Consider the following 50,355-nt stretch of genomic DNA (forward strand, 5'->3'; position numbering starts at 1 on the left):
GCGATGTTGCCGGGCATAGTCCGCGTTCCGCGCGGCCTCGGCAACATTCTTGCCGTCGGCGTCGCGCATCGAGGCGTAGGCGATGTGTCCGGCTCCGGCGAGGTCCCGGGCGATCATCCGCCCGAACCCGCTCGATGCACCGGTGACGAGGGCGACGAGCGCCATGATCCGCCTCCTCAGACAGCGCCGCCGTTGGCGCGGAGCACCTGCCCGTTCACCCAGCCGCCGTCGGGCCCGACCAGGAACGCGATCGCGGCGGCGATGTCGGCGGGCTCGCCCAGGCGGCCGAGCGGGATCATCGTCGTGACCGCGGCCACCTGCTCCGCGGTCTTGCCGTCGAGGAACAGGCGCGTCGCCACCGGTCCGGGCGCCACGGCGTTGACCGTGATCCGCTTCGGGCCGAGCTCCTTGGCGAGGATATGCGTCATCGCCTCGACCCCGGCCTTGGTGGCGGCGTAGACGCCGTAGGTCGGTTGGTAGAGGCCGACGACACTCGACGAGAAGTTGACGATCCGGCCGCCCTCGCGGATCCGCCGCGCGCCCTCACGCAGCCCGTTGAAGACGCCCTTCAGGTTCACCGCGATGTGCCGGTCGAACACGGCGTCATCCGTCTGGGCGATGGGCGACAGCGTCATGATGCCGGCATTGTTGACGAGCGCGTCGACCCCGCCGAACGCCTGCTCGGTCTCGTCGAAGAGCCTAGCTATCGCGGCGGGGTCGCCGACATCCGCCCGGATCGCGATGGCCCGGCCGCCCGCCGCGGTGATCCTCTCTGCGAGCGCCCGCGCGGGGGCCTCGTCTCCGGCGTAGTTGACCGTGACCGCGAAGCCGTCCCGTGCCAGCCGTTCGACGACGGCCGCGCCGATGCCTTGCGACGACCCCGTAACGATCGCGACCCTCTCCGCCGGCATGTCCGTTCTCCCCCCGAGGCCACCGACGACCGAGGCCTTCACGCTCGGACATGATCGGTTGAGGGCTTTGGGCCAGGGCCGGGCGAGCGGTTTCGCGCGTCCACGATACTCAATCGCGCGCGCGCGATGATGGCGTGGTGCGATACGCGCGGGGCGTCATACCTGCGTGCCGCAGGAAGGCGGCGGCGAAGGCGGCAGGGCGGGTGTAGCCGCAGGCCCGGGCGACCTCGGCCACCGGGAGGTCGGTCGTGCGCAGGAGGCGGCGCCCGGTGTCCATCCGCATCGCCGTCAGGCGGGCGCAGGGCGTCTGCCCCGTCCGCTCGCGGAAGCGCCGGCCGAAATGATGCACGCTGATGCCCGCCTCGCGGGCGAGCTGGCCCAGGGTCAGGGATCGTTCGAGGTTGGCGCTCATGTACTCCAGGACGCGCGCCAGCCGCCTGTCCCCGATGAGTTCCGGCTCGCGGGCCTCGTCGGCGTCGCACCACCCGGCGTGGTGGGACAGCAGATGGGTGGCCAGCCACCGGCCGGTCTGTTCGGCGTAGAGGTCCGGTGCTCCGGCCCCGAGCGCATGCAGGAGAGCCACGGCGCAGGCCGCGATGGCCGGATCGCGAAACACGAGCGACGAAAGGGGTCGCTCCGCGGTGGTTACCCCCGCGCGGCGGTACTCCTCCGCGACGTCGGCGATCAGATCGTGGGGGAGGTAGAGGTGGACCGAGCGGAACGGATGGTCCGCGCCGGCGGTACTCCAGCGCATACGGGTCGTCTCGCCGGGTGGGGTGAGACCCATCGCGCCCGCTTGGTAGACGGCCGTCCGCCACAGGCCACGCCCGGCCACCGCGATACGGTGTACGCCGGAGGTGGCGACCACGAGGGTGAGGTCGGGGGTGCGATGCGTCTCGAAGACGTCGCTGTGACCGCGCCCTTCATGGTGATCGAGCAGCAACGCCGTCCATCCGGCATCCGCGCTCGACCGCAGAAGGTCATTGGGTTTCGCTCCGGCACAACGGGCGCTGGCCGGCGCAAAACGAGGGGGCGTCATCCCGCGAACCGTCGGCGCATCGGGCGTCCTCGGCAAGGTCGATCGTGATGCCACGCAGCCCGTAACCCGGGACGGTGCCCTGACCGGCCAGTTTCATGCTGCCCGGCGCCTGGAGGACCTGAAATCCCCTCGGCCTTCGGGAACACGGCGGACGGGCTGCGGACGTCGTCGATGGTGCCGAGGGTGATGCCGTCGATCATGTCCCAAGGATACGTCGCCGAACCGCTCCGGCAACGCGAAAACGGAAGCTGCAATACAACGTTACATACCTCCGGTGGGGCTACAAGATGATACGTCCCGGCCGCCCTCTGTCATCAGGCGGAAGCCACCGGGCTCGAACGTGAAAGCCTTGCACCGGCAGAGTGAGCGAGGTGGCCGCATGACGACCGGGATCTGCCCGCAAGGCCATTTGGTCACCCGTCGAAGCCCGCTGGTCGGCGCGATGATGGGCCCGGCCTTCGCGTCCGGCTGCAAGCGGACGGCCTCCGTGGACGATCCTGCGATGGCGGGACCGCTGGGCGAGATCTGGATCGCCGCGCCCGAGGCCAAGGTGACGTTCATCGAGTATGCCGCCGTGACCTGCACCCACTGCGCGGCCGTCCACAGCGAGGTCTGGCCGGGCATCAAGGCACGCTGGATCGACACCGGGCGGACGCGCTTCGCCCTGCGCGGATACCCGCTGACCCCACTCGGCACCGCTGCCTTCATGCTGGCCCGCGCCGATGGGGGCAGGAACGACTACCCGATCACGGACCTGCTCTTCGAGAGGCAGAGGTTCTGGGCTTTCGTCGACAAGCCGCTCGACGCGATGCGCGATCTCCTCCGGCAGGCTGGATTCCACAGGGCCAGGTTCGATGCCGTGCTGGCCGACCAAGCCCTGTACGAGCAGGTGAACCGCGTGCAGGCCGGGGCGATGAAGGTCCTGAACGTCCACACGACGCCGATCCTGTACCTCAATGGCGACCGACACGAGGGCGCGTTGCCCGCCGACGCGTTCGACGCGATCGCCCGAAAGCGATCGGGCTAGGGTCGGGAACGCGCGATCCGGCGCCCCAGCAACAGTCTTCGAGTGAATGACGTGGCGCCGCCGAAGTGTCCGACCAGCGCCGCGACCTAAGGAAATCGAGATGACGAAGTGGGAAAAGCTGCGTTCGGCTTCTGCGGCGATGCTTGTCGGCATGGCGGCCGGGATGCATCCAGCGATAGCTGGCGAGCCGCAATCTTCCTTCACCGGCCATTGGCGCGTCGCGAGGGTCGCGGTCTCCGACCTCGGCGTCCAGGCACTCGTGGACGACGATCCGAGCCTGATGGGCAAGCGCCTGACCTTTACGTCGGCCCGGCTGGCGTGGGACCAGACACCATCGACCGGCGACGTGCGCGCGGGCCCCGATTTCCAGCCGCTCGAACGGTTGCCGTCGGACGCGCAACCCGAGCTCCGCAAGCTCGGCATGCACCGGCCAGTCGCCTACGTGGTCCATTGCCAGACCGGCACATGGGGGCCCGGCCGTGATCCGGTCATCTACCGGGGTGCGGCAGGGGCTCTCGCCCTGCCTTGGTATGACGGTGCGGTGATGATGCTCGTACGCGAGCCCGGCTAGCAACCGCCCGCCGACGGGCGGATGCCGTGAACCGAGTCGCGCGCGTCCGCTCGCCCGGTCTCCACCCAGTCCTGTTCACGCCCCTCGGAGCCCGCTTTGCCAGCGGTCAACTGGTCACGCGTTCACGGCCTGATTGCCGGGGCGGATCGGGGCTGCGCCAGGCCTGAGAGATACGCGCTCAGCATGTCGGCCATCCCATCCGCGTAAGCGGCGATCTGGTCGTCGCGCAGCGCCCTTTCCGAGATCGCTTCACCCACGGCACTCAGCGTCATGGCGATGAGGTCGCCCGCGATCCGGCATGCGGGTTCCGTCAGGTCAGGGACGGCCTCCCGCAGGAAGGCCTGGATGGCACGGGTCCCTGCCGCGCGCGGCTCCTCGGCCTCCGGGGCGTCTCGATAGAGCGGGGCCGCGTCGCCGAGTGCCACGCGCATGGCGGCCTCCTCGCACTCCGAGCGGACGAAGGCATGGACCGTCGCGCGGAGGCGCTCCTGTGGTGCGCGGGTCCGATCCTCCAGCAGCCTGCGCAGCAAGGCGGTCGTGTCCCGCCACTCGTCGGTCTGGAGCTGGAACAGGATCGCCGCCTTGTTGGGAAAGTATTGGTACAGCGAACCGACGCTGACCCCCGCCCGCTCCGCGACCCGCGCCGTGGTGAAGCGCCGGGCGCCGACCTCCGCCAAAACCTGAATCGCCGCCTCCAGGATGGCCGTCACGACGCTCGCCGAGCGGGCTTGCTGCGGCTGTTTTCGCCTGGAAATCCGGGGGCTTGCGGGAGCGGTCATCGACGGCACCGGGAATGCGAATAGCGAACGCGAACCATTCGTCATATTTTGCCGGTGTTCAAGTCGAACGGGAATGACTGCGGGTTCAAAACAATGTCATCTTCTATTTCCTCCATCATCGCGTCGCCTTTGGCGCCGTTGATCAGCCGTCTGTTCGTCGATGCGGACGCATCGTCGCCGCTCGATGCTGTGTCCGACCTCTCGGTCACGGAGCGTGACCGCCTGATGCAGAGCAAGACCGAGTATCGTGACTTCTACGGCCGCCTGAAGGACATGCCGCTCGCCGTCTCGCGCGAGACCGGCCGCCTGCTCTACATGCTCGCCCGGGGGGGCCGCGCGCGCACCGTCGTGGAGTTCGGCACCTCGTTCGGCCTCTCGACCCTACACCTCGCCGCGGCTTTGCGCGACAACGGCGGCGGGCGGCTCATCACCAGCGAGTTCGAGCCCTCGAAAGTGGCGCGCGCCATGGCCAACCTCACGGCCGGCGGCCTCATCGACCTCGTGGAGTTCCGCGAGGGCGACGCCCTCAAGACCCTGGCCTTCGATCTGCCCGAGAGCGTCGACCTGCTGCTCCTCGACGGCGCCAAGGCGCTCTATCCGGAGATCCTGGACCTGGTCGAGGGCCGGCTGCGCCCGGGTGCCTTCGTGGTCGCCGACAACGCCGACCACAGCCCCGACTACCTCGCCCGCGTCCGCGACCCGGCCCGGGGCTACCTGTCCCTGCCGTTCGGCGAGGACGTCGAACTCTCGGTCCGCCTCGCCTGAGCGGCCCATCCGACATCGGGAGATGGACTCATGCACGTCTTCGTCACCGGGGCGACCGGATGGGTCGGCTCGGCCGTCGTGGCCGACCTGCTCGCGGCCGGCCATCGGGTCACGGGCCTCGCCCGATCCGAGCAGAAAGCCGCCGCCCTGGCGGCCTCGGGTGCGCAGGTCGTCCGCGCGAGCCTCGACGACCATCCTGCTCTGCACGAGGCAGCCGGGGCGGCCGATGCCGTGATCCACACGGCCTTCGACCACGACTTCTCGCGCTTCGCGGACAACGCGGCGCAGGACCAGCGGGTGATCGAGGTTTTGGGGTCTGCCCTCATGGGCTCAAACCGGCTGCTCCTCGTCACCTCGGGCCTGTCCGGGCTGCCCCGCGGCGGCACGGAAACCGATGGACCAGCACCCGTCTCCCCGCGTCGGTCGGAGGCGGCGGCGATCTCGCTGGCCGAGCGTGGTCTGCGCGCCGCGACGGTGCGGTTGGCCCCGTCCGTCCACGGGATCGGCGAGACACACGGCTTCGTCCCGATGCTGATCCGCAAGGCACGGGAGACCGGCGTGTCGGCCTATCTCGCCGATGGGCGGAACCGCTGGTCCGGCGTGCATCGCCTCGACGCGGCCCGCCTGTTCCGGCTGGCGCTGGAGCACGGCGTGACGGCCTCGGTCTATCACGCGGTGGCCGAGGAAGCCCTGCCGTTCCTGGACATCGCCACGGCCATCGGCCAGCGTCTCGGCCTGCCCGTCGAACCGCGGGAGCGCGAACATTTCGGCTGGTTCGCCGCCATGGCCGGCGCCGAGATGAGCGCCTCCAGCGCCCGGACGCGGGCATTGCTCGGCTGGCACCCGACCGGCCCCGGTCTCCTCGCCGATCTCGAACATCCGGGTTACGGCGCCGGGTAATCCTGTCCGCTGGGACCGCCGTAAGCGTTCACGCCAGTCGATGGGCCCTTCCCAACGAGCGAAATTTGACAAAATCTTGTCATATTGACGAATGGCTACAAATGCCTATCCTCGGTTCATGGCAAAGGGACCGCCCGCCGAACCGAAGTCTCGCCTGCGCCGGGCCTATGTCGGCCTCGTGATCGAGGTGTTTCGCCTCAACGGCGACCAGCTCGCCGTCGGGAATGCGCTCGGCGCCGACCTTGGACTGACCAGCGCGCGGTGGCAGGTCTTGGGCGCCATCTCCCTCTCCCCCGTGCCGCTGCCGGTGGCCCACATCGCGCGCAACATGGGCTTGGCCCGTCAGGCCGTGCAGTATTCCGTCGACGAGATGCGGGCGGACGGCCTCGTCCGCCTGGAACCCAATCCGCACCACAAGCGCGCCATGCTCGTGGCGATGACCGAGAAGGGTGAAGCGGCCTATCGCGAGGCGAGCGAGCGCCACGGACGCTGGGCCGAGACCTTGATGGCCGATCTGCCGCCGGAGCGGATCGAGGCCGCAAGCGAGCTGCTGCGCGAGGTCCAGCGCCGCATCGCGCGTTCCACCGCCACTCCGGCCACCACCGGGATCAAGGAGACCTGAGATGCCGAAGTTCGTCGAGATGGGCCGAGCCGTGACGCTGGGCGATCAACTGAAGTCCGAGGAAGGACCGGTGGTCCTCATCAACACATTCGTCGTGTCCCCGGAGGATGCCGACAGGTTGCTCGAAGTCTGGACGGGTGACGCCGGCCTCATGAAGGCGCAGCCGGGCTTCATCTCGACGCAGCTGCATCGCGGCATCGCGGGGAGCGGTGTCTTCCTGAACTACGCCGTCTGGCAGTCGGTGGCTCACTTCCGGTCCGCGTTCTCGAACCCCGAGTTCCAGGCCAAGCTCGCCGACTACCCCGAGGGCGTGACGATCAGCCCGCACCTGTTCACGAAGGTCGAGATCCCCGGCATCTGCACCGCCTGACCGGGAGCGACGACAGCAACGGCGCCATGTTCGACGGCGCTGGGCGGACGACCTTGTGCCGCTTCCGGGATACCTCGGTGGCGGCAAAGCGCTCGGGATCGAGGGAGTGAACCGATGGATCAATCCGCCCTGCAGAGATTCGTCGACGAGGCGATGATCCGCAACGTGATCGCCCGCTACGCCGACATCGCCACCCGGGCCGATTACGAGAGCTTTCATAGCCCCTGGACAGACGACGGCGAGTTCGTCATCGGCGAGGCGCCGAAGGGGCACCATGCGACCGGACCGGCGGACACCGTCGCCCTGTTCCGCGAGCTGCGCGCCGGCTAGACGTTCTTCGTGCAGTTCGCGCTGCCGGGCGTGATCGACCTCGACGGCGATGAGGCGACCACCCGCACGTTCATCCATGAGAGCGCGCAAGGGCCTGACGAGACCTGCTACCGCTGCCATTGCATCGCGTTCGACCGGTTGCGGCGGTCGGGTGAGAACTGGCTCTTCAGGAAACGGTCCTTCCAATACCTGTGGCTCGACACCGGGCCCTTCTCCGGCAACGGATTTCCGCTCTTCCCGACTCGATCCGACGACTGACCTCCTGCGGCGGGCGAGGCATCGGGACCGTCGTGAAGTAGGGCTGCCGGTTGCAGGCGTCCCGCGAGCGTTGGGTCCTGCAGCGGAGGGGCGGCCTCACCGGTCATGGGGACCGTGCGAGGTCGCCGGGCTCGCGTCCTCCTGCCTGAGCTGTTCGAGATAGGCCCGTAGAAGGGAAGCCCGCCGCGGGCGGAAGCTGCCGGCGCCGGTGCGGGCGTCGCGGATGCGGTCCAGCCGGAACATGCGGAACGCCGCGCGCAGTTGGCACCACGCCAGGACGACCGAACGCCGCTCGGTGTACACGATGGCGAGCGGCAGGATCGTGCGCTCCGTGTCGGCCCCGTGCTCGTCCGTGTAGTGGAGAGTGAGCCTCTCCTCCCGCCAGCAGGCATCGCGGATCAAGGCCGTGTCCGGGGTCGCGGCATGCCGGGCCTCGGGCCGGTAGACCTTGGACACGGCATGCAGCAGGTGCCGCTCGCGCTCGTCGGTGAGCGTGGCGGCAACCTTGGCCAGCACCGAGGCCGAGGCCCGCGCGAGGTCCGGATCGCCCATGGCGCCGACGGCGGCCATGCCGATCGCCAACGCCTCGATCTCCAGGCGGTCGAAGGTCTGGGGCGGCAGCGCGACGTCCTCGGTCAGCCGATAGCCGTAGCCCCGCTCCCCCTCGATCCGCGCCCCGGCCGCGCGCAGGCTGTCGATGTCCCGGTACAAGGAACGCACCGACATGCCCGTCTCCTCGGCGAGGCGCCGGGCGGTGAGCGGGGGCGGCATCACGCGCATGGCGTGCAGCAGGCGAAAGAGACGGTCGCTCCGCGCCATCGCGCAACTGCCGGGTTCTGTCAGTTGGGTGTTGGTACAGTCCGGTCGTGGGGCTGGCAACGCCCCGACCGGAAGCGGAGGCGACCATGACCGTACAGGTGACGACGCACCTCAACTTCGACGGCCAGGCACGGGAGGCGCTCGCCTTCTACGCCACCGTCTTCGGGGGCGAGCCCACCCTCGTCACCTACGGCGAGCTGGCCGGCATGACGGACCCCAAGCAGGCGCAAAAGGTCATCTGGGGGCTGGTCGCCTCCGAGGCCGGCTTTCGCATCATGGCCTACGACGTTCAGCCCGAGCGCCCGTGGCATCCCGGCGAAAATCCATTCTACGTCTCCCTGCGCGGCTCATCCCAGGACGAGATCACGGCGTACTGGGACGGCCTCAACGCGGGCGCGACCGTGCTCCAGCCCCTCGGACCCTCGGCGTGGTCGCCCCTCTACGGCATGCTGAAGGACCGTTTCGGGGTCACCTGGGTCGTCGACATCGCCCCGGTCTGAGGCGGATCGGCATTTCGTCACGCAGTCGACCAGCCTACATGGGAGATCGCGACGGTGATGACGTCAGGCCTTATGTCCGCTTCCCGAAGGTTTGGACGATCTCGCGAATGCCTCAAGAGGGTCGCCATCGGAAGGACCGCTCGGGGTCGTTTCCTGCTGGCCTGCCCTCAGGCACTAAATCCGAGACGCGGACGCGTGTGAGGCTGCATCTCGATCCCCGCTCAGGTCATCCTGATGCCTGTTCTCCCAAACTGGCGACATGCTCGTCTGCCGCGAGTTGCGATACCTTCGCATCGACGTCGGCGAGGGTCGTCAGGTTTTGAAAGTCGACGACTGAAGGTCTCTGTCGGACCGGAACGCCAAGCTTGAGAGCATCGGTACCGGGGTCGCGGAACCGGATGCAGCCATGTCGGCGGACTTGGTCGAGCCGACGGCAGGCCGATACGTTCGGCGACATGCCGAACGTATCCCTCGTCGGCCCGTTCACCCGTTCAGCATGCGACCGCCGTCGACCACGATTTCGGCCCCCAAGGTCCAACGGGCCTCGTCGGACGCGAGATAGACGACCGCATCGGCTACCTCCTCCGCGGTTCCGAACCGGCCGGCGGGAATGCTCGAACGGATGTCCTTATCCACCTGCGCACGGTAGGCGTCCGGGATGCCGAGCTTGTCGTAGAGCGGCGTCCGCACGGGGCCGGGGCTGACCGCGTTGAAGCGGACAGCCCGACCGAGCAGTTCCGTCGAAAGCGTCTTGCCCATGGTGAGGAACGCCGCCTTGGTCGCGGCGTAGACCGAGGAGCGCGCCGCGCCGACATGGGCGTTGATGGACGTGTTGAGCACCACGGACGCCGGATCGGCGAAGACCGGCAGCAGGGCCTGCACGAGGAAGAACGGACCCTTGACGTTGACGGAAAACGACCGGTCGAACGCGTCCTCGGTCCAGTCCTCGACCGGCTGCCAGACGGCGATGCCGGCGTTGAGGAAGGCCACGTCGAGGCGACCGTACTCGGCTGCGACCCTGGCGGCCAGCTCCCGCTGGGCGTCGACGCTCCCGGCGTCGGCGGCCAGCACGGTGACGTCGCGGCCAAGCTCGTCCTGCGCCCTGGCCAAGCTGTCCGGGGCGATACCCGTCACGATGACCCGGGCACCCTCCTCAAGGAAGCGCTTGGCCGTCGCCAAGCCGATGCCGCTCGTGCCGCCGGTGATAAGCGTGCGTTTGCCTGTAAGCCGGGCCATGCCGGTGCTCCATCCGTAAGGGAGGTCCACGTCGGCACCTCCTGCATGGCCGGTATCGACCTATGCCGGGATCGCGATAACCGCGAGCTTTGGCATAACATTCATACAGGAGACGTATGAGTGTTGGAATGATCGACCGCTTCCTCCTGATGCAATGCTTCGTCCGCACCGCCGAGACGGGAAGCTTCTCCGCGGCGGCCAGGGACCTGGGGCTGAGCCAACCCAACGTCAGCCGCTACGTGGCCGCCCTGGAGAGCCGCCTCGGATGCCGCCTCCTCCAGCGCTCGACCCGTAGCCTGCACCTGACGCCGGAAGGAGAGCGGTATCACGCCGAGGCGCGTCGCATCCTCGACGCACTGGCCGAGGCGGAGTCCGGGCTCAGAAGCGAGGTTGCACCATCCGGCCTTCTGCGGGTCGCCTGTCCCACGGCCCTCGCGCATGAGTTCGTGATGCCGCTGGTCCCCGCCTTCCTGAGGAGATACCCGGACCTGAGACTGGATCTGCAGATCGCCGACAGGTTCGTGAACCTGGTGGACGAGCGGGCCGAACTCGCATTGCGGGTCGGTCACCTGAGCGACAGCGCCCTGCGCGCACGCCGCATCGGCTCGTTCGAGCGGGTCTGCGTGGCGGAGGTGGGCTACCTCGAAAGCCGCGGCCTTCCCGAGACACCACAGGATCTCGGGACCCACGACTGCATCGTCTACTCGCTGCTCTCGACCGGCGACACATGGCGGTTCGCCGAGACCGAGGTCGCCGTCGCGGGTCGCATCCGGGTGAACTCCCCCCAGGCCGTCCGCGAGGCGGCGCTCGCAGGCCTCGGGGTCGCCCTCGGGCCCGCGTGGCTGTTCGACGACGGGCTCCGGGCCGGGCGCCTCACCCGCCTGCTCACGGGTTACGAGGCGCCGCCCGTACCGATCCACATGCTCCATGTCGCCAACCGCCTCCTCCCCCGGCGGGCGGTGGCATTCTCGGACTTCGTCGCGAACGCCTTCTCCGGGATCGAGATCCTGAACGTCCGGACCTCGGTCGGCCGCAAGGGGCGACGGTGATGGCGAGGGCCGGCGGTCTCGACGCCGGCCGCCTCCGGCCGCGGGTCACTCGGCCGGCTGGGTGGCTCCCGCCTCGATGTGCCGCTCGCCGGGGAAGATGAGCGCCCCGACAAGGACCAGCGCGCACAGGACACCCAAGGCCTGCAGCGTCAGGGCGAAGCCGCCCCGATCGTGCAGCCAGGCCACGAGGCCGACCGACACGCCCGCCGCCGTGAAACCGAGGAAGTAGCGCGCCGCGAAAGCCCGGGCGCGCCATTCGTCGCTCGTGTATTTCCCGACCATGGCGTCGTTGATGGTCACCTGGCCGAAGATGCCGATGATGATGCCGATGGACACCACGATCAGCGGCAGGCTGCCGAGCCGGGCGGCGACGAAGAGCAAAGGTGCCAGCAGCAACGACAGGGGCAGGAAAACCGTCTTGAGGGAATAGCGGTCGAGCAGGCGACCGATCACGTATTGCGCCAACGCCCCGAAGACGTAGGTGCCGGCCGCCAGAAGGCCGATCATCGCCGGGCTGGTCGTCAGGTCCGAGAGGCGTTCGGCGAACAGCTTCGGCAGGGCCACGGTGATCGCGTTGAAGGTCGTCGAGGACGCGATGATGGTCACCACGAGCGACACCACCACCCGACGCATCGCGGACTTGTGCACCCGCGCGTTGCCCGCGCCCTTGCCGGCGACGCGGACCTCGTGCCGGACACGGGCCATGAACGGGAAGCCGAGCGCGACCGTCGCCAGCCCCGGCAGGATGAAGGCCCAACGCCACCCGAGATACTGGCAGGCGAGGCCGGTCACGAGAGCCGAGGACGCGACGCCCAGGTTGCCCCAGACGCCGTTGATGCCGATTTCCCGGCCGAGCCGGCTCGCGTACGAGACCAGCATGGCGGTGCCGACCGGGTGATAGATCGCGGCGAACAGGCCGACCGCGAACAGGGCGAGAGCCAGTTGCAGGGGCGTTTGCGTCAGGCCGACCGCGACGAGCGAGACGCCGATGCCGAAGAAGAAGATCGCCATCATGTGGCGGCGGCTCCAGCGGTCGCCGAGCCAGCCGGTGGCGAGCGAGCCGGCGCCGAAGGCCACGAAGCCCGGTGTCGCGTAGGGTAGCAACTCCGAGTAGGTCATCCCGTAGACCGGGGCCAGGACGATCACCGCCGCCGCGAAGATCAGCATGGCGTAGTGGTCGATGAAGTGGGCGATGTTGACGTAGGCGATCACGGTGCGCGGTGAGTTCATCGGTCCTCTCTCCTCAATCGCAGTCGATGCATGTCGCGGCGACGGCAGGCTCGGCCTGCCGATGGACCAGGGCGTCCACCATCGTCACGCCCCGTAGGTCGGCGACCATGAGCGACCTCCTCGTCATGACGGTCTCCCCCGACCCCGGTCCCATGACTGCGCGGCCCCCAGGCGTGCCGGGCAACCTGATGAGGCGTGTCCGCGGCAAGGGGCCAACGAACATCGCCGAGACGCCAATCGACGGCGCCCGTCCGCCCGCTCCGAGCGGTTCCGCAGCCGGTCAAACCGACCGTGCCAGCTCGTTCGCGGCGGTCTCGTAGCTTTCGTATGTTTCGAGGGCCGGCTCGTCGGCGAAGGGCAGGAGCTGCATCAGGATGACCCCGGTGACCTTTCGTACGGGGTCGATCCAGACGTACGTGTTCGCCAGGCCGGCCCAGGACAGGCCCCCGGCGCTCCGACCGGTCGGCGTGGGGTACCCGTTCGTCATGAAACCGTAGCTCCAACCCTTCGGGATGCCAGGAAAGAACTCGGCGTCGTTCGAAAGGGCGGCGTCGGCCGTCCTCAGCCGCTCGACCGAGATCGGGGCGATCTGGTCGCGGCACATGGATGCCACGGATGCCGGGCTCAGGATCGCGGAGCCGTCGAACAGGCCGCCGTGCATGATCGCCCTGCAGAACCGAAGGTAGTCCGGAGCCGTGGCGTACAGGCCGCCGCCGCCCATGAAGACCTCGGGCTCGGCCGGCATTCGGAAGTCGATGGCCTTCAGCGACCCGTCCGGCTGCCGCGCATGCATCCCGGCCAGGCGTCCGTTCCAATCGTCACGGGCGACGAAGCCCGTGTCAGCCATGCCGAGCGGCGTCAGAACATGGTGGCGCAGGTAGGAGTCCAGGCGCTGCCCCGAGGCGCGCTCGACCATCAGTCCGGCCCAGTCGAGGCCGATGCCGTACGCCCACCGCGTCCCGGGATCGAAGGCCAGGGGCGCGAGCAGGGCGGCCTTCCGACAGGAGCCAAGGTCCGGCAGTCCGGCAACGGCCGCATACCGGGCGTGGTCCGCGTTCCACATCGGGTACGTGAAGCCAGAGGTGTGCGTGAGCAGGTGGTGCAGCGTGACCGGTCCGCGGGCCGGGCGAAGCCGCGGGGCTCCCCCTGCATCGAAGCCTTCGAGGACCTCAGGCGCGCGCAGCTCGGGAAGGAGGTCGCCGGCCGGTGCGTGCAGGGAGAGCTTGCCCCGTTCGACGAGTTGGAGCGCCGCCGCGGTCGTCAACGCCTTCGTCATGGAGGCGATCCAGAACACGGTATCGAGCGTCATGGCGTCGTCCGAGGTCACGCTTCGCCGCCCGAACGCGCCCTCGTAAAGGACGCCGCGCTCGGTGGCGGCGACCGCGACGACCCCAGCGAGCCGGCCCGTCTCGATGCCCCTCCTCAGCACCGCGTCGATCCGTTCCCTGCCCATGGTGCTTGCTTTCGCGTCGCCCACCACCGCCGCTGCCGCCGCGCCGACGATGGCGGTGACCGCCTCACGTCTCATAAGCATGTCCGATCAATCTCCCCGCCTTCCGCTCGGCGCCCGTGACCGGCTCGGCGGTGTCGCCACCTGGTTCGGTCGCCCGCTTGCCCGGTGACCGAACGCAGGCTACCGCTGGCCTCACAGCGAAGGGTGGCCAATGGACATCGCCAAGACGCCAAAAGCGGCCGCTCGCACCCTGCCTTGGCCTGGATGCGACGCGTCCGGCGTGTTGTCGCGCTCCTACCCGCGCGGCAAGAAGATCGGCCAGCACGTGCACCGCGAAGCCCAGTTGCTGTTCTCGGCGCAAGGGGTGATGCAGGTCACGACGCCCAAGGGCCGTTGGCTCGTGCCGCCGCAGCGAGCGGTCTGGCTTCCGCCGCGTGTCGAGCACGCCGTCGATGCCTTGGCCGACATCGAGATGCGCACGTTGCTCGTCGACCCTCGGCGACTGGCCATGCATCCCGAGGCTCCGCGCCTGGACCGCGAGTTCGTCGTGACGGTGGGGCCGCTGCTGCGGGAAACGGTCCTCGCCGCGTTCTCAAAAGCGCCCTCCCGTCGCCCGCTCGGCCTGTTGCTGGACTTGGCGCTGTTCGAGTTGGCCGAGGCGGAGGACCCGACCACATTCATGCCCATGCCGGTGGACGCGCGCGCCCGGCGCGTCGCCGAGCTGGTGCTCGCCGACCCGGCGCTGCAACGCCCTCTGGAGGACCTCGCGCGCGAGGCGGGCGCATCGCTGCGCACGGTCACACGGCTGTTCCCGGCCGAGACCGATCTGACCTTCAAGGAGTGGCGGCAGCGCGCCCGCATACTCGCCGGGCTACAGGCGCTGAGCGGGGGCCGGACGACGGTCAAGCAGGTGACCGCCCTCCTCGGTTACTCAAGCGTCGCCGCGTTCGGGCACGCCTTCCGGCAGATCATGGGTACGGCGCCGAGCTCCGTCATACCGCGATCTGGTTCGGCACCGACGGGCCATCAGAAGGCCCGAGTCGGATTGAGGTCGGCTGCCACGACGAACGACGGCTGACGGGGCGACGAGGCGGCCGGCTGGACCCGCCCTGCCACGGATGGCTTGCCCCCGGAAGGCCGGGGCGACGGGAGAGGCGCTCCAGTGCCCGCACGGTGGTCGGCCGGGACCTCAGGCATGAGCGTGCCGCCGGCGGTATTCGGCCGGCGTCGTGCCGACCCGACGCACGAACGCGCGCCGGAGCGTATCGGCGTCGCGGAAGCCGCAGGCACCGGCCACTTGCTTGAGGGCGGCGTGCGCCTCCGCTTCGAGGAGCCGGCGAACGGCCTCGATCCGCACGTTCTCGACATAGGCGGCGGGTGTCAGGCCCGTCTCGGCCCGGAACAGGCGCGCGAAGTGGCGCGGGCTCATCCCCGCCCGCCCGGCGAGATGCGCGACGTCGTGATCAGCCTCCGGGTGCGCGGCGACCCAGCGTTGGACTTCCTGGAGGGCGGAGCGGCCGGACGGGGCGCTGACCCCGCGACGGCTGAACTGCATCTGGCCACCGCCCCGCTTGAAGAACATGACGAGGTGGGCCGCGACCCGGCGCGCGATCTCCGCGCCCAAGTCCTCCTCCACGAGCGCCAGGGCGAGGTCGAGCCCGGCCGTCACCCCGGCCGCGGTTCGCAACGGACCGTCGAACAGGCAGATCGCATCGGGCTCGACGATGGCTTGGGGAAACTGTTCCGCCAGCGCCTCCGCCACGGCCCAGTGCGTCGTGACCCGGCGTCCGTTCAACAGGCCTGCCTGCCCCAGGAGGAATGCCCCGCTGCAGACCGAGCCGTAGCGCCGGCAGCCCGCCGCCGTCCGCCCGAGCCAGTCCAGGAGACCGGCCCGGACCCGCAAGTCTTGCATCCGGGGTGCGCCCGCGACCAGGAGCGTGTCGAGGGGCGTCGGCTCGGCTTCGTGCGCGACCAGGTCCGCGACGAGGCGGCGCCCGGAGGACGTGATGACGTGGCCCGGCTCCGTCCCGACGATGGCCAGTTCGTAGAAATCCCGGTCGCTCTGGGCGTTCGCCTCGGCGAAGACATCGAGCGGTCCCGCCACGTCGAGGAGTTGGACACCGGAGAGCGCCAGGACGGCGACTGATCGGGGGGGCATGCTGGCTCCGTGGCTGGGGATGCACGCAAGCTGGCCGGAATCGTCGTGAAAAGACGATTGATGCCACGCGTATCGCTCCGTACCTCCTCGCGAAGCCCGACGCAAAGGAGATCCACCGTGAGCATCCATCCCGAGGCCGCCATACCCGACAGCACGCTCGCACGGGCGATCACCGAGTTCGTCCGAGATACTGAGACCGCGCTGCTCTTCAACCATTCGAGCCGTGTCTATCAGTTCGGCGCGCTCGCCGGCGTCCATCGCGGCCTGACGTTCGACCGTGAACTGCTCTACGCAGGTGCCATGTTCCACGACCTCGGCCTGATGCCGGACCACAGCAGCGCGGCGGAGCGCTTCGAGGTCGACGGCGCCAACGCCGCCCGGGACTTCCTCAAGGCACACGGCGTCCCCGAGGCGGACGCCTACACCGTCTGGACCGCCATCGCGCTGCACACGACGCCCGGCATCCCGGTCCACATGCATCCGGTGGTCGCGCTGGTCACGGCCGGCGTCGAGATGGACGTGCTTGGGCTGACCTACGACCAGTATTCGGATGCCGAGAGAGAGGCGGTGGTCTCGGCTCATCCCCGCACGCCGGACTTCAAGGAAGACATCATCCAGGCCTTCTACGACGGCATCCGGCACAAGCCGGACACCACCTTCGGCAACGTCAAGGCCGACGTGATCGCCGACAAGGAGCCGGGCTTCGTGAAGGGGAACTTTTGCAGCGTGATCCGAGCCTCCCGCTGGCCCGGCGGCGCGCACGTCGCGGGGTGTGGGTGCGGGCACCACGACTGAGCCCTCTTCCCGATCGCCGGACGCCTTACGATCTGGAAGCGCACAATTGCGTCAACTACCGGCTGATCGGCGGGGGCGGCCTGCTGCCTTGGGAGTTCCTGAACGCCGGGCGCGAGGTGCGCGTGCGCCCTCGCGGTCAGCTCGTCGTGAACGAGGGTGACCTTGCGGGTGCGGCGGTGCGGGCGGGAGCGGGATTGGGTTCCATGCTGGCCGACGAGGGCGCGGACGACCTGGCGAACGGGCGGCTGGTGTCTGTGCTGGACGCTTGGTGCCCACCCTTTCCCGGGTGTCACCTCTACTATCCCAGCCGCCAGGCTACACCCGCGCTGCGCGCCCTCGTCGATGCGCTGCGTTCGCCGGGGAAGGCCGGTGCCGAATAGGGAACGGTGCCGGATCGTGTTTTCACTCTGCCCAGTTACTCATCTGCAAGCAACCGGACAGCTTCTGACCAGTCCGCGCAAGTCCATCCTTCGACAGCTGTGCACTGCCGTCCGCGCGCGTCAGAGGGCAATCCGGATCATCAGGTCGGCAGGTCGGGGAAGAGCGTCGGCATCCGTTCAATGGCGAAGTCCTTGAACAGGCGCACGGGTCGTGACAGCTGGCGGTGACCGAGATGTACCAGCGACAGGTCGAAGGTCCGGAACCGCCACTCCGGCATCACCTCGACCAACCTGCCGTCCCGCAGCAGCTCCGGTTGGACCACCGGCGGCAAGTCTCCGATGCCGGACCCTGCCAGCAGCGCGGTCGCGAGCCCGATATAATCGTTCATCGTGAAGTGCGGCTGGAAGGTGATGGTCTCCCGGTCCGCATGTCCGGCGCGGATGAACGTCCAGCGATGGTCCGGCTTGCCCAGCGAGAACGCCAGGAGCCGGTGATCATACAGGTCTCGCGGTGCGTCCGGCGCTGGGAGCGCCCCCAGGTAAGTCGGGCTCGCCACGAGACGGTGGCGATAGGTGAGAACGCGACGCGCGACCAAACCCGAGTCGCGAAGGGGGCCGAACCGGAAGGCGATGTCGATGCCTTCCGAGACCTGGTCCACGTGCCGCTCCGTGACCAGCACCTGGACGCGCACGTTCGGGTGGGCGGCCTGGAACGCGCCCACGAGTGGTGCGACGAGCGTATCGGAGATGCTCGGGAGCGCCGCCACACGAAGCAGGCCCGAGACGGACGTCATTCGGTTCGAGACGATGCCGGCGACCGCGTCGCTGATCTCGACGCTGCGCCGGGCGTGCTCCAGCACCTCCGAACCGAGGTCGGTCAAGCGCAGGCTTCGCGTCGAGCGTTCCAGCAGACGAACGCCGAGTTGTCCTTCCAGCTCCGCGACACGCCGGCTCACGGTCGAGACCGGCACCCGCAGCTGCCGAGCGGCCGCTGAGAAGCTGTTGGCCTCCACGACCTTGGCGAAGATCAGAAGCGCGTTCAGATCGAGCATCATTATCCCAGATCTGGGAAGGTATTTCCCACAATTACAGTCTTATGGGCAGATCATCGGTCGCATATCCCTGCCGCACCGTAAACCGGTGGCTGGAGCACCCAGGATGAGAGTTCGGTTGGTCACGATGTTGGCGCTGGGCCTGCTCGGGGGCCTCATGGGCGGTCCAGTCCTGGCTCAGTCGACCGGTGGAGCCGCCCCCACACGGCACGCGGCGGCCGACGAGGAGGCTCTTCGCGCCGTGCTGGCCTCGTACAACGCCGCGCTCAACGGCGGTCAGACCGCCGCGGTGCTGCCGCTCTACACGCCGGACGGCATCTTCATGGCTCCCTACAGCCCGTCGTTCATCGGCCAGACGGCGATCCGCAAGGCGTACGACGCCGTCTTCGCCGAACTGAAGTTCGACGTGAGGTTCGACATCGCCGAGGTGGTGCAGATCGCGCCGGCCTGGGCGTTCGTGCGCACCAACTCGGCCGGGACGACACTGCATCACTCGACCGGCAAGACCACCGCGGAAGCCAATCAGGAACTCTTCATCTTCCGGAAGGGTGACGACGGGTCCTGGCGGATCGCACGCTACAGCTTCTCGCCCACGAACCCGCCCGGACTGTAGCTCGGGCGCTCGCGCCGAATCCGGTTCCCACACAGGCACGCGAAGATCGTGGCCGCGACCTGGCGGGCCTCTCGGGCTGGCTCCCGCCACCGGAGGCGACATTCCCGATCTGCACTGTGATGCCGCTCATGCGGGCGACGGCCAACTCATGAGACGCCCACGATCAGAGGAAGACACCATGGATGCCGACGAACAGGCCATCGCGGCCGTGCTGGCGCGGTACGCCGAGGCCGCCAACAACGCGGATGCCACGGCCGTGGCGGAGCTCTACGCCGACGACGCCGTGCTCATGGCTCAGTACAGCCCGCCCGCGGTCGGCAAGGCCGCCGTGCACGCCGCCTATGCCGGGATGGCCGGGGCGATCAAGCTCGACATCGTCTTCGAGATCGCCGAGATCCGCCTGGTCGCCCCGGATTGGGCGTTCCTGCGCTCGACCTCGACGGGCACGATCCGCCTCCTGCAGCCCGGCATCGACATCCCGGAGGCCAATCAGGAGCTGTTCCTCTTCCGGAAGGTCGATAGCACCTGGAAGATCGCCCGCTACAGCTTCTCCACCGTCCTGCCGGCGCAAGCGTGAGGTGCTCGCGATGAGCCTCACCCTACCGAGATGGGTCGATGCCCCCGCCCGCGTGCTGATGTCGGCCCTGTTCCTGCTCTCAGGCATCGGCAAGCTCACCGCCGTGTCGGCCACACAGGGCTACATGGCAGCCTACGGCGTTCCGGCCGTGCTGCTCTGGCCGGCGGCCGCGTTCGAGATCGGCTCCGGCGCGCTGCTGGGGCTCGGCCTCTGGACGCGTCCGCTCGGCGTGCTGCTGGCCGGCTGGTGCCTGCTGACGGCGGCCATCTTCCACACGGCGTTCGCCGACCAGAACCAGCTGATCAACTTCCTGAAGAACCTCACGATGGCCGGCGGCTTCCTGCTGCTCGCCCGCGCCGGCGCCACCGGCCTCAGTCTCGATGGCCGCCGGGTCGGCAGCAGCATGCCCGGCGCGGAATGTCCGTTTGACCGCGAGGAGAACGTGATGAACGCCCTGACGCCGACCGAGACCGTCCTCGCCGTCCTGAACAATGCGACCGACCCGGCCACCATCGCCGCGCTGGTCGAGCCGGACGCCACCTACGTCTCGCTGAACTACGACAATCCAGAGCTGAGGAGGATCATGCCCTGGTGCGGCACGCATGCGGGCTCGCAATCCATCCTGGCCACGTTCGTGGACGTGAATCGGCACTGGGAGATCCCGGCCTTCGACGTTCTGGAGGCGTTCGGCAGCGACGAGCGGGTCGCCGTGTTCGCGCGCTGCACCTTTCGCTCACGTGTCATGGAGAAGCGGATCACGTCACCGGTCGCCGTCCTCGCCAGGGTGAGGGATGGCAAAGTCACACACATGCAGTTCATGGAGGACACGTTCGGTACGGCCTCGACGTTCAGAAGCGGGGGCTCCTGGACCTTCCGGGCCGAACCAGAAGGAACGGAGGTGACGATCTAAACCGAGGCGGTGCCGCGACGCATGAGGTGGTGTAGGAGGGCATGACGACCCCGGCGGCAACGGTGTCGCATCCTCTCGTGTGTGGGTCGCGATTCATGCGCGCAAGCCGGTCGTGATAAGATCCCGCCGCGTCTGGTGCCTGGCGGCCCTCGCTGTCCTGTGCGCGTTCCCGACCGCACCACGTGCGCAGACGCTCCAGCTCGGCTTCGGCGGCCTCGCCCTCGGCCGCGACCTGGACGAGCACCTCCGCGCGATCCGCGATAGAACAGGCGATCTGGTCGCGGCTGCTGCCGGGGTCCCCGCAGCGACCAGCCAGGCCGCCTCGACGCTCGTTGCAGGCGAGCGGACGAGCCCGATTGGCTTGGCTGCGCGCCTCCTCATGCTATGGTTCGGAGGGTGGCTCGCTGAGCGCCTGTTCTTCCGCTGGTCCGCGACGTGGATGCGCCGGATCGCCGACAGCCCGCTGGCCACCGTGCGACAGCGGGCCGTCGCCCAGGCCCAGCGCCTGCTGTTCGCCCAATGCTTGGTCCTGAGCTTCGCGGCGGGTGCCTGCCTCGCCTACCTCGCTGCGGCACCCCCGGCCGCCGCCGGCGTCATGGCGCTGGACGTGCTGCTCGCCATCGTCGCCGTGCGCACCGCGCGCGTGCTCGGCCGCTTCCTGCTCGCCCCCGGCGGCCCGCGGCTGCGTCTCGTCGCCCTGCCGACGGACGCGGCCTGGCGCGCGCAGCACGGGGTCACGGTCGTGGCTCTCACCCTGGCGGCGGGGCTCTTGTGGTCGGCGCTGCTGCGGCTGGCTGGCGCCGGAGCGGCCGTCGCCGACGCGGCCACGAGCCTGGGTCTGCTGCTCGCTGCCATCCTGATACCGGCGGTCGTCTGCGCAATCGTCCTGGTGCGGCGCGGAGCGGACAGACATCCGCCGCGCCCGGCGATCGTGGCGCTGGCCCTCGTCCCCATCACCGCGTGGCTGCTGGCCCAGGCCGGCCTCTCCGCCGTGGCGTGGGCTGCGCTGGTGCTGGGCCTCGCGCCGGCGCTGGCGTTGGCGCTGGGCGACGCGGCGCGCACGATCGCGTTCGGTCCGAACCGCTTGGGAGCGCTGACACGCGAGGAACGCATCGTCGCCCACGCCGCCCGCAACGTCGCGTTGATCGCGGGACTGCTGCTGGTGGTCCGGGGCGCGCCTGGGTCCGAGGAAGGCTTAGGCGCAGCCGCTACGACCCAGATCGTGTTCGCCCTGCTGATCCTACTGGGCGCCGACCTTGCCTGGCAGATCGTCCGCAGCTTGATCGACCGTGGTCTCGCCCGGGCGGACGGCGACTCGCGCACGGATCGCCTCGCCACGGTCCTGCCCGCCCTGCGCACGGTGGTGCTCGTCGCACTCGCGGTCACGGCGACCCTGAGCATCGCCTCGACCTTCGGCCTGCAGATCGGCCCGCTGCTCGCCGGGGCTGGCGTGGTCGGCCTGACGATCGGCTTCGGGGCGCAGGCGCTGGTGCGCGACGTGATCGCGGGCTTCTTCCTGCTGCTCGACGACGCGTTCCGAGTCGGCGAGACGATCGAGAGCGGCGGCCTGCAGGGTCGAGTCGAGGCGTTCTCGCTGCGCTCGGTCCGGCTGCGCGACGACAGCGGGCACATGCACACGGTGGCCTTCGGCGAGCTGAAGGCGGTGACGAACTTCTCGCGCGACTGGGCGGGGCTGGAGGTGCCGATCTATGTGCCGCACGGCGTGCCGTACGAAGCCGCAGCTGGCGTGATCACGGCGGCCATCGCGGCGGTGGAAGCCGACGAGGCGCTCGCTACCCTGCTCACCGCGCCGCCCGCGTTTCTGGGTGCGACGGCCCTGTCCGAGGCATCCGTGAGGATGGCCGTGCTGGTCCGGACGGTGCCCGGCAGCCAGGGGCGGGTGCGATCGGACCTGCTGCGCCATGTCCTGTCCGGCATGGCCGGAGCAGGCATCCAGCTGAGTAGCTGACCGGTCGAACACCGCGAATGGCGCGCACGATAACGGACGGGTGCCTCAAACCGATGGCTTGGGCGACCGTATCCGCCTCAGCGCGGGATCAATCAGAAGCAGTCATTCGGCTTTCGGCCAGACTACGCCGAGCCGGATTGCGAATGCGTGCAAAACCGGTCGTTCAGCTGTGCGCCCATTTCAGTCATCGAAGCTGAATGATCTCGTTCCTCTGAGCGGACATTCATCCATCATCCAAGCCGGCGGGTCGTCTCGGCGGATTGTCAGCCGAAGTTCTTTGGGGCAGCGCAATCCGCTGACGTGAAGGCGGCGTGCCGGCCGCCTTCGCACAGGTGCTGGGTTGCGCCATCGGAATGGGGGCGCCCGGCGGAACCGCGGATGCAGACGTTGCATCCGGGCGCAAGAAGCATCACACACGCGACAGATCCTCGGACCGTTCGGTGCGCCGCCCTTGCGGGACATGCGCCGAAGAGTCGGCAGTTCGGCGCCGTCCGTGATCATCCAGACAATAGGAATCCGTGATGAAGACGCGCGCCGCGGTCGCGTGGGAGGCGAAGAAGCCCCTCACGATCGAGACTATCGACATCGAGGGACCCAAGGCTGGCGAGGTTCTCGTCGAGTTGATGGCCACCGGGATCTGCCACACCGACGCCTACACCCTCTCGGGCCTCGATTCCGAGGGCAAGTTCCCGGCAATCCTCGGCCACGAGGGCGCAGGCATCGTCCGCGAGGTCGGCGCCGGCGTCACCACGCTGAAGCCGGGCGACCACGTCATCCCGCTCTACACACCGGAATGCCGCAACTGTAAGTCCTGCCTGTCCCAGCGCACGAACCTGTGCACCGCGATCCGGGCGACCCAGGGCCAGGGCGTGATGCCGGACGGCACGAGCCGGTTCTCCTGCGTCTCCACCGGCGGCAGCCCCGCCGGATCGAGCACCGTGTTCCACTACATGGGCTGCTCGACCTTCTCGAACTTCACGGTGCTGCCCGCCATCGCGCTGGCCAAAATCCGCGAGGACGCCCCGTTCGATAAGATCTGCTACATCGGCTGCGGCGTGACCACGGGCATCGGCGCGGTGATCTACACCGCCAAGGTCTGGCCGGGCGCCAACGTGGTCGTCTTCGGCCTCGGCGGCATCGGCCTCAACGTTCTTCAGGCTGCCCGCATGGTCGGGGCTGACAAAATCATCGGCGTCGACATCAACCCGGAGAAGCAGGCCATGGCCCGCAAATTCGGTATGACCGATTTCATCAATCCGACCGAGGTTGGAACCGACAAGGTGGTTCAGGCCATCGTCGATCTCACCGGCGGGGGCGCCGACTTCTCCTTCGATTGTACCGGCAACGTCCATGTGATGCGCCAAGCCCTCGAGTGCTGCCATCGCGGCTGGGGCGAGTCGATCGTCATCGGCGTGGCCGAGGCCGGCCGCGAGATCTCGACCCGTCCGTTCCAGCTCGTCACCGGTCGCGTCTGGAAGGGCTCGGCCTTCGGCGGCGCGCGCGGTCGCACGGACGTGCCGAAGATCGTGGACTGGTACATGGAGGGTAAGATCAACATCGATGATCTGATCACCCACACCATGCCGCTCGACGAGATCAATCACGGCTTCGACCTGATGCACGAGGGCAAGTCGATCCGCTCCGTCGTCGTCTACTGAGAAGGATGGGCGCGGATCTTTTCCTCTGGGTCTGAGGATCCGTATCCCATCCGGCTGTTCCCCGCGCGAGGGACGCCCGCATCCTGCCCCGAGCCCATGCGGGAGACTGGCGCGCGGCGCGCGATCCAAACGTCGCTGGGCCCAGTCAAAATCCGTCACCCACCATCCAGCCCCGCGCGGGGCTTTCGCCTCCCGAGTAGGAGAACAAAGCTGATGGAAACCATCTCGAAGGCCCGCGCCCATGGCGGCACGCAGGGTGTCTACAAGCACGATGCGCAGACCACGGGATGCGCGATGACGTTCGCGGTGTTCGTACCGCCCCAAGCCGAGAACGGCCCGGTCCCGGTGCTGTGGTACCTGTCGGGCCTCACCTGCACGCACGCCAACGTCATGGACAAGGGCGAGTACCGGGCCGCAGCCGCCGAGCAGGGCGTGATGATCGTGGCCCCCGATACCAGCCCGCGCGGCTCCGGCATCCCCGACGAGGACGGCAATTGGCAGTTCGGCTCCGGTGCCGGCTTCTACCTGGACGCCACGCAGGCGCCCTATGACACGAATTACCGGATGTGGAGCTACGTCACGGAAGAGCTGCCTGCGCTCATCGCGAAGGAATTCCCCGCCGATATGACCCGTCAGGGCATCTTTGGGCATTCCATGGGCGGACACGGGGCGCTCACCATCGCGCTGACCTACCCGGAGCGCTTCAAGTCCTGCTCCGCATTCGCGCCGATCGCCCAGCCCTCCACGGCCGGCTGGTCGAAGCCGGCCTTCGAAAAGTATCTCGGTTCCGACCCGGTCGCCTGGCGCGCCCACGACGCCACCGCGCTGATCGAGGACGGCAAGCGCTTCCCCGAGTTCCTGGTGGATCAGGGCACCGCCGACAGCTTCCTTCAGGACGGCCTGCGCCCCTGGCTGCTGGAAGATGCCTGCGAGAAGGCCGGTATCGCCCTGACGCTCAATATGCGCGAGGGTTACGATCATTCCTACTTCTTCATCTCGACCTTCATGGCCAACCATATCGCCTGGGCTGCCGCGCGCCTCAAGTGATGTGACCGGCCCCTCAAAGCAGTCGGGACGCGATGCTTCCCGACATCGAGAGCGATACGCCGTCCAAGTCGCTTGCGGATGGGGGCGAACCAGTCATCCTCCGCTCGTGAAGGCCGTCAATCTGTCTCAGGCGTGCTGACGGCGGACAAGCATGGGCGCCGTCGCCTCCCTGACCCAGGCCGGCGTTGGCGTCAGCCTCCTTCCCGTCCAAGGCTACCGGTCGAAGATCACGTCGGGCGCCCTCCGGGTTCTGGAGACCTGTCCGGAGGGCCCGCTGGTGGAGGTCTACGCGGCGGACGCCGCGACATCGATCCCGAGCCTGCTCACGGAACTCGCCGCGGCGTCCAGTACCTTCGCGGACCCGCCCGGGTAGAACCGATCGGAACGGGGTGGATCGGCACCGTCTCCGTCACCGCGTCTCAGGAGGCCGCCGGCACATCCCGTAGGCCGAGCGACGCCGTCTCCGCGCGGACCAGCGTGAGCGTGCTGACCATCGCCCGGCTCGCCTTGCCGGTCGCACCCGCCGGCAGGGTGTCGCTGAAGACGATCACGTCCGGCACCTTGTAGCGCTCGAGATGGGCCGACGCCCAGCGCCGGAGCTCGTCCGCCGAGAGCGCGAGGCCGGGCCTCAGCACGACGACCGCGTGGATCGCCTCGCCGAGGCGCGCGTCCGGCACGCCGGCGCACAGCGCCGCCGCGATGTCCGGGTGCGTGCACAGGGCATTCTCGATCTCCAGCGGCGCGATCTTGTTGCCGCCGCGGGCGATGATCTCCTTCGAGCGACCGACGAGCTCGACCTGTCCGTCCGGGCGCAGGCGCGCGAGATCCCCCGTCCGGAAATGGTCCGCCTCCAGGGCGAGGCGGGTCAGCTCGGCGCCGTCGAGGTAGCCCAGCATGCCGCAGGGGGTGCGGATCCGCAGCTCGCCGGTCTCACCCGGAGGGGCGGGCGCGCCGTCGTCCCGGACGATGAGGAAGGAGACGCCCTCGGTCGGCACGCCGATCGACCCGGCCTCCGCGGCATCCCGCGGCCGGTGGCAGAAATCGCAGGATCCGGTTTCGGTCGAGCCGTAGAGGTCGACGAGTTCGGCCGCGGGCCATCCGCCGCAGACCGTCCGGGCCAGGGGAGGGGTGAGCGCCTCGCCGCCGGTCAGCACCGCCCGCAGACGGGGGGCCGACGGGGCGCCGTCGGCCAGCAGGGCCCGCAGCATGGTGGGGACCGCGGCCAGCACCGTCGCCTCCGCGTCGAGCAGGCCGGCGAGCGCCGCCGGAGTGAATTTCTGCACGAGGACGAGGGTTGCCCCGGCGCGGATCGCCAGCAGGCTCGCCCAGATCCCGAAGATGAAGGTCAGCTGGAGCGGGACCACGACGACGTCGTCGGGGCAGAAGCCGAGCAGCCGGTCGAGGATCGCGAGTTTGCGCGCCAGGGCGTCGTGCCCGAGCACCACGCCCTTGGGCGCGCCGGTACTGCCCGAGGTGAAGACCACGAGGGCCGCCCCCTCAAGGAGGGGCCGCTCCGGCGGCGGCGCCTCCGCGATCCCGTCGAGGGCGAGCCCGTCGATCCGGAAGCGGGCGCGCGTCGCCTGCTCGATCGCCCCGCGGGTGAGCGGTGCGGCGGCCCGATGCACGGGCACCGCGACGGCGCCCGCCCGCCACAGGCCGAGCAACGTCCCGAGATCGAGGGCCCGGTTGCCGATGGCCACGTGCACGGGCTCGTGCGGGCGCACGCCGGCCTCGCGCAGCAGGCCCGCGACCAGATCCGCGTGCGCGTCGAGTTCGTGTCCCGACAGCCCGGGCCCGGAACTCTCGTCCACCCGGCTGCCCGGGCGCGCGAACCCCGTCCGCAGGATCTCCGCCAGCGCCCCGGTCACGATCCGGCTCCCGGGAAGCGGCTGTCGCGCCAAGCCAGCGCCGCCTTCAGGCCCTGCGCGCGGGCGATGTCCATGAAGGCCCGCTTGTCCGGCGAGCCCTCGCCCTCGATCAGCAGGTCGATGTCGAGGGCCGTCTCCAGGGCCTCCAGCATGCCGCGCGCCTCGATCGACCGGTTGATGGCCCGCTTCGTCTCCTTGACGAGATTCGGGTCGATCGCCGCGATGTGCCGGGCGAGGTGCAGCGCGCGCGCATCGAGGTCGGCACTCGGCACGACCCGATTGACCATGCCGATCTCGTAGGCGCGCTGCGCCGGGATGCGGTCCTCGCCCGTGAGGATGATCTCCTTGGCGATCTTCGGGCCGACGATCCAGGGCAGGATCATCACGACGATGCCGGCCCCGAATTTCAGCTCCGGCTCGCCGAAGAAGGCATCCTCGGCCGCTAGGGTGACGTCGCAGGCCAGTGCCAGTTCGCAGGCGCCGGCGAGGCAGGGGCCGCGCACCGCCGCGATGGTCGGCTTCGGGCAGTGCCAGAAGCGCATCGGCACGTCGAAATCCTTGCGCAGGATCGGGCGCCACTGGCTCACGCCTTCCGGACGCAACGCCATCTGGTCCTTCAGGTCGAAGCCCGACGAGAAGGCCGTGCCGGCCCCGCGAACGATCACGGCGCGCACATCGGTGTCGGCCTCGGCCGCGTCCATCGCCCGCGCGAGCTCGTCGAGCATGGTCGCGCTGATCGCGTTGGTCCGCTCCGGGCGGTTGAGGGTGATCCGCGCGACGGATGCCAGCGTCTCGTAGGTGATCGTCGTGAAGGCCACGGGCGGCTTTCTCCTCGCTGTCACTTGCGTCCTCCGGCCAGTCGCTTGGCCTCGGGCAGGCGCCGCAGCCGCAGCATCGAGGCGAATCCCAGGAATGGCCCGATGGCGAGCAGCGCGAAGGCGAAGCGCCAGCCGAGATACGTCCCCGCGAAGGCGATGAGCTGGATGCTGACGAGCGTCAGCAGGAAGCCCATGCAGGTCTGCACGGTCAGCATCGTCCCGATCAACCGGCGGTCGCTGAGCTCGCTCACCGCCGCGGAGAACTGGGCCGAATCCGCGATCACCGCGACGCCCCAGAGCAAGCCCACCGACAGCACCGCCCAGGCGGGTCCACCGAACAGGAAGCCCACCGCGATGGCGCAGCAGCCGCTGGCGAGCATCGACGCGCCGGTGACCAGGGTGCGCCCGAACCGGTCCGCGGCCCAGCCGCCCACCAGGGCACCGAACGCGCCCGCGGCGACCACCGCGAAGGCGGCCAGTTCCGGCGGGAACGGCGGGGCGTTGCCGTAGCGCTCCCGGAAGCTCGCCGCCATAAAGGCGCCGATCCAGGCCCACATGGCGTAGAGTTCCCACATGTGGCCCAGATAGCCGAGATTGGCCAAGCGCACGCCTCGGTTGCGCCACGCCTCGAGGGCGTTCTCCAGGCGGAGGGGAGGGGCCTCCGACCGGATCGGCCCGAGCTCCACGAAGCGGATCAGGGCCGCCGACAGGAGCGCGCCCAGCGCCGCACCGAGCACCGGCAGGTGCCAGTCGAGCTGGCCGAAGGCCGCGACGAGGTGGGGCAGCGCCGAGCCGAGGGTGAGCGCGCCCACGAGCAGGCCGATCAGCAGCCCAAGGTCCCCCACCGCCCAGGTGGCGGCGATCTTCATACCGACCGGGTAGACCCCGGCCATGCAGGCTCCGGTCATGAAGCGCAGCAGCGGCACGATCGGCGAGGTCGGCGCGAAGGCCAGCATCAGGAGGTTGGCGAGGCCGGCGGTGACGGCGCAACCGCAAAACAGCCGGCGTAGGTCGAACCGATCGGCCAACCCCAGCAACGCGCTGACCAGGGTTCCGGCGACGAAGCCGGCCTGCACGCTGTTGGTGAGCAGGGCCTCCTGGAACGGGCTCAGCGTCCAATGCGTGCGGATCGCGCCGATCGAGGCCGTGGTGGCGAACCACGTCGCCATCGCGGCAACCTCGCTCAGGAGCAGCAGTCCGATCGCCGCCCGCTTGGCGGCGACGGTCGCGCCGCGCGCGTCAGGAAAGGCCCGGTCCATGCCGCCTCACTTCGCGGCCGTGTGGGCCACGAGGGGGCAGCCGCCATCGGCCATGGGCCGGAACGCCTGGTCGCCCGGGATGGTGTCGAGCAGCTTGTAGGTGTCGTACGGCCCTTTGGATTCCGACGGGTCCTTGACCTGGAACAGGTAGAGGTCGTGGATGGTTCGTCCGTCCGCGCGGATCGAGCCGTGGCCGAACAGCGGGTCGTCGGTGGGCATCGCCTTCATCTGCGCCACGACATCGGCGCCGCGATGCGCCTTGTCCTTGTCGAGGGCGGCGATCGCCTTCATCCAGTGGAGCATCGCAGCATAGGTGCCCGCCTGGTTCATCGTCGGGTAACGCCCCCCGTTGCGCGCCGCGAACCGCTTCGCCCAGGTCCGCGTGCCGTCGTTGAGGTCCCAGTAGAACGCCTCGGTCAGGGTGAGGCCGTGGGCGACCTTCAGGCCGACCGAGTGGATGTCCGAGATGAAGGCGAGGAGCGCGACGAGCTTCTGGCCGCCGTCGGCGAGGCCGAATTCGGAGGCCTGCTTGATGGCGTTGATCGTGTCGCCACCGGAATTGGCGAGCGCGACGACCTGCGCCCCGCTTCCCTGGGCCTGGAGCAGGTAGGAGGAGAAATCGGTGCTCTGGAACGGAGCCAGGACGTGTCCGAGAGTCTTGCCGCCGGCCTTCGTCACGGCTTCGGTGGCGTCACGCTCCAGGGCGTGACCGAACGCGTAATCCGTCGTGAGGAAGTACCAGGATTTCCCGCCCTGCTTGATCACGGCGCGCGCCGTGCTGTTGCCGAGGGCCCAGGTGTCGTAGGTCCAGTGGACGTTCGTGCGGGTGCAGTTCTTTCCGGTCAGATCCGAGGAACCGGCGCTGGCGATCAGGAACGCCTTGTCCTTCTCGCTCGCGATGTTCGACACGGCCAGGGCCACCGACGAGGTCGGCACGTCCACGACCGCGTCGACGTGGTCGACGTCGAACCAGCGTCGCACGATGGCCGCGCCGATATCGGGCTTGTTCTGGTGATCGGCCGAGAGAACTTCGACGCGGAAGCCTTGAGCGTCCGGCTTGAAGTCTTCGACGGCCATGCGCGCGGCCTCGACGGAGCCCGGCCCGGCGATGTCGGCGTAGAGGCCGGACTGATCGTTCAGCACGCCGATGCGGAAGGTCGGCAACGGGTCGGCCTGCGCGGCGGACAGGCCGCCGGCCAGCATTGCCAAGGCGAGTACAGCCTTCATGGTCGTTCCTCCAGTGTTGTGAACGGACTGTGCTTGTTGTTTTCAGTCCGACGGCCGTGCTGCGCTTGTCGCTACATCATCGCACCCAGGTCATCTTGCCCGCATCCCGTCCGCTCCGCCGATGAACGGCCGTGAGAACGCATCAGCGGTTCGCATCGACCACAACGCGGCCGCGCACCCGGCCCGCCATCAGGCGCTCCGCGGTGGCCACGACGTCCGTCAGGCCTATCTCGTCGGTGATCGCGTCGAGCTTGGCCGGTTCGAGGTCGCGGACCAGCCGGTTCCAGGCCTCGATCCGCTCGGGCCGCGGGCACATTACGCTGTCGATGCCGATCAGGCTGACGCCACGCAGGATGAAGGGAGCCACGCTTGCCGGCAGGTCCATGCCCTGCGCCAGACCGCAGGCCGTGACGACGCCCCGGTACTTCATGGCGGCGCAGACATTCGCGAGCGTATAGCTGCCCGCCACATCGACGGCCCCGGCCCACCGCTCCCGGGCGAGCGGCTTGCCCGGTTCCGAGAATGTCGCCCGGTCGAGGATCTCGGCCGCACCGAGACCGCGCAGGTAGTCCGCCTCTTCGGGACGCCCGCTGACCGCCACGACCGTGTAACCGAGGCGCGACAGGAGGGCGATCGCCGTGCTGCCGACGCCGCCGGCCGCGCCGGTGACCACGACCTCGCCCTTGTCCGGCGTGACCCCGTGGCGCTCGAGGGCGATCACGCACAGCATCGCCGTGTAGCCGGCTGTGCCGATCGCCATCGCTTGGCGTGGCGTGAGCGCCCCGGGCAGCGGCACCAGCCAGTCGCCCTTCAGCCGCGCAACCTGCGCCAGCCCGCCCCAGTATGTCTCGCCGACGCCCCAGCCGTTGAGGACGACACGGTCGCCGACCTTGTAGTCCTGATGCCGGGACTCGCGGACGGTGCCGGCGATGTCGATGCCCGGCACCATCGGGAACTTGCGCACGACCGGGCCTTTGCCGGTGATCGCGAGCCCGTCCTTGTAGTTGAGCGTCGAGTAGGCAACGTCCACGGTGACGTCGCCCTCGGGCAATTGCGCCTCGTCGATCTCGCGTAGGCCGGCACGGTAGCCCGCCTCATCCTTCTCGATCAGGATCGCCTTGAACATCCAGGGGCACTCCGTGGGGCGCTCAGCGCGCCAGACAGGTCAGGAATTGGGTCGCGAACAGGTCAAGCGGCTCGGGGCTGCGCTCGAGCTTGGCGCGCAGGACCGCGCCTTCCCAGCCGATCCAGAAAAACGCCGCCAGCGCCGCGCAATCGGCATCCGCGGCGATCTCGCCGACCGCCTGGGCGTCCAGGAAGCAGCGCTCCGTCCGCGCCTGCCAGTCGAGGAGCACACCGTGCAGGCGGTCCCGGAAGATCTCCGGCAGAGCGCTCATCTCCTGCCCGAGATTGCCGATGACGCAGCCGCGGCGGAACTCGTAGCGTGCCATGCCGGCCTTCGCATCCGCGACGAAGTTCTTGATGCGCTGGATCGGAGCCGTACTCCGATCCAGCAACCAGCGGTCGAGCTTGCGCGCGAAGTATTCAGCGTACGCATCGATCAGCTCGGCGCCGAAAACATCCTTGCTCGCGAAGTAATGGTAGAATGAACCTTTCGGCACACCGGCGCTGCGCAGAACCTCTTCAAGACCGGTCGCCGAGTATCCCTTCTCCGATAGCAGCGCGACGCCGACCCGGATCAGAGCCGCCCGCGACGTCCCGTAGCCCGGCTCGGGCCTGGGCGGCCGACCCCGCTTGCGTGCCGTGACAACGGAGGAGCTATCAAGCTGCATGATTTAGAAATAGACCGGTTGATTATTAAATGCAAGGAGCGTCAGAGACGGCCTTCGGACGCGCTCCATGCGTCGCCCTCGACGTCGGCAAGCTATGTCATCCGCAGAACCGAACCGCGTGGTGGGCGTGGCGGCGCTACTCGGGACCGCGCTCGGTTGGGGGCTGGGATGGCTGGCGATGAAGGTCGTCCTGCAAAGCTGGCCCCCGCTGTTCGGGCGGGGCTTGGCGGGCGTGACGGCGGCGATGCTGCTCGCCATCCTGGCGCTCCTGCGCGGCGAGCATCTCGCCGTGCCCCGCGGGGCTCGCGCCCGGCTGGCGATGGCCGCGTTCACCAACGTCTTCGCATGGATGGGCTTCTCGGCCCTGTGCCTGCGCTGGATCACCGTCGGCGAGGCGGCCCTGCTGGTCTACGCGATGCCGATCTGGGCCACCTTGTTCGCCTGGGCGCTCATCGGCAGTCGCCCGACGGTGCGGGGCTTCGTTGCGCTCGCGCTCAGCCTCTCCGGTATCGGCGTTCTGCTCGGCGCCGGCGGAGGGGCGCTCAGCGCCGAGAAACTTCCCGGCATCGGCTTCGCGCTTGCCGCCGCGATGCTGTTCGCGTTGGGCGCCGTTCTCAACAGAGCCGCCTTGGCGATGCCCCCGTTCGCGCTGACCGCTTGGCAGGTCGGGCTCGGCTGCCTGCCGATGGTGGGACTCGGCCTCGTCCTCGAACGGCCGGCGGTGACGTCGCTCAGCGGTGCGAGCGCTGTAGCGCTCGCCTACATGACCTTGATCCCGATGGCGGCCTGCTACGTATCATGGTTCGCGGCCCTGCGTCGGCTGTCGCCCGAGGCGGCGTCGACGTGCATGTTGCTGGTTCCCTTGATCGGCATCCTCTCGGCAGCCCTGCTGCTCGGGGAGCCCTTGGGCGCGCGCGCGATGGTGTCGATGGCGCTGACGCTCGGAGGTGTCGTCCTCGCGCTGAGGACGTGATCGCCCCAAGCCATCATCGACGGCTGTCGATGAGAGCGCGCCAGTCATCAAACCGGAATGAGCACGCGAAGCTGGTCCTGGTCAGCGCCTTCGAACGGCTGCTGCCAGCGGCGGCGTTGGCAACTCACAACGACAGGGTTGGGTCGGTAGCGGGCCGTCCGCTGTTCCGGCCCGCCTTCGCCGAAGCCGCCCTTCCGCTCTCGGCCAGATCCGGCCGGCCGCTTCGGACCCATCCCGGCGGTTTGGGTACCCGAAGGGGCCATCGAGAGGCGGAAATTGACGATGCCCCGTGCCCCTGTCGTCCCGTCACGCGGACGCGACATTGCCCCTGTGATGCGTGATGCCTCCGAACGCACGACGTCGACCAAACATGGTTTTCCGTCATCGTGCGACGACCGTCCGCGGGGACGGACCAGGCAGTGGGATAGGACGGATCAGCAGGAGGACCGCGCCGACACCCAGGAGCGCTACGCCTCCGGCCAGGAAGAAGGCACTGCTGAATGATCCCGTCCCCTCCACCAAGTACCCTGTGATGGTGGGGCCGAAGATGCCGGCGCAGTTGGCCACCGCGTGGACGAGCCCGCCTACACTGCCGACCTTTGCACTCGGCACCACATCCTGGATGATTGCCCAGTACGTGCTGCCGCTGAGGTAAAGAGCCAGAACCGCGCCCGAGACGAGGAGCAACGCGCTTGCCGTGGTCGTCACGAGACCAGCCAATGCGATGAAGAGCGCGGATGTACCGAGGCAGCCAATCAACACCCACTTGCGTGCGGTCAACGCATTCCCGGTCCGGTCGAAGACGCGGTCGGAGAGCCAGCCGCTGGCCCCGTAGCCGATGAACCCGACCAGCCAGGGCAATGTCGTGGCTAAGCTCATGCTCTTCAAGCTCAGGCCGCGTTCAATGGTCAGATAGCTTGGGAACCACGTGAGGAAGAAGAAAAGGATATAGCTGTAGCCGAAATACGAGATCATCGCGGCAACGATAGCTGGCTGGCGCAGGTAGTACCCCAGACCCTCCGCGCGCTGGTCCTCCCCCACGGGCACGGGCCGATTGCTCTCGATGTCCTGCAACTCAGTGGCTGAGATGTGCGGGTGCTGGCGCGGCTTGTCGGTTGTGCCGAGCATCCAGAACACGAGCCAGGTTAGACCGAGCAGCGGGACGAAGGCAAATGACGCCCGCCAACCGAGATAGGCGAGCAACAGGCCGATCAACGGTCCCGAGATCGCCCCGCCGAGCGGTAGGCCACAATTGGCCAGCCCCAGTGCTGTGGCGACCTGACGATGGGGAAACCAATTGTTGACCATCTTGTTGATCGTCGTCGCCAACGGTCCTTCGGCCATTCCGAACATCGTGCGAACGAGAAAGAGCGAGACGAAGCTGCCCGTAAGCGCCGTCAGGCCACAGAACATCGACCAAGCGGCCATCGCGACCGACATCACGCGTTTCGCGCCGAACCTGTCGGCCGCCCAACCACCGATGAAGTTGAACAGGGCATAACCGACAAAGAAGCCGGAAAAGACGATGCCCATCTGGCCCGGCGACAGGTGCAGGTCGGCCGCCACCTGCGGCGCGGCTACGGACAAGGCCGCACGATCGATATAGTTGATCAGTCCGCCGACAAACAGCAGCGAGACCATACGCCAGCGCAGCTTCACGGTCGTCATCCTCCCGTTCCGTGGGATTTGGGCCGCCTACGTAGATCCGTCAGAGACGGGCGCGCGGAACGCGAGCGGCACCTCCACGCCGCAGCGGTCCGCCTCGGCCACGAGTTGCTGCAGCTCCTGCGCATCCAGCGGGATGCCGTCTTGTCCGCGCTGAGCTTCGACCCGCTCCTCAGGCTCACCGGGGAGGAGGATCTCGTCGAAGCCTTCCGCACGCTGTGTCGCTTTCGCGCGGGAGGACAGCTCGCCCATCCGGTGCTCATAACTCTGCATCGGCATGAACAAATCGGGCCGGATCGCCATAAAGCAGTGCCCGACGTTCTGGGGATGCTCGAAGTCGAGATACTGATTGCGGACATCGCCCCCGAAGTTTGCGCCAGACATGACGCCGGCGAGAATCTCCATCATCAGTGACAGCCCGGAGCCCTTCACACCGCCGAAGGGAAGCACCACACCTTCGTAGCCGGCCTTCGCATCGGTCGTCTCACGGCCATCCTTATCGAGGGCCCAGCCGAGCGGAATCGGCTCGCTGCGCTGCATGGCGCGCCGCACCTTCCCACGAGCGACCACCGACATGGCCATGTCCAGCATGACCGCCGGACGTCCGGACCCGGCGGGGGCCGCGAAGGCGAACGGACTCGTCCCGAGGAAGGGCGCGCGTCCACCCCAGATCGGCATCGCAGGCGACGCGTTGGTGAAGACAAAGGCAGCGAGCCCAGCCTCGGTGGCCTGCTTCAGGTAGCTCGCGGCCATGCCGAAATGGTTGCTGTGGTAGGCGAGGACGAACCCCATCCCGTGCTCGCGCGCCATGTCGATGGCGATCTGCATCGACCTGGTGCCGACGAGGAAGCCGAGCGCGTTATCGCCGTCGACGCGGGCCGTCACCGTGGCCGGTCGCTCTACCGTCATGGTCGGCAACGCGTTGACCAAGCCGCGGCGCAGCCGATCGATATAGATCGGCACACGCCCGACGCCGTGCGAGGACACGCCACGCAGATCGGCCTGAACCAAGCATTCGGCGACGCGCCCGGCATCCGCCGGTGGGACCTTCTGCTGTTCGAATAGTCGGGCGACGAAGTCCTGAACCTGCGCAGCGGGGAAGACCGGCGTGCTCGTCATGTCGGCGGCTCTCGGCGAGCGGGGGCGGTGCGACCGCGTTCAGGGCGCCCGGAGGGGCATCTCGGCCCACCCGGAAACGGCACCTCTCCGCAACCGTATACAATTGAATATGATTGTGTCCAGTGTCCGGTGACGCTATTATTCCCGCGAGGGAGCGGATCGAACGTGCAGAAAACCAAGCTGCCTGCGGCGACCCAATCCTGGCCCATCGGCTCTTCAGGCGATGACAAGCCGCTCAGCCGTCGCGCCTACGAGGCGATATTCGCGGCCATCCAGGGCGGCCAGCTGCGACCCGGCTCGTTCGTCCGGGAGATAGAGCTGACCGAGTGGCTGGAGATGAGTCGAACGCCTCTGCGCGACGCCTTGCAGCGCTTGGAGGCGGAGGGTCTTGTCCACCTCAAATCGCATCGTGGCGTTCAAATCGCCCGCCTGGATCGACAGGCGATCATCGAGCTCTATACCGCCCGGGCGTGGGCCGAAGGCGCGGCGGCATCCTTGGCGGCGCGATACGCCTCACAGGCCGACATCGCCCAGATGCGGCATATCCTGACGTTGGAAGACGCGGCCGCAGGCGACCCGACGCTCGGCGCACGCCACAACCGGTCGCTTCACCGGGCAATCTACGGCTGCACGCACAATCGCTATCTGATCGACCACCTGACGGCGCTGTCAGCGTTGCTTGCGCTCGCAGGCAACGCCACGCGCCGCAATGCCGTCCGCGTGGCCGAGGCTCAGAGAGAGCACACGGCTCTGGTCGCTGCGATCGAGGACGGTGATCCGACCAGAGCGGAAGCGTGTGCACGCGCACACATTCAGGCCGCGCAACACTTCGTGCTAGCCAATCGCGCGAGCGATGAGCAGGATGGGTACTGACCGCACCATGCCCTCTCCGAATGATCGGGACCGGCCCGGCAATGCCGCGCTCGGCCGGCCACGCCTCTACCGAGGCCCTGCACAGCTGGCTGGCCCGTCTGCCGATGTCCGTCGCCACCCGCGAATCTGGTGTCCTCGGACTTGGGTCGAACGCTGCGGTGATCCGAAGCTGCGCCGCATCGGGGTGGCGCGGGCGTGGCGCGGCGGTCAATCAGTCGTTACCGCCGGCGAGGCGGGCCATATTCTGGCCGGTGAGGCCGTCGACCGGCGGTGCAGGTTGATGAGCTTCTGGCGCCGCAAACGGATGCTCCGCGGTGTCGTGCTCGGCGTCTGCGCGTTCGTCATCTCCTGCCCGGTGGAGGCCCAGCAAGCCCAGCCACTGAAGCCGGCCGATCTTCCTAACCCGTACCGCCTCGTCGAGGGTTGGCCGGTGCTGCCGGCGGCGATGAACGACGGGCGCTGGGGCGAGGTCAGCCGCGTGCAGGTCGGCCCGCGCGGCAACATCTGGGTCCTCCACCGTTGCTTTGCCGACAAGCCGCCTGGTAGCGCGGTCTGTCTCGGTGCCTTCAAGGACTATCCGCCGATCTTAGAATTCGATCCTGCCGGTAGGCTGGTTGCGAGTCTCGGCGCCGGGTTGCTCGCCTACCCGCACGGTCTCGCCGTCGACCGGGACGGCAACCTCTGGGTCACGGACGTCAACGACGCGGGGCGCGTGCTCGGCATGCCGGCGACGAACGCCGACGGCGTGGTGATGGGCCAGGACGTCCTCAAGCTCGATCCGGCAGGCAAGGTTTTGCTGACACTGGGCAAGGAGGGCGTCTCGGGCAGCGGCCCCGACGCATTCGACCGCCCGTCCGGGGTCGCCGTCGCAGCCAACGGCGACGTCTTCGTATCGGACGGCCACTATCCCAACGCGCACCACAACGCTCGCATCATGAAGTTCGACAAGAACGGCTATTTCGTCAAGAGCTGGGGCAAGCTTGGATCGGCGCCGGGCGATTTCGATGGGCCGCATGACCTCTGCATCGGCGGATCGCAGCAGCATGTCTACGTGGCCGACCGCCAGAACAAGCGCATTCAGGTCTTTGATCAAGACGGCCAATTCATCGCAGCTTGGCCGCAATTTGGTCAGGTAAATTCGGTATTCGTGGGCAAAGACGACACGATTTACGCGGGGACGGCATATCCGGATCCGGCTTATGCGGGCAAGGCGCAAGATGATCCGACCGCGACGCGGGGCTTGATCAGGGGCATCATCGTCGGAAGCGCCAAAGATGGTACGTTGAAAGCCTTCATTCCCGATCCGACTGATCTGAGAACGGTGGTGCGTGGATCCTCGGCGTCGGGCATTACCGCTGACGATCAAGGCAACATCTACGCGGCTGACGTCGGTGCCCACAGCCTGCGCAAATACACGCTTCAAGGCCATCACTGACAGGGCAACCCAAACCGAACACCGGCAACCGGACAGCGCGGTTCAGGCGAGACGAGGAGGATGAGTCATGCTCAACCGCAAGCAGCTCCTGGCCGGTTTGTCAGCACTGGGAACAACGGCGGCACTCGCCGGGGTGGGCCGACCTGCGGCGGCGGATCGTGAGCACCGGGCGGAGATCCGATCAGACCCAGTCCACACCCACCCGACGACCGACCGCAAGCCGTCCGACCTCGAGGTCACGGCGGACACTGCGACCTTCGTCGAATCGACCCGTTACGAGGACCTGCCGCCCGAGCTGATTGTCCTCGGAAAACAGCACATCCTGGACGCGTTCGGGCTCGCCATCGCGGGCGAGAAAGCAGAGACCGGTCCGATCCTGCGTCGCTACCTCGCCGATCTTGGTGTCCTGAATGGCCCATCCAGCGTGCTCGGCACGAACCTGCACGCCCCCCCGCGCTTCGCCGCCTTCGCCAACGGCGTCGCCATCCACGCCGACGATTTCGATGACACGCAGCTCGCCGTCGCGAAGGACCGCGTCTATGGCCTCCTCACCCACCCCACGGTGCCGACCCTGCCGCCCGCACTCGCGCTGTCGGAGGCGCTGAACAAGTCCGGCCGCGACTTCATGCTGGCCTATCATCTCGGCGTCGAGGTCGCCACGAAGCTCGCCGAGGCGATCGCCCCCCGCTCCTATGAGGGCGGCTTTCACGCCACCAGCATGTGCGGCGTGTTCGGCTCGGCGGCGGCCGCGGGAAAGCTGCGCGGCCTCGACGGGAAGCAGCTGCGCAACGCCTTCGGCGTGGCCGGTGCGGAAGCCGGCGGCCTGCGCGAGAATTTCGGCACGATGACGAAGCCGTTCCAGGCTGGCCATGCCGCCGAGGCGGGCATCGTGGCGGCCGACCTCGCGGCCCTGGGCTGGACGGCGGCCGAGGACATTCTCGAGGCCAAGCGCGGCTTCTTTGCCGCCTTCGGGGGCGGCTGGGATCCCGGGGCGATCGTCGGCCGCCTGGGTCAGCCGTGGTCGCTGCTCTCGCCCGGCGTGTCGATCAAGCCCTATCCCTCGGGCTCGCTCACGCATCCCGCCATGGACGTGATGGCAGAGCTCATCGCGCAGCACGGCATCCGGGCGCAGGACGTGGCGCAGGTCCGGGTCGGCACCAACCGGCAGATGCTCAATACGCTGATCCACCACCGGCCCCGGACGGGCCTGCAGGCCAAGTTCAGCATGGAATACTGCATGGCCGTGCTGTTGGTACTCGGCAAGGCGGGGCTCGGGCAGTTCCAAGACGCTGTGGTCGATCAGCCGGACTTGCAGGCCATGGTCGCCAAGGTCGATTTCTACAACAACCCGGATGCGGACGCGGCCGGGGCCGACAAGATGCGCAGCTACGTCGAGGTTCAGCTGACGGATGGCCGCTCCGTCTCGGGCCAGGGCGACTTCGCGCGCGGCAGTCCGGAGAAGCCGATGAGCTTCGATGACACCGTGGCGAAGTTCGAGGGCTGCGCGGACTTCGCCGGACTGTCGCGCGACCGGGCCGGGCGGATCGTGTCGGCGGTGCGGAACCTGGACACGGTCCCCGACATGCGTTCCGTCCTCACGGGCCTCTTCGCCTGAGCCTCGGCGGCATCCACGGCCCGGTCCCGCGCTTGGCCGAAACCGACCACGAATTGCCCCATAGCCGCAGCGGCGCCCGCCACGCCAATGGCGCCAAAACCGATCTGGGGCGAGCAGAAGGCCGCGGGGGGGAGAACCCAGCGCCCGCATTCCTGACGCCTACAGGCGTAGCGCGATAGGCGCCGAACCGCGCAGAAACGGCGGGATGGCCGCGAAGGGTCGATAGGACGCTGTCCGCTTTTTTTTTGATGCCCGTCATTAAAGCGAACCGGCGGCTTCCGGCCAGACTACGTCACGCCGGGTCGTCGGCGCGCGCAGGACCGGACGTTCGGCTTCGCGCCCAACCCGGTTCTTCGGTGTGTTGTGCCGACGTCCCGTGGGATTGGGATTGCTCCGTTTTCGTGGACGGTTCAGGGGACTTGGCTGAGCAGGGTCTCGGTTGTCGGTTCTGACCCGGTCTCCTTCTCGTAGACGACGGGCGAGCGGTAGCCGAGCGGCGGCGCAGCGGATTTGAGACATCCTCGATGGAGCCGAAGACCGCCATCCGTGCCTCCGCATGCGAGCGGACGCGACGGCGCGTCAGCAGCTCGCCTTCGAGGGTCGAGAAGCCCTTCGACAGGCTCGGGGTGAGGGCTCGCGGCCATGGCGTTGTCGTAGGCATCGCCGACCGAGCCCATCGATGGGCGGACACCCGCTTCCTGGCACCGGCTGCCGAAGGCCAGCGAGGTGTACTGCGAGTCTTGATCCGACGGAACGCGGCCGGATATGCGGGGCGGGTCTTGGGCCTCGGACAAACACCTCACGCGAAAGCGGTCTCGGTGTCCACCAAACCGGGGCAATCCCGGTTCGATTGGACAACGTCGGCGGTTTGTGGCCGAGACACTTTAATCCGCGTCACAGAATGTCCGCCGGAATACCGAGGAGGCGTGGGATGCGGCCCGACATGACCTTTCCTCGCGTCAGGAGATTGGGCCTCCGGATCGGACCGGGCCGCGCGCTGGCGGCCCTCGTTCTGGTGGCGCTGCTGACGGTGCGGGTTTACGATCCCCCGCCGGTCGAGGCTCTGCGGCTGCGCGTCTTCGATGCCTACCAAGTCGTCGCGCCGCGCGTTCCGCCTCCGGAACGCCCGGTTGCGATCGTCGATATCGATGAAGCAAGTCTCGCCGTCTTCGGCCAGTGGCCTTGGTCGCGGACCCGGTTGGCCGAGATATGCGAGAAGCTTGGCGAAGGCGGCGCGGCGATCGTGGCCTTCGACGTCATCTTCTCCGAGCCCGACCGCCTCTCGCCGCCGCTGCTCGCCACGACCCTGCCGTTCCTGAACGAGGCGGCGCGGGCGAACCTGCGGGCGCAACCCGACAGCGATCGCCTCTTCGCACAGGCGATCAAAACCCTTCCCGTGGTCCTCGGCCAAACCGCATCCGCCGCGCCCGTCCCCTGGACCGGCGCGGCGCCACCGCCCCAGACCGGAATCGCCGTGGTCGGGACGGATCTCGACCCGACCACGGCGCTGATCGACTTCCCCGGCCTGATCCGCAACCTGCCGATCCTGGAGCAGGCCGCCGCCGGGCGGGGCGTCTTCACCATCAGCCCGGAACGGGATGGCGTCGTGCGGCGGGTGCCGATGGTGCTGCGCGCCGCCGGGGCGGTCGTGCCGGCCTTGAGCCTCGACGTGCTGCGCGTCTTGACGCGGGCCGACAGCATCCTCGTCCGGACGGACCAGCAGGGCGTGGTCGCCATCCGGCTCCCCGACTTCGTCCTGCCGACCGACCCCCGCGGACAGATCTGGGTCCGGTTCAGCCCGCACGATCCCGGGTTGTACGTGTCGGCTCAAGACCTGCTCGCCGGGAGGGTCTCGCCCGACCGCCTGAAGGACAGGATCGTCCTCGTCGGGACGTCCGCGGTCGGCCTCCTCGACAACCGGACCACACCCATCGATCGCGCGATGCCAGGCGTCGAGATCCACGCCCAACTGCTCGAGACGCTTCTGACGGGCACCAACCTGACCTTGCCCAACGATGCCGTCATGATCGAGCTCGGCGTTGCGGCGGCCGTGTCGGTGGGAATCATCGTGTTGGCCCCGATCCTGGGTGCCTTCACGCTGCTGATCCTCGGCGGCTTCGTCGCCGCCGGCCTCGCCTGCGTGTCTTGGTACCGGTTCACGGCCCAGGGGGTGCTGTTCGATGCCACCTTCCCCCTGGCCACGACCTTCCTCGTCTATCTGGTTCTGGTCTTCACCAACTATTTCCGGGAACAGGCCGGCCGCAGCCGGATCCGTGCTGCGTTCGGGCGCTACCTGTCCCCAGCCCTGGTCGAGCAACTCGCCCAGTCGCCGGCCAAGCTGCGGCTCGGGGGCGAAGCGCGGCGGCTGACGATCATGTTCTCCGATGTCCGCGGCTTCACGACGATCGCTGAATTCTACAAGACCGATCCGACGGGGCTGACGGCCCTGATGAACCGCTTCCTGACACCGCTCACAGACGCGATCCTGGAGCGCAAGGGGACGATCGACAAGTATATGGGCGACGCGATCATGGCGTTCTGGAACGCGCCACTCGACGACGCCGCTCAGGAGACGAACGCGGCGGCCGCAGCCCTCGATATGCTCGCGCGGATGGATGCCCTGAACGAGACGCGGAGGATCGAGGCGGAGGCGGGCGGGTACCCCGTGCTCCCGCTCAATGTCGGCATCGGCATCAACACCGGCTCCTGTGTCGTCGGGAACATGGGCTCGAACCTGCGCTTCGACTATTCCGTCCTCGGAGACGCCGTGAACCTCGCCTCGCGGCTCGAAGGCCAATCGAAGTACTACGGCGTGAAGATCATCCTCGGGGCGGAGACCGCGGACGCCATCCGGGACCGCTTTGCCGTGCTGGAGATCGACCTGATCCAGGTCAAGGGCAAGCAGACGCCTGAGCGCATCTCCACCCTCGTCGGCGATCGAGACGTCGCCGCCTCCGCCTTATTCGTGGCGCTCGCGGCTCAACATGGAGCGATGATCGCGGCGTACCGGGCCCGACGGTGGGAAGAAGCCCGCGCCAATGCCGAGGCGTGCCGGGCACTCGGGGATGGCCTGCGTCTCGACGGACTGTACCGGCTCTACAGGGAACGGGCGGAGGCTTTCATGCGGGATCCTCCGCCCGACGCGTGGAGCGGCGTCCATGTCGCGACCAGCAAGTAACCGCGCGACGGGAGCTTTTGGGAGGGTGTCAGCCCGGCGGAAACCAAAAAAGGCGACGGTCATGTCGCAGTGGACACTGAGTACGCGCTCCTCTATTGGGTCAAAATATTGTCTCTGTGGAGTAGGGAAGGAAGATGCCTTCCAACGCCATCGAGCGGAGGCCCCATGAACCCCGCCGTTCGAGTCTGCTGCGCCGCGACGGCCGGTATTCTGATATCCGGTGTTGCCTTCGCCAAACCGGCGGATATTGGAAAAGCAGAAATCGTCGTGCCAGATGCCAAGCGCACGTCAATCGAACAGGAGGAACGAAGCCTTCAGGTCGGTACCGATGTCTTCAAGGACGATGTCGTGAATACCGGAAATATCGGCGCGGTCATGCTTAAGTTTAACGATAAGACGACTCTCAAGATATTTCCGAATTCTAAAGTCAAGCTCGACAATTACGTCTACGACGCGGATAAGACCGTTCTGCACGTTGGGCTGAACCTTCTTTCGGGGGCGATGCGCATTGCATCCGGCGGCCCGCATACCGCCGACAAATATCAGTTGCGGACACCCCAGGCGACTATCGGCATTCGCGGCACAGTCATTCACATCGTTGCCGACGATGAGCGGACTGTCGTCGAAGCCTTGCACGGCACCTTTTACGCTTGCGCCACGACGGGGTCGGCCTGTCGAACCGTATCGGCGACAGACGCTATGAACGCCCTCCATCTGCGGAGCGATGGCCGGATCGAATTGACCCGGGCGCGGCGGGATCTGGGCGTGCGCTCGGCTCATGGAAGCAGCGAGGCCTCGGCAGCCGAGCCGGTTCTGGCCAGCTCGGCTGTCGCACCGGCCGGAGGTTTCGAGGCCAGAGAGCAGGCCGGGAATGATGCGACCGTTGACGTCTCGGGCAGCGTGTCCCAGCTCCTGCCGTTGAACCTTCCTGTGGCGTCGCTGAACGGGCTTGGTGCCACATCCACTGCTACTGCTACTGTGACTGCCACTTCGGCAGTCGGCTCCGGCCAGGGAAGGACGGCAAGTCCGGACCCGTCGGATCGCAGCTCAGGGGGCCCGTCCGCTGAACTCGGCGCCGAGCGTGGATCAACCCGAAGTGAGAGCGGCGGGATTGCCGCATCGGGCGGCAGCATTGCGGAATCGTTCTTCGCGTTCATCGCCGAGGGTGCATCAAGCCCGAGCAATGGCCGCGGCGATGTCTCGGGTAGCGCGCCTGCGCCCGAGGTGAACGCCATCCTTGGCGCTGCGCTGACAGGCAGCACCATAGCATTTCTACGGCGCAGGCGTAGCAAACGCGTCTCGGCTTGATCAACCGGCGATGACGCGGCCCATCAGACGGCGCAGGACGGGTGTCATGATCGAAGCGGCTCGCACCTCCGCCTTGCCTCTCCCTTCCCGATCAGCAACCGGGGCCCTGCTCGTCTTCTCCTGCGGGACCGTCCTGTCGGCGGTCCTGCAACGGCACCTGTTGGAGGTCACGCAGTCCGCTCAGCATCTCGTCGAGTTCAACGTCGGCGAGGCATTCGGGCTCGCGGCGAGCCTGTCGCTGGTGCTCGCCGACCGGCACCGGCGCATCGCCCTGACCGGATCCGACATCGCCGTCCTGGTGCTGTCGGCGCTCGCTTGGTTCGTGCCGGAGCAACACGGGGTCTACCTCGCCACGACGCTCGCTGGGCTCTGGCTGCTCCTCAAGGGCCGGTCCGACCAGCGACTGGCCGAGATCGGTCAGATCTGGCTCGCCTTGTCCGTCTATGAGCTCTGGGGCAAGCTTGTCTTCAAGCTCGCCTATCAGACGATCGAGGTCGTCGAGGTGGGCCTAATCTACACGGTCGGGCGCCTGTTCTACGGCGGCCTCGGCGTCGACGGGGCAAGCCTGAGCGTCCGAGGCGATTGGTCGATCGTGGTCCTCGAAGGGTGTTCCTCGTTCCACAACCTGTCGCTCACCGTGCTGATCTGGCTCTCGATCCTGAAGATTGCCGGGCGGCGGGCAACCTCGGCGGCACTCCCCGCGCTCGCCCTGAGCGCGTGCCTCGTGGTCGCGATCAACGTCGCGCGCATTCTGGCGATGCTGCCCACGCGTCAGAACTACCTGTTCTGGCACGACGGCCCGGGGGCGTCTCTCACGGCGATCGCATCGGTGCTGGCAGCCGTCGTCCCGATCGTCCTGTACGTCGAGCAGCGCGCAGGTCGGGCCGAAGCATGATCCAGGCAAGGGGGGCCCGCGCCGGCCTTGCCCTTCTATGTCTCCTGATCGTCGCGTCGGCCGCTATGCGCGTCTACGTCTACCGACACGCATCGGACGCCGTGGGCTGGCAAGCGTCCGGCCGGCCCGCGGACCTCGGGGACGGTTATCTGTTGCCGCGGGCCGATGCCCGGCATCTCACCATTCCCATCGCGCCCTGCCCGGCATGGGCATCCGTCGATTTCGTGCCGGTCAGTCCCTACGGGCATGACCCTTCGCTGGCCGGCACACCCGGTTCAGACGATCACGTCGCCTACGTCTATCACGGCTGGAACCTTGGGAGCCGCTTTATCACGATCAGCCTCAACGGGATCTATTTCGCCCGCCTGGCCTACGCGCGGCTCAGCATGCAGAAGAACCCCGCGGCCGACGACTTGGCCGTGAAGATCATCGTGCCAGCCGGTTGTGATGCTTCACCTGAAGACGTGATGGCCGTCCTGCGGCGCGCAGCCCGTTCCGGAAGCCGTTCAGGTGACGAATAGAGCGCTCCGCGCCGAAGGGGACACCGGTTCGGCGCAAGAGCGCGCATCGCAACAAGGGCCGAGGCCGGCCCGGCCGGACATGCGGGTGGCCGTAGCGGTGGGCTGTGGGACCGCCACGGTTGAGCGGCCGCGCACGCGCTTCGCGGCCCCACGGGCGGCCATCGGTACCCTCGACCGGCGCCCGGTGGTGGCATCGCGATTCGGGGCTCCGGCCGAGGACGCGTGGGATAGGCCAGGGCCGAATCGTGGAAGAGCCGTGCGCAGGCCGGGGCTACAAAACGTTACAGGCGCGGCCCTGGCCGTCACATCCGGGCAGCACCCAACGGCGAGGGTGCCTCACGCCGCCGTCCCGGCCGCCGGTCGCGGAAGCGACCGGGCGTCGCGCCGTCCGGAGGGCGGAGGGACCCGGGATGGGGGATCCGGATATGACCGATGCGGCCGAGACCATCCACGTGGCCTGGGGCGTGAGCCGGGCCGAGAGCGTCCGGGAGGCCCTGCGGCTGCAGGGCTGCGCGGAACGGGTGATCGCGCTCTCCCATGCCTTGACCGTCGGCCCGATCGCCTCGCTCGACGGCCAGGCGCGCCGGGCGTGGCTCGCGGCCAACACGCGTGACGACGACGAAGACCGCCCGGATCAGGTCGACCTTGAGGCCCCCTGGGCGGAGGCGACCGCGGCCGGCATCCACCCGGTGTTCTGGGTCTGCCGGACCGATGCCGCGGAGCATGCCTGCCTGCTGGCCTTCGCCGCCCGCATGGCCGGCCGGCCCTTCGACATCGTCGATGCGACCGGGTTCGACTTTACCGACTTCAGCCAGGTTTCGCCGATCTGGTCGCTGGGCCAATTGCGCCCCGGGGAGATCGTGGCGTCCGGCCTGGGCCGGCGACGGCGCCCGTTCGCCCGGGCCGAGCGCGACGCGGCCGCGGCGGCGTGGGCGCAGTTGCGCCGGGAGAACGCGCCGCTGCGCATCCTGCGCGACGGCCGCCTGGTGTCGGCGCCGCTGACGCAGTTCGACGCCGTCCTCGTCCGGCAGGCAGCGCCCGACCGGGAGCCGCTCATCGCGCTGGTTGCGCGCACGCTTCGGCACCTCGACGCCGCGCTGGATCCGCCGGGGCAGGGCTGCAGTCACGAACTCCTGTTCGCCCGCATCCTCGCCCTCGGGCGCGCCGGCAAGCTGGAGGTCACGGGGCCGGGGCCGGGGATGCGCGCCTACGCGGTCCGCCGCCCCGCCGCGCACGCGCCGGCCTGACCGGCGTCCCGGCCCCGGAACCGGGGCTCCGGCAACGGTTGCGTCCCGGCCGCCGCCGCGCGACAACGCGGACAGCTTTTCGCGATCATCCGGAACACCATCGACGTGACGTCCAACGCCCCGGCGCAGCCCCAAAAGACCTTCGGCCTCTCGACCGCGATCTCCTACCCCAACGGCGCGCCCCATATCGGCCACGCCTACGAGGTGATCGCCGCCGACGCGATCGCGCGCTTCCACCGGCTCGACGGCTACGACGTCCTGTTCTCCACCGGCACGGACGAGCATGGCCTCAAGATCCAGCAGGCCGCGACCCGGGCCGGCACCAGCCCGCGCGCCTACGTCGACGGCACGGCCGCCCGGTTCCAGGCCATGGCCGACCGGATGGACTGCGCCTACGACCGCTTCATCCGCACCACCGAGCCCGGCCATTACGAGGCCGCCCAGGCGATCTGGCGGCGGATGGAGGCCAACGGCGACATCTACCTTGCCACCTATGCCGGCTGGTACTCGGTGCGCGACGAGGCCTATTACGACGAAGCCGAGACGCGGCTCCTGGAGGACGGCACCCGCCGCAGCCTCGCCACCGACACGCCGGTCGTGTGGATGGAGGAGGAGAATTTCTTATTCCGTCTGTCCGCCTACCAGGACCGTTTGCTGAAGCTCTATGACGAGCAGCCCGGCTTCATCGGGCCGGAAACCCGGAAGAACGAGGTGGCGAGCTTCGTGCGCTCCGGCCTCAAGGACCTCTCGGTCAGCCGCACCAACTTCGATTGGGGCGTGCCGGTGCCGGGGCATCCGAACCACGTGATGTACGTGTGGGTCGACGCCCTGACCAATTATCTCACCGTCACCGGCTTCCCCGACGAGTCCGATCCCCGGGAAAAATACTGGCCGATGGATCTGCACGTGATCGGCAAGGACATCGTCCGGTTCCACGCGGTCTACTGGCCGGCCTTCCTGATGTCGGCCGGGCTGCCTCTGCCCAAGCGCGTCTTCGGCCACGGCTTCCTGCTCTCCAAGGGCGAGAAGATGTCGAAGTCGCTCGGCAACGTCCTCGATCCGTTCGAACTCGCCGACACCTACGGGGTCGATCCGGTGCGCTACTTCGTGCTGCGCGAGGTGCCGTTCGGCGGCGACGGCAGCTACAGCCACGAGGCGATCATCGGCCGGATCAACGCGGATCTGGCGAACGACCTCGGCAACCTGGCCCAGCGCTCGCTCTCGATGGTGGCCAAGAACTGCGACGGCGCGGTGCCGGATCCCGGCAGCCTGGACGCGGCCGACGCGGCGCTGCTGGCCCAGGCCGATGCCCTGCCGGAGCGGGCCCGCGCCCTGATGGGCGATCTGGCGCTCCACAGCATCCTGGCGGAGATCTGGGCCGTGGTGGCGGAGGCCAACCGCTACTTCGCGGCCCAGGAGCCCTGGAAACTGCGCAAATCCGACCCGGCGCGGATGAACACGGTGCTCTACACGACGCTGGAATCCCTGCGGGTCTTCGGCATCCTGACCCAGCCCTTCGTGCCGGGGGCGGCGGCCAAGCTCCTCGACCTGCTGGCGGTCCCGGCCGATCGGCGCAGCCTCGCCGCCGTGGGGGAGGGGGGCCGCCTCGTGCCCGGCACGGCGCTCCCGGCCCCCGCACCGATCTTCCCGCGCTTCGAGCGCCCCGAAACTCCGGCCGCCTGACGGCCCCGAGACCCGATGCTCATCGACAGCCACTGCCACCTCGATTTCCCGGATTTCTCCGCCGACCTGCCCGGCGTGATCGCCCGCGCCAGGGCGGCGGGGGTGACCGGCCTGCTCACGATCTCCACCCGGGTCGCCCGGGCCGAGACCTACCGGGCGATCGCCGAGGCCCACCCGGAAATCTGGCACACGATCGGCACCCATCCGGACGGCGCCGCCGAGGAGCCGGACGTCCCCGCCGAGACGATCGCGGCGCTCGCCGCGCGCAGCCCGCGCTGCGTCGGGATCGGCGAGGCGGGGCTCGACTACCACTATCCCGACGCTGCCCCGGAGGCGGTTCAGGAGCGGGTGCTGCGCGCCCATATCGCGGCGTCCCGCCTGGCCGGGCTGCCCCTGGTGATCCACGCTCGCGACGCCGACGACCACATGGAGCGGGTGCTCACCGACGAGATGCGCCGTGCGCCGTTCCGGGCGGTGCTGCACTGCTTCTCCTCCGGCCCCCGGCTGGCGGAGGCGGGGGTGGCGCTGGGCCTGTTCGTGTCGTTCTCCGGCATCGTGACCTTCCGGCGCTCGCACGCCCTGCGCGCCATCGCCCGGGCCGTGCCCCTCGACCGGATCCTGGTGGAGACCGACGCACCGTTCCTCGCCCCCGAGCCCCATCGCGGGCGGACCAACGAGCCGGCCTACACGGCCGACACCGCCCGGTCCCTGGCCGAGACCCTGGGGCTCGCCCCGGAGGAGCTGGCCCGGATCACCATGGCGAATTTTTTCAGGTTGTTCGACAAGGCCGCCGGCCCGGCGCGCAGCGCCGCGTGACGCGTCAGGAGCATGAGACCCGGATGGCGAGCCTGACCCTGCGCATCCTCGGCTGCGGCTCCTCCGGCGGGGTCCCGCGGGTCGGCAGCGGCTGGGGTGCCTGTGACCCGGAGAACCCGCGCAACCGTCGGCGGCGCTGCTCGATCCTGGTGGAGCGCCTCGCGGGGGGTGGGCGGACCACGCTCTTGGTCGACACCTCGCCCGACCTGCGCGAGCAGCTCATCGACGCGGGGGTGAAGCGCCTCGACGCCGTCCTCTACACCCACGCCCATGCCGACCACACCCACGGGATCGACGATCTGCGCCCGCTGGTGATCGCCATGCGGGCGCGCATCCCGGTCTACGCGGATGCCCTGACCCGCGCACCGCTCACGAAGCGGTTCGGCTACTGCTTCGAGACGCCCCCGGGGAGCGCCTATCCGCCGATCCTCGACCTGCGCGACCTGCCCGTCGACGGTGACCTGACCCTGGCGGGGGAGGGGGGGGCAATCCGGGTAGAATCGCTTCCCGTGGAGCACGGGAACGAGGCCGCCCTGGGCTTCCGCTTCGGCCAGGCGGCCTACATGCCCGACGTGAGCCTGATCCCGGAGGCGAGCCTCGCCCGGCTCCACGGCCTCGACCTGCTGATCATCGACGCCCTGCGGGATACGCCGCATCCGACGCACTTCTCCGTCTCGCAGGCCCTGGCGCTGATCGCCGAGGTCAGGCCGCGGCGGGCGGTGCTGACCAACCTGCACACCGATCTCGACCACGCGGCCCTGGCGGCGCGCCTGCCCGACGGCGTCGTGCCGGCCTATGACGGCCTGAGTCTGACCCTCGACGGCTGAACGGGGAGGGCCGGGCACGAATCGCCTGTCACACCCCTGTCGTCGGCCGAGTCCAAGAAAATCGGCTTCCCGGCGAAGAAGGCTGTTGACGGGCCCGGATTGCGGATCTATACCCCGGTTCATCGGCGCCGGCCGCGAGAGTGGACCGGGCGCTGAGTTATCTTCTGACAAGCGGGTTGACTGGCTGGCGAAGTCGCCGGGCGGTCTTCTGTTTGCC

At 68.6% G+C, this 50,355-nt stretch carries 52 protein-coding genes and 1 pseudogene (1 of these 53 cut by a window edge); 32 read left to right on the forward strand and 21 right to left on the reverse strand.

Translation table 11 applies throughout. The features are described 5' to 3' along the window. The 3 genes from MKK75_RS35305 to MKK75_RS35315 form a co-directional block, all read right to left on the reverse strand. Window positions 1-165: the 5' portion of an SDR family NAD(P)-dependent oxidoreductase gene (locus MKK75_RS35305; protein ID WP_279594329.1), read on the reverse strand. The gene continues 285 nt to the left of window position 1, outside the view; the window shows 165 of its 450 coding nt (coding positions 1-165); its start codon is at window positions 163-165; its stop codon lies beyond the left edge, outside the window. Window positions 166-176: 11 nt separating this feature from the next. After that, a complete protein-coding gene (locus MKK75_RS35310) occupies window positions 177-911 on the reverse strand; it encodes an SDR family oxidoreductase (protein ID WP_244047122.1) in 735 nt (244 codons plus the stop codon). 109 nt (window positions 912-1,020) lie between these two features. Further along, window positions 1,021-1,854 carry a helix-turn-helix domain-containing protein gene (locus tag MKK75_RS35315; RefSeq protein WP_244047123.1) on the reverse strand — a complete coding sequence of 278 codons (834 nt, stop codon included), beginning with the start codon at window positions 1,852-1,854 and terminating at the stop codon, window positions 1,021-1,023. Window positions 1,855-2,329: 475 nt separating this feature from the next. Here MKK75_RS35315 and MKK75_RS35320 point away from each other — a divergent pair, with 475 nt between their 5' ends. Together MKK75_RS35320 and MKK75_RS35325 are read left to right on the forward strand one after the other, a co-directional pair. Continuing rightward, on the forward strand, window positions 2,330-2,977 hold the full coding sequence (locus MKK75_RS35320) for a thioredoxin domain-containing protein (protein WP_244047124.1): 648 nt from the start codon (window positions 2,330-2,332) through the stop codon (window positions 2,975-2,977). A 100-nt stretch (window positions 2,978-3,077) separates the two neighbouring features. Then, window positions 3,078-3,548 (forward strand): hypothetical protein, encoded by a 471-nt coding sequence (locus MKK75_RS35325; RefSeq protein ID WP_244047125.1) that lies wholly within the window; start codon window positions 3,078-3,080, stop codon window positions 3,546-3,548. A 122-nt stretch (window positions 3,549-3,670) separates the two neighbouring features. On the opposite strand, the gene MKK75_RS35330 is transcribed toward MKK75_RS35325, so the two are convergent. Continuing rightward, window positions 3,671-4,327 (reverse strand): TetR family transcriptional regulator, encoded by a 657-nt coding sequence (locus MKK75_RS35330; RefSeq protein ID WP_244047126.1) that lies wholly within the window; start codon window positions 4,325-4,327, stop codon window positions 3,671-3,673. A 41-nt stretch (window positions 4,328-4,368) separates the two neighbouring features. Beyond that, entirely contained in the window at window positions 4,369-4,536 is a 168-nt protein-coding gene (locus tag MKK75_RS36260; RefSeq protein ID WP_244047127.1) for a hypothetical protein, read from the reverse strand. 16 nt (window positions 4,537-4,552) lie between these two features. On the opposite strand from MKK75_RS36260, the gene MKK75_RS35340 reads away from it, so the two are divergent. The 6 genes from MKK75_RS35340 (at window position 4,553) to MKK75_RS35365 (ending at window position 7,572) form a co-directional block, all read left to right on the forward strand. After that, on the forward strand, window positions 4,553-5,092 hold the full coding sequence (locus tag MKK75_RS35340; protein ID WP_244047128.1) for an O-methyltransferase: 540 nt from the start codon (window positions 4,553-4,555) through the stop codon (window positions 5,090-5,092). Between the two features lie 30 nt (window positions 5,093-5,122). Next, window positions 5,123-5,992, forward strand: a complete 870-nt coding sequence (locus MKK75_RS35345) for an SDR family oxidoreductase (RefSeq protein ID WP_244047129.1) — start codon at window positions 5,123-5,125, stop codon at window positions 5,990-5,992. Window positions 5,993-6,110: 118 nt separating this feature from the next. Continuing rightward, window positions 6,111-6,614: a MarR family winged helix-turn-helix transcriptional regulator gene (locus MKK75_RS35350; RefSeq protein WP_244047130.1), complete on the forward strand. Its 504-nt coding sequence runs from the start codon at window positions 6,111-6,113 to the stop codon at window positions 6,612-6,614. A 1-nt stretch (window position 6,615) separates the two neighbouring features. After that, window positions 6,616-6,984, forward strand: coding sequence for an antibiotic biosynthesis monooxygenase family protein (locus tag MKK75_RS35355; RefSeq protein ID WP_244047131.1), 369 nt, complete (start codon window positions 6,616-6,618; stop codon window positions 6,982-6,984). A gap of 114 nt (window positions 6,985-7,098) precedes the next feature. Further along, a complete protein-coding gene (locus MKK75_RS35360) occupies window positions 7,099-7,314 on the forward strand; it encodes a nuclear transport factor 2 family protein (RefSeq protein WP_244047132.1) in 216 nt (71 codons plus the stop codon). A gap of 9 nt (window positions 7,315-7,323) precedes the next feature. Continuing rightward, entirely contained in the window at window positions 7,324-7,572 is a 249-nt protein-coding gene (locus tag MKK75_RS35365; protein ID WP_244047133.1) for a nuclear transport factor 2 family protein, read from the forward strand. A gap of 96 nt (window positions 7,573-7,668) precedes the next feature. Here MKK75_RS35365 and MKK75_RS35370 read toward each other — a convergent pair whose 3' ends face one another. Further along, the gene (locus MKK75_RS35370) at window positions 7,669-8,391 is read right to left on the reverse strand and encodes a helix-turn-helix transcriptional regulator (RefSeq protein WP_244047134.1); all 723 of its coding nucleotides are present in this window, start codon (window positions 8,389-8,391) and stop codon (window positions 7,669-7,671) included. Between the two features lie 86 nt (window positions 8,392-8,477). Between MKK75_RS35370 and MKK75_RS35375 the strand changes: the two genes are divergently transcribed. Continuing rightward, entirely contained in the window at window positions 8,478-8,891 is a 414-nt protein-coding gene (locus MKK75_RS35375) for a VOC family protein (protein WP_244047135.1), read from the forward strand. 226 nt (window positions 8,892-9,117) lie between these two features. On the opposite strand, the gene MKK75_RS35380 is transcribed toward MKK75_RS35375, so the two are convergent. Further along, window positions 9,118-9,348, reverse strand: coding sequence for a hypothetical protein (locus MKK75_RS35380; protein ID WP_244047136.1), 231 nt, complete (start codon window positions 9,346-9,348; stop codon window positions 9,118-9,120). 26 nt (window positions 9,349-9,374) lie between these two features. Next, window positions 9,375-10,127, reverse strand: a complete 753-nt coding sequence (locus tag MKK75_RS35385) for an SDR family oxidoreductase (RefSeq protein ID WP_244047176.1) — start codon at window positions 10,125-10,127, stop codon at window positions 9,375-9,377. A 128-nt stretch (window positions 10,128-10,255) separates the two neighbouring features. Here MKK75_RS35385 and MKK75_RS35390 point away from each other — a divergent pair, with 128 nt between their 5' ends. Further along, window positions 10,256-11,176 (forward strand): LysR family transcriptional regulator, encoded by a 921-nt coding sequence (locus tag MKK75_RS35390; RefSeq protein ID WP_244047137.1) that lies wholly within the window; start codon window positions 10,256-10,258, stop codon window positions 11,174-11,176. A 45-nt stretch (window positions 11,177-11,221) separates the two neighbouring features. Here the strand turns inward: MKK75_RS35390 and MKK75_RS35395 are convergent, their stop codons facing one another. Beyond that, window positions 11,222-12,406, reverse strand: coding sequence for an MFS transporter (locus tag MKK75_RS35395; protein ID WP_244047138.1), 1,185 nt, complete (start codon window positions 12,404-12,406; stop codon window positions 11,222-11,224). Window positions 12,407-12,686: 280 nt separating this feature from the next. Continuing rightward, window positions 12,687-13,859 carry a serine hydrolase domain-containing protein gene (locus MKK75_RS35400; RefSeq protein ID WP_244047177.1) on the reverse strand — a complete coding sequence of 391 codons (1,173 nt, stop codon included), beginning with the start codon at window positions 13,857-13,859 and terminating at the stop codon, window positions 12,687-12,689. Window positions 13,860-14,070: 211 nt separating this feature from the next. Between MKK75_RS35400 and MKK75_RS35405 the strand changes: the two genes are divergently transcribed. Continuing rightward, window positions 14,071-14,937 (forward strand): AraC family transcriptional regulator, encoded by an 867-nt coding sequence (locus tag MKK75_RS35405; RefSeq protein ID WP_244047139.1) that lies wholly within the window; start codon window positions 14,071-14,073, stop codon window positions 14,935-14,937. Between the two features lie 111 nt (window positions 14,938-15,048). Here MKK75_RS35405 and MKK75_RS35410 read toward each other — a convergent pair whose 3' ends face one another. Continuing rightward, entirely contained in the window at window positions 15,049-16,017 is a 969-nt protein-coding gene (locus MKK75_RS35410; protein ID WP_244047140.1) for a GlxA family transcriptional regulator, read from the reverse strand. Window positions 16,018-16,134: 117 nt separating this feature from the next. On the opposite strand from MKK75_RS35410, the gene MKK75_RS35415 reads away from it, so the two are divergent. Further along, entirely contained in the window at window positions 16,135-16,812 is a 678-nt protein-coding gene (locus tag MKK75_RS35415) for an HD domain-containing protein (protein WP_244047141.1), read from the forward strand. Continuing rightward, window positions 16,794-17,192: a LysR substrate-binding domain-containing protein gene (locus MKK75_RS35420; protein ID WP_244047142.1), complete on the forward strand. Its 399-nt coding sequence runs from the start codon at window positions 16,794-16,796 to the stop codon at window positions 17,190-17,192. The genes MKK75_RS35415 and MKK75_RS35420 overlap by 19 nt, the downstream gene beginning before the upstream one ends. A 140-nt stretch (window positions 17,193-17,332) precedes the next feature. Here MKK75_RS35420 and MKK75_RS35425 read toward each other — a convergent pair whose 3' ends face one another. Beyond that, the gene (locus MKK75_RS35425) at window positions 17,333-18,247 is read right to left on the reverse strand and encodes a LysR family transcriptional regulator (protein WP_244047143.1); all 915 of its coding nucleotides are present in this window, start codon (window positions 18,245-18,247) and stop codon (window positions 17,333-17,335) included. A gap of 103 nt (window positions 18,248-18,350) precedes the next feature. Here MKK75_RS35425 and MKK75_RS35430 point away from each other — a divergent pair, with 103 nt between their 5' ends. The 7 genes from MKK75_RS35430 (at window position 18,351) to MKK75_RS35460 (ending at window position 25,391) form a co-directional block, all read left to right on the forward strand. Next, window positions 18,351-18,857 (forward strand): YybH family protein, encoded by a 507-nt coding sequence (locus MKK75_RS35430; RefSeq protein WP_244047144.1) that lies wholly within the window; start codon window positions 18,351-18,353, stop codon window positions 18,855-18,857. Between the two features lie 178 nt (window positions 18,858-19,035). Then, a complete protein-coding gene (locus tag MKK75_RS35435; protein ID WP_244047145.1) occupies window positions 19,036-19,434 on the forward strand; it encodes a YybH family protein in 399 nt (132 codons plus the stop codon). A 10-nt stretch (window positions 19,435-19,444) separates the two neighbouring features. Further along, the gene (locus MKK75_RS35440) at window positions 19,445-20,344 is read left to right on the forward strand and encodes a DoxX family membrane protein (RefSeq protein ID WP_244047146.1); all 900 of its coding nucleotides are present in this window, start codon (window positions 19,445-19,447) and stop codon (window positions 20,342-20,344) included. 112 nt (window positions 20,345-20,456) lie between these two features. Continuing rightward, window positions 20,457-22,313, forward strand: a complete 1,857-nt coding sequence (locus tag MKK75_RS35445; RefSeq protein ID WP_244047147.1) for a mechanosensitive ion channel family protein — start codon at window positions 20,457-20,459, stop codon at window positions 22,311-22,313. A 521-nt stretch (window positions 22,314-22,834) separates the two neighbouring features. After that, window positions 22,835-23,971: an S-(hydroxymethyl)glutathione dehydrogenase/class III alcohol dehydrogenase gene (locus tag MKK75_RS35450; RefSeq protein ID WP_244047148.1), complete on the forward strand. Its 1,137-nt coding sequence runs from the start codon at window positions 22,835-22,837 to the stop codon at window positions 23,969-23,971. A 213-nt stretch (window positions 23,972-24,184) separates the two neighbouring features. After that, window positions 24,185-25,018 (forward strand): S-formylglutathione hydrolase, encoded by an 834-nt coding sequence (fghA, locus tag MKK75_RS35455; RefSeq protein ID WP_244047149.1) that lies wholly within the window; start codon window positions 24,185-24,187, stop codon window positions 25,016-25,018. Window positions 25,019-25,169: 151 nt separating this feature from the next. Beyond that, window positions 25,170-25,391, forward strand: a complete 222-nt coding sequence (locus MKK75_RS35460; RefSeq protein ID WP_244047150.1) for a hypothetical protein — start codon at window positions 25,170-25,172, stop codon at window positions 25,389-25,391. A 46-nt stretch (window positions 25,392-25,437) separates the two neighbouring features. Here MKK75_RS35460 and MKK75_RS35465 read toward each other — a convergent pair whose 3' ends face one another. From MKK75_RS35465 to MKK75_RS35490, 6 genes are all read right to left on the reverse strand, one after another. Continuing rightward, complete coding sequence (locus MKK75_RS35465; RefSeq protein ID WP_244047151.1) at window positions 25,438-26,886, reverse strand: class I adenylate-forming enzyme family protein; 1,449 nt, start codon at window positions 26,884-26,886, stop codon at window positions 25,438-25,440. Then, window positions 26,883-27,704, reverse strand: a complete 822-nt coding sequence (locus MKK75_RS35470) for an enoyl-CoA hydratase-related protein (protein ID WP_244047152.1) — start codon at window positions 27,702-27,704, stop codon at window positions 26,883-26,885. Before MKK75_RS35470 ends, MKK75_RS35465 begins: the two co-directional genes overlap by 4 nt. A 20-nt stretch (window positions 27,705-27,724) precedes the next feature. After that, window positions 27,725-28,963: an MFS transporter gene (locus tag MKK75_RS35475; protein WP_244047153.1), complete on the reverse strand. Its 1,239-nt coding sequence runs from the start codon at window positions 28,961-28,963 to the stop codon at window positions 27,725-27,727. A 6-nt stretch (window positions 28,964-28,969) separates the two neighbouring features. Further along, window positions 28,970-30,190, reverse strand: a complete 1,221-nt coding sequence (locus MKK75_RS35480) for an ABC transporter substrate-binding protein (RefSeq protein WP_244047154.1) — start codon at window positions 30,188-30,190, stop codon at window positions 28,970-28,972. Window positions 30,191-30,332: 142 nt separating this feature from the next. Continuing rightward, window positions 30,333-31,316, reverse strand: coding sequence for an MDR family oxidoreductase (locus tag MKK75_RS35485; protein ID WP_244047155.1), 984 nt, complete (start codon window positions 31,314-31,316; stop codon window positions 30,333-30,335). A gap of 22 nt (window positions 31,317-31,338) precedes the next feature. Further along, window positions 31,339-31,893 (reverse strand): TetR/AcrR family transcriptional regulator, encoded by a 555-nt coding sequence (locus MKK75_RS35490; protein WP_279594348.1) that lies wholly within the window; start codon window positions 31,891-31,893, stop codon window positions 31,339-31,341. A 184-nt stretch (window positions 31,894-32,077) separates the two neighbouring features. Between MKK75_RS35490 and MKK75_RS35495 the strand changes: the two genes are divergently transcribed. Continuing rightward, window positions 32,078-32,956 (forward strand): DMT family transporter, encoded by an 879-nt coding sequence (locus tag MKK75_RS35495; protein ID WP_244047157.1) that lies wholly within the window; start codon window positions 32,078-32,080, stop codon window positions 32,954-32,956. 381 nt (window positions 32,957-33,337) lie between these two features. Here the strand turns inward: MKK75_RS35495 and MKK75_RS35500 are convergent, their stop codons facing one another. Together MKK75_RS35500 and MKK75_RS35505 are read right to left on the reverse strand one after the other, a co-directional pair. Beyond that, the gene (locus MKK75_RS35500) at window positions 33,338-34,624 is read right to left on the reverse strand and encodes an MFS transporter (RefSeq protein ID WP_244047158.1); all 1,287 of its coding nucleotides are present in this window, start codon (window positions 34,622-34,624) and stop codon (window positions 33,338-33,340) included. Window positions 34,625-34,651: 27 nt separating this feature from the next. Continuing rightward, a complete protein-coding gene (locus MKK75_RS35505; RefSeq protein WP_244047159.1) occupies window positions 34,652-35,740 on the reverse strand; it encodes an Ldh family oxidoreductase in 1,089 nt (362 codons plus the stop codon). Between the two features lie 165 nt (window positions 35,741-35,905). On the opposite strand from MKK75_RS35505, the gene MKK75_RS35510 reads away from it, so the two are divergent. From MKK75_RS35510 to MKK75_RS35520, 3 genes are all read left to right on the forward strand, one after another. Then, window positions 35,906-36,613, forward strand: coding sequence for a GntR family transcriptional regulator (locus MKK75_RS35510; protein WP_244047160.1), 708 nt, complete (start codon window positions 35,906-35,908; stop codon window positions 36,611-36,613). Then, entirely contained in the window at window positions 36,603-38,048 is a 1,446-nt protein-coding gene (locus MKK75_RS35515) for a peptidyl-alpha-hydroxyglycine alpha-amidating lyase family protein (protein ID WP_244047161.1), read from the forward strand. The genes MKK75_RS35510 and MKK75_RS35515 overlap by 11 nt, the downstream gene beginning before the upstream one ends. A 67-nt stretch (window positions 38,049-38,115) precedes the next feature. Beyond that, window positions 38,116-39,663: an MmgE/PrpD family protein gene (locus MKK75_RS35520; RefSeq protein ID WP_244047162.1), complete on the forward strand. Its 1,548-nt coding sequence runs from the start codon at window positions 38,116-38,118 to the stop codon at window positions 39,661-39,663. 487 nt (window positions 39,664-40,150) lie between these two features. Here MKK75_RS35520 and MKK75_RS36540 read toward each other — a convergent pair. Then, window positions 40,151-40,412 (reverse strand): annotated as a pseudogene (locus tag MKK75_RS36540) (IS3 family transposase); the annotation flags it as partial. 194 nt (window positions 40,413-40,606) lie between these two features. Here MKK75_RS36540 and MKK75_RS35525 point away from each other — a divergent pair. From MKK75_RS35525 to MKK75_RS35560, 8 genes are all read left to right on the forward strand, one after another. Then, window positions 40,607-42,841 (forward strand): CHASE2 domain-containing protein, encoded by a 2,235-nt coding sequence (locus MKK75_RS35525; protein WP_244047163.1) that lies wholly within the window; start codon window positions 40,607-40,609, stop codon window positions 42,839-42,841. 165 nt (window positions 42,842-43,006) lie between these two features. Then, a complete protein-coding gene (locus MKK75_RS35530) occupies window positions 43,007-44,149 on the forward strand; it encodes a FecR domain-containing protein (RefSeq protein ID WP_244047164.1) in 1,143 nt (380 codons plus the stop codon). A gap of 46 nt (window positions 44,150-44,195) precedes the next feature. After that, on the forward strand, window positions 44,196-45,044 hold the full coding sequence (locus tag MKK75_RS35535; protein ID WP_244047165.1) for a hypothetical protein: 849 nt from the start codon (window positions 44,196-44,198) through the stop codon (window positions 45,042-45,044). A gap of 65 nt (window positions 45,045-45,109) precedes the next feature. Further along, a complete protein-coding gene (locus tag MKK75_RS35540; RefSeq protein WP_244047166.1) occupies window positions 45,110-45,565 on the forward strand; it encodes a hypothetical protein in 456 nt (151 codons plus the stop codon). Between the two features lie 425 nt (window positions 45,566-45,990). Then, on the forward strand, window positions 45,991-46,812 hold the full coding sequence (locus MKK75_RS35545) for a DUF3658 domain-containing protein (RefSeq protein WP_244047167.1): 822 nt from the start codon (window positions 45,991-45,993) through the stop codon (window positions 46,810-46,812). A gap of 105 nt (window positions 46,813-46,917) precedes the next feature. After that, window positions 46,918-48,495 carry a methionine--tRNA ligase gene (gene metG, locus MKK75_RS35550; protein ID WP_244047168.1) on the forward strand — a complete coding sequence of 526 codons (1,578 nt, stop codon included), beginning with the start codon at window positions 46,918-46,920 and terminating at the stop codon, window positions 48,493-48,495. Window positions 48,496-48,510: 15 nt separating this feature from the next. Beyond that, complete coding sequence (locus tag MKK75_RS35555; protein ID WP_244047169.1) at window positions 48,511-49,311, forward strand: TatD family hydrolase; 801 nt, start codon at window positions 48,511-48,513, stop codon at window positions 49,309-49,311. 23 nt (window positions 49,312-49,334) lie between these two features. Next, the gene (locus MKK75_RS35560; RefSeq protein WP_244047170.1) at window positions 49,335-50,138 is read left to right on the forward strand and encodes an MBL fold metallo-hydrolase; all 804 of its coding nucleotides are present in this window, start codon (window positions 49,335-49,337) and stop codon (window positions 50,136-50,138) included. The last annotated feature ends 217 nt before the right edge of the window (window positions 50,139-50,355 follow it).

The organism is Methylobacterium sp. J-030, assembly GCF_022829545.1.
Classification (GTDB): Bacteria; Pseudomonadota; Alphaproteobacteria; order Rhizobiales; family Beijerinckiaceae; genus Methylobacterium.

Coding starts and splice junctions, on each gene's coding strand:
- MKK75_RS35310 (WP_244047122.1), bottom strand. CDS start 911: ATGCCGGCGGAGAGGGTCGCGATCGTTACGGGGTCGTCGCAAGGCATC.
- MKK75_RS35320 (WP_244047124.1), top strand. CDS start 2,330: ATGACGACCGGGATCTGCCCGCAAGGCCATTTGGTCACCCGTCGAAGC.
- MKK75_RS35325 (WP_244047125.1), top strand. CDS start 3,078: ATGACGAAGTGGGAAAAGCTGCGTTCGGCTTCTGCGGCGATGCTTGTC.
- MKK75_RS35330 (WP_244047126.1), bottom strand. CDS start 4,327: ATGACCGCTCCCGCAAGCCCCCGGATTTCCAGGCGAAAACAGCCGCAG.
- MKK75_RS35340 (WP_244047128.1), top strand. CDS start 4,553: ATGCAGAGCAAGACCGAGTATCGTGACTTCTACGGCCGCCTGAAGGAC.
- MKK75_RS35345 (WP_244047129.1), top strand. CDS start 5,123: ATGCACGTCTTCGTCACCGGGGCGACCGGATGGGTCGGCTCGGCCGTC.
- MKK75_RS35350 (WP_244047130.1), top strand. CDS start 6,111: ATGGCAAAGGGACCGCCCGCCGAACCGAAGTCTCGCCTGCGCCGGGCC.
- MKK75_RS35355 (WP_244047131.1), top strand. CDS start 6,616: ATGCCGAAGTTCGTCGAGATGGGCCGAGCCGTGACGCTGGGCGATCAA.
- MKK75_RS35360 (WP_244047132.1), top strand. CDS start 7,099: ATGGATCAATCCGCCCTGCAGAGATTCGTCGACGAGGCGATGATCCGC.
- MKK75_RS35370 (WP_244047134.1), bottom strand. CDS start 8,391: ATGGCGCGGAGCGACCGTCTCTTTCGCCTGCTGCACGCCATGCGCGTG.
- MKK75_RS35375 (WP_244047135.1), top strand. CDS start 8,478: ATGACCGTACAGGTGACGACGCACCTCAACTTCGACGGCCAGGCACGG.
- MKK75_RS35380 (WP_244047136.1), bottom strand. CDS start 9,348: ATGTCGCCGAACGTATCGGCCTGCCGTCGGCTCGACCAAGTCCGCCGA.
- MKK75_RS35385 (WP_244047176.1), bottom strand. CDS start 10,127: ATGGCCCGGCTTACAGGCAAACGCACGCTTATCACCGGCGGCACGAGC.
- MKK75_RS35390 (WP_244047137.1), top strand. CDS start 10,256: ATGATCGACCGCTTCCTCCTGATGCAATGCTTCGTCCGCACCGCCGAG.
- MKK75_RS35395 (WP_244047138.1), bottom strand. CDS start 12,406: ATGAACTCACCGCGCACCGTGATCGCCTACGTCAACATCGCCCACTTC.
- MKK75_RS35400 (WP_244047177.1), bottom strand. CDS start 13,859: ATGGGCAGGGAACGGATCGACGCGGTGCTGAGGAGGGGCATCGAGACG.
- MKK75_RS35405 (WP_244047139.1), top strand. CDS start 14,071: ATGGACATCGCCAAGACGCCAAAAGCGGCCGCTCGCACCCTGCCTTGG.
- MKK75_RS35410 (WP_244047140.1), bottom strand. CDS start 16,017: ATGCCCCCCCGATCAGTCGCCGTCCTGGCGCTCTCCGGTGTCCAACTC.
- MKK75_RS35425 (WP_244047143.1), bottom strand. CDS start 18,247: ATGATGCTCGATCTGAACGCGCTTCTGATCTTCGCCAAGGTCGTGGAG.
- MKK75_RS35430 (WP_244047144.1), top strand. CDS start 18,351: ATGAGAGTTCGGTTGGTCACGATGTTGGCGCTGGGCCTGCTCGGGGGC.
- MKK75_RS35435 (WP_244047145.1), top strand. CDS start 19,036: ATGGATGCCGACGAACAGGCCATCGCGGCCGTGCTGGCGCGGTACGCC.
- MKK75_RS35440 (WP_244047146.1), top strand. CDS start 19,445: ATGAGCCTCACCCTACCGAGATGGGTCGATGCCCCCGCCCGCGTGCTG.
- MKK75_RS35450 (WP_244047148.1), top strand. CDS start 22,835: ATGAAGACGCGCGCCGCGGTCGCGTGGGAGGCGAAGAAGCCCCTCACG.
- fghA (WP_244047149.1), top strand. CDS start 24,185: ATGGAAACCATCTCGAAGGCCCGCGCCCATGGCGGCACGCAGGGTGTC.
- MKK75_RS35460 (WP_244047150.1), top strand. CDS start 25,170: ATGGGCGCCGTCGCCTCCCTGACCCAGGCCGGCGTTGGCGTCAGCCTC.
- MKK75_RS35475 (WP_244047153.1), bottom strand. CDS start 28,963: ATGGACCGGGCCTTTCCTGACGCGCGCGGCGCGACCGTCGCCGCCAAG.
- MKK75_RS35480 (WP_244047154.1), bottom strand. CDS start 30,190: ATGAAGGCTGTACTCGCCTTGGCAATGCTGGCCGGCGGCCTGTCCGCC.
- MKK75_RS35485 (WP_244047155.1), bottom strand. CDS start 31,316: ATGTTCAAGGCGATCCTGATCGAGAAGGATGAGGCGGGCTACCGTGCC.
- MKK75_RS35495 (WP_244047157.1), top strand. CDS start 32,078: ATGTCATCCGCAGAACCGAACCGCGTGGTGGGCGTGGCGGCGCTACTC.
- MKK75_RS35500 (WP_244047158.1), bottom strand. CDS start 34,624: ATGACGACCGTGAAGCTGCGCTGGCGTATGGTCTCGCTGCTGTTTGTC.
- MKK75_RS35505 (WP_244047159.1), bottom strand. CDS start 35,740: ATGACGAGCACGCCGGTCTTCCCCGCTGCGCAGGTTCAGGACTTCGTC.
- MKK75_RS35515 (WP_244047161.1), top strand. CDS start 36,603: ATGGGTACTGACCGCACCATGCCCTCTCCGAATGATCGGGACCGGCCC.
- MKK75_RS35520 (WP_244047162.1), top strand. CDS start 38,116: ATGCTCAACCGCAAGCAGCTCCTGGCCGGTTTGTCAGCACTGGGAACA.
- MKK75_RS35525 (WP_244047163.1), top strand. CDS start 40,607: ATGACCTTTCCTCGCGTCAGGAGATTGGGCCTCCGGATCGGACCGGGC.
- MKK75_RS35530 (WP_244047164.1), top strand. CDS start 43,007: ATGAACCCCGCCGTTCGAGTCTGCTGCGCCGCGACGGCCGGTATTCTG.
- MKK75_RS35535 (WP_244047165.1), top strand. CDS start 44,196: ATGATCGAAGCGGCTCGCACCTCCGCCTTGCCTCTCCCTTCCCGATCA.
- MKK75_RS35540 (WP_244047166.1), top strand. CDS start 45,110: ATGCGCGTCTACGTCTACCGACACGCATCGGACGCCGTGGGCTGGCAA.
- MKK75_RS35545 (WP_244047167.1), top strand. CDS start 45,991: ATGACCGATGCGGCCGAGACCATCCACGTGGCCTGGGGCGTGAGCCGG.
- MKK75_RS35555 (WP_244047169.1), top strand. CDS start 48,511: ATGCTCATCGACAGCCACTGCCACCTCGATTTCCCGGATTTCTCCGCC.
- MKK75_RS35560 (WP_244047170.1), top strand. CDS start 49,335: ATGGCGAGCCTGACCCTGCGCATCCTCGGCTGCGGCTCCTCCGGCGGG.